This window comes from Clostridium sp. AM29-11AC (assembly GCF_003480545.1).
In the GTDB taxonomy this organism is placed as follows: Bacteria; Bacillota; Clostridia; order Lachnospirales; family Lachnospiraceae; genus Otoolea; species Otoolea saccharolyticum_A.
This window is the reverse complement of sequence record NZ_QUJI01000019.1, coordinates 1-57,137: the sequence shown is the minus strand read 5'-3', so window position 1 is coordinate 57,137 and position 57,137 is coordinate 1. Positions and strand designations below refer to the sequence as shown.

64 protein-coding genes (1 of these 64 running past the window's edge) are annotated in these 57,137 nt (G+C 48.2%); 58 read left to right on the top strand and 6 right to left on the bottom strand.

All coding sequences use genetic code 11. The features are described from left to right. The 4 genes in view from holB to rsmI are tightly spaced (at most 42 nt apart) and all read left to right on the top strand, a layout consistent with a single transcriptional unit that may run on beyond the window. On the top strand, positions 1-508 hold the 3' portion of the coding sequence (gene holB / locus DW757_RS13390) for a DNA polymerase III subunit delta' (protein ID WP_015544550.1). Its footprint begins 482 nt before the window's first position; the window shows 508 of its 990 coding nt (coding positions 483-990); the start codon falls outside the window, past its left edge; its stop codon occupies positions 506-508. A 4-nt stretch (positions 509-512) separates the two neighbouring features. Further along, positions 513-1,421, top strand: a complete 909-nt coding sequence (locus DW757_RS13385; protein ID WP_015572892.1) for a stage 0 sporulation family protein — start codon at positions 513-515, stop codon at positions 1,419-1,421. A 42-nt stretch (positions 1,422-1,463) separates the two neighbouring features. Beyond that, entirely contained in the window at positions 1,464-2,216 is a 753-nt protein-coding gene (locus DW757_RS13380) for a tRNA1(Val) (adenine(37)-N6)-methyltransferase (RefSeq protein ID WP_182433309.1), read from the top strand. 18 nt (positions 2,217-2,234) lie between these two features. After that, entirely contained in the window at positions 2,235-3,113 is an 879-nt protein-coding gene (gene rsmI, locus DW757_RS13375; RefSeq protein ID WP_008397128.1) for a 16S rRNA (cytidine(1402)-2'-O)-methyltransferase, read from the top strand. A gap of 174 nt (positions 3,114-3,287) precedes the next feature. On the opposite strand, the gene DW757_RS13370 is transcribed toward rsmI, so the two are convergent. From DW757_RS13370 to DW757_RS13355, 4 genes are all read right to left on the bottom strand, one after another. Beyond that, positions 3,288-3,668 carry a heavy-metal-associated domain-containing protein gene (locus tag DW757_RS13370; RefSeq protein WP_015544548.1) on the bottom strand — a complete coding sequence of 127 codons (381 nt, stop codon included), beginning with the start codon at positions 3,666-3,668 and terminating at the stop codon, positions 3,288-3,290. Between the two features lie 237 nt (positions 3,669-3,905). After that, positions 3,906-5,879: a 1,4-alpha-glucan branching protein GlgB gene (gene glgB / locus DW757_RS13365; RefSeq protein WP_118751941.1), complete on the bottom strand. Its 1,974-nt coding sequence runs from the start codon at positions 5,877-5,879 to the stop codon at positions 3,906-3,908. A 140-nt stretch (positions 5,880-6,019) separates the two neighbouring features. Further along, entirely contained in the window at positions 6,020-6,244 is a 225-nt protein-coding gene (locus tag DW757_RS13360; RefSeq protein WP_118751940.1) for a DUF2508 family protein, read from the bottom strand. A gap of 118 nt (positions 6,245-6,362) precedes the next feature. Further along, positions 6,363-6,692 carry a metalloregulator ArsR/SmtB family transcription factor gene (locus DW757_RS13355; RefSeq protein ID WP_008397123.1) on the bottom strand — a complete coding sequence of 110 codons (330 nt, stop codon included), beginning with the start codon at positions 6,690-6,692 and terminating at the stop codon, positions 6,363-6,365. Positions 6,693-6,977: 285 nt separating this feature from the next. Between DW757_RS13355 and fsa the strand changes: the two genes are divergently transcribed. The 41 genes from fsa to DW757_RS13150 all read left to right on the top strand — a co-directional run bounded on the left by fsa (position 6,978) and on the right by DW757_RS13150 (position 41,866). Next, on the top strand, positions 6,978-7,634 hold the full coding sequence (gene fsa / locus DW757_RS13350; protein ID WP_015544546.1) for a fructose-6-phosphate aldolase: 657 nt from the start codon (positions 6,978-6,980) through the stop codon (positions 7,632-7,634). A gap of 646 nt (positions 7,635-8,280) precedes the next feature. Continuing rightward, positions 8,281-8,790, top strand: coding sequence for an A24 family peptidase (locus DW757_RS13340; protein ID WP_347559997.1), 510 nt, complete (start codon positions 8,281-8,283; stop codon positions 8,788-8,790). Further along, positions 8,787-9,803 carry a hypothetical protein gene (locus tag DW757_RS13335; RefSeq protein WP_008397117.1) on the top strand — a complete coding sequence of 339 codons (1,017 nt, stop codon included), beginning with the start codon at positions 8,787-8,789 and terminating at the stop codon, positions 9,801-9,803. The genes DW757_RS13340 and DW757_RS13335 overlap by 4 nt, the downstream gene beginning before the upstream one ends. A 223-nt stretch (positions 9,804-10,026) precedes the next feature. Beyond that, entirely contained in the window at positions 10,027-11,184 is a 1,158-nt protein-coding gene (locus DW757_RS13330; RefSeq protein WP_118751938.1) for a CpaF family protein, read from the top strand. Further along, positions 11,135-11,941, top strand: a complete 807-nt coding sequence (locus DW757_RS13325; RefSeq protein ID WP_118751937.1) for a type II secretion system F family protein — start codon at positions 11,135-11,137, stop codon at positions 11,939-11,941. Before DW757_RS13330 ends, DW757_RS13325 begins: the two co-directional genes overlap by 50 nt. Then, positions 11,931-13,322 carry a hypothetical protein gene (locus DW757_RS13320; protein WP_118751936.1) on the top strand — a complete coding sequence of 464 codons (1,392 nt, stop codon included), beginning with the start codon at positions 11,931-11,933 and terminating at the stop codon, positions 13,320-13,322. The genes DW757_RS13325 and DW757_RS13320 overlap by 11 nt, the downstream gene beginning before the upstream one ends. 179 nt (positions 13,323-13,501) lie before the next feature. Further along, positions 13,502-13,654, top strand: coding sequence for a hypothetical protein (locus tag DW757_RS17430; RefSeq protein WP_182433308.1), 153 nt, complete (start codon positions 13,502-13,504; stop codon positions 13,652-13,654). 560 nt (positions 13,655-14,214) lie between these two features. Continuing rightward, positions 14,215-15,249, top strand: coding sequence for a hypothetical protein (locus tag DW757_RS13310; RefSeq protein WP_118751934.1), 1,035 nt, complete (start codon positions 14,215-14,217; stop codon positions 15,247-15,249). Between the two features lie 18 nt (positions 15,250-15,267). Further along, complete coding sequence (locus DW757_RS13305) at positions 15,268-16,764, top strand: hypothetical protein (protein WP_118751933.1); 1,497 nt, start codon at positions 15,268-15,270, stop codon at positions 16,762-16,764. A 287-nt stretch (positions 16,765-17,051) separates the two neighbouring features. Continuing rightward, positions 17,052-17,330: a hypothetical protein gene (locus tag DW757_RS13300; protein WP_118751932.1), complete on the top strand. Its 279-nt coding sequence runs from the start codon at positions 17,052-17,054 to the stop codon at positions 17,328-17,330. 230 nt (positions 17,331-17,560) lie between these two features. Continuing rightward, the gene (locus tag DW757_RS13295; RefSeq protein WP_243033688.1) at positions 17,561-18,043 is read left to right on the top strand and encodes a hypothetical protein; all 483 of its coding nucleotides are present in this window, start codon (positions 17,561-17,563) and stop codon (positions 18,041-18,043) included. After that, complete coding sequence (locus tag DW757_RS17770) at positions 18,040-19,134, top strand: DUF6329 domain-containing protein (RefSeq protein ID WP_243033686.1); 1,095 nt, start codon at positions 18,040-18,042, stop codon at positions 19,132-19,134. Before DW757_RS13295 ends, DW757_RS17770 begins: the two co-directional genes overlap by 4 nt. After that, positions 19,134-20,312, top strand: coding sequence for an antirestriction protein ArdA (locus DW757_RS13285; RefSeq protein ID WP_118751930.1), 1,179 nt, complete (start codon positions 19,134-19,136; stop codon positions 20,310-20,312). Before DW757_RS17770 ends, DW757_RS13285 begins: the two co-directional genes overlap by 1 nt. A gap of 52 nt (positions 20,313-20,364) precedes the next feature. Then, the gene (locus DW757_RS13280) at positions 20,365-21,327 is read left to right on the top strand and encodes a DNA adenine methylase (protein WP_279221226.1); all 963 of its coding nucleotides are present in this window, start codon (positions 20,365-20,367) and stop codon (positions 21,325-21,327) included. Positions 21,328-21,420: 93 nt separating this feature from the next. Beyond that, entirely contained in the window at positions 21,421-21,702 is a 282-nt protein-coding gene (locus tag DW757_RS13275; protein ID WP_118751928.1) for an AbrB/MazE/SpoVT family DNA-binding domain-containing protein, read from the top strand. A 3-nt stretch (positions 21,703-21,705) separates the two neighbouring features. Beyond that, the gene (locus tag DW757_RS13270; RefSeq protein ID WP_118751927.1) at positions 21,706-22,272 is read left to right on the top strand and encodes a hypothetical protein; all 567 of its coding nucleotides are present in this window, start codon (positions 21,706-21,708) and stop codon (positions 22,270-22,272) included. 15 nt (positions 22,273-22,287) lie between these two features. Further along, positions 22,288-22,851 (top strand): YodL domain-containing protein, encoded by a 564-nt coding sequence (locus DW757_RS13265; protein ID WP_118751926.1) that lies wholly within the window; start codon positions 22,288-22,290, stop codon positions 22,849-22,851. Positions 22,852-22,939: 88 nt separating this feature from the next. Then, positions 22,940-23,278, top strand: a complete 339-nt coding sequence (locus DW757_RS13260; protein ID WP_118751925.1) for a SpoVG family protein — start codon at positions 22,940-22,942, stop codon at positions 23,276-23,278. Positions 23,279-23,362: 84 nt separating this feature from the next. Next, positions 23,363-23,554, top strand: a complete 192-nt coding sequence (locus DW757_RS13255) for a DUF6133 family protein (protein ID WP_347476055.1) — start codon at positions 23,363-23,365, stop codon at positions 23,552-23,554. Then, positions 23,544-23,996: an A24 family peptidase gene (locus tag DW757_RS13250; protein ID WP_118751924.1), complete on the top strand. Its 453-nt coding sequence runs from the start codon at positions 23,544-23,546 to the stop codon at positions 23,994-23,996. The genes DW757_RS13255 and DW757_RS13250 overlap by 11 nt, the downstream gene beginning before the upstream one ends. Before the next feature lie 149 nt (positions 23,997-24,145). Beyond that, positions 24,146-24,988, top strand: a complete 843-nt coding sequence (gene cpaB, locus DW757_RS13245) for a Flp pilus assembly protein CpaB (RefSeq protein ID WP_118751923.1) — start codon at positions 24,146-24,148, stop codon at positions 24,986-24,988. Positions 24,989-24,991: 3 nt separating this feature from the next. Continuing rightward, the gene (locus DW757_RS13240; RefSeq protein ID WP_118751922.1) at positions 24,992-25,804 is read left to right on the top strand and encodes an AAA family ATPase; all 813 of its coding nucleotides are present in this window, start codon (positions 24,992-24,994) and stop codon (positions 25,802-25,804) included. Positions 25,805-25,926: 122 nt separating this feature from the next. Further along, positions 25,927-27,399, top strand: coding sequence for an ATPase, T2SS/T4P/T4SS family (locus DW757_RS13235; protein ID WP_347559996.1), 1,473 nt, complete (start codon positions 25,927-25,929; stop codon positions 27,397-27,399). Further along, entirely contained in the window at positions 27,396-28,325 is a 930-nt protein-coding gene (locus tag DW757_RS13230; RefSeq protein ID WP_118751920.1) for a hypothetical protein, read from the top strand. Before DW757_RS13235 ends, DW757_RS13230 begins: the two co-directional genes overlap by 4 nt. Before the next feature lie 5 nt (positions 28,326-28,330). Beyond that, on the top strand, positions 28,331-29,203 hold the full coding sequence (locus DW757_RS13225; RefSeq protein WP_118751919.1) for a secretion protein F: 873 nt from the start codon (positions 28,331-28,333) through the stop codon (positions 29,201-29,203). A gap of 77 nt (positions 29,204-29,280) precedes the next feature. Then, complete coding sequence (locus DW757_RS13220; RefSeq protein WP_347559995.1) at positions 29,281-29,622, top strand: DUF4320 family protein; 342 nt, start codon at positions 29,281-29,283, stop codon at positions 29,620-29,622. A 63-nt stretch (positions 29,623-29,685) separates the two neighbouring features. Beyond that, positions 29,686-30,192 carry a hypothetical protein gene (locus tag DW757_RS13215; RefSeq protein WP_182433310.1) on the top strand — a complete coding sequence of 169 codons (507 nt, stop codon included), beginning with the start codon at positions 29,686-29,688 and terminating at the stop codon, positions 30,190-30,192. A gap of 132 nt (positions 30,193-30,324) precedes the next feature. Continuing rightward, complete coding sequence (locus tag DW757_RS13210) at positions 30,325-30,933, top strand: DUF6550 family protein (RefSeq protein ID WP_118751917.1); 609 nt, start codon at positions 30,325-30,327, stop codon at positions 30,931-30,933. A gap of 74 nt (positions 30,934-31,007) precedes the next feature. Further along, positions 31,008-32,711, top strand: a complete 1,704-nt coding sequence (locus tag DW757_RS13205; RefSeq protein WP_118751916.1) for a hypothetical protein — start codon at positions 31,008-31,010, stop codon at positions 32,709-32,711. 29 nt (positions 32,712-32,740) lie between these two features. Further along, the gene (locus tag DW757_RS13200; RefSeq protein ID WP_008397088.1) at positions 32,741-33,076 is read left to right on the top strand and encodes a DUF3852 domain-containing protein; all 336 of its coding nucleotides are present in this window, start codon (positions 32,741-32,743) and stop codon (positions 33,074-33,076) included. Continuing rightward, positions 33,055-33,690 (top strand): DUF4259 domain-containing protein, encoded by a 636-nt coding sequence (locus DW757_RS17765; protein ID WP_243033683.1) that lies wholly within the window; start codon positions 33,055-33,057, stop codon positions 33,688-33,690. The genes DW757_RS13200 and DW757_RS17765 overlap by 22 nt, the downstream gene beginning before the upstream one ends. A gap of 14 nt (positions 33,691-33,704) precedes the next feature. Then, complete coding sequence (locus DW757_RS17760) at positions 33,705-34,133, top strand: hypothetical protein (protein WP_243033682.1); 429 nt, start codon at positions 33,705-33,707, stop codon at positions 34,131-34,133. Between the two features lie 26 nt (positions 34,134-34,159). Next, positions 34,160-35,062 carry a conjugal transfer protein TrbL family protein gene (locus tag DW757_RS13190; RefSeq protein ID WP_008397084.1) on the top strand — a complete coding sequence of 301 codons (903 nt, stop codon included), beginning with the start codon at positions 34,160-34,162 and terminating at the stop codon, positions 35,060-35,062. A gap of 15 nt (positions 35,063-35,077) precedes the next feature. Continuing rightward, complete coding sequence (locus DW757_RS13185; RefSeq protein ID WP_118751915.1) at positions 35,078-35,461, top strand: DUF4406 domain-containing protein; 384 nt, start codon at positions 35,078-35,080, stop codon at positions 35,459-35,461. After that, positions 35,455-37,062, top strand: a complete 1,608-nt coding sequence (locus tag DW757_RS13180; RefSeq protein WP_118751914.1) for a DNA cytosine methyltransferase — start codon at positions 35,455-35,457, stop codon at positions 37,060-37,062. Before DW757_RS13185 ends, DW757_RS13180 begins: the two co-directional genes overlap by 7 nt. A 119-nt stretch (positions 37,063-37,181) precedes the next feature. Then, the gene (locus DW757_RS13175; protein WP_118751913.1) at positions 37,182-37,478 is read left to right on the top strand and encodes a 4-oxalocrotonate tautomerase; all 297 of its coding nucleotides are present in this window, start codon (positions 37,182-37,184) and stop codon (positions 37,476-37,478) included. A gap of 79 nt (positions 37,479-37,557) precedes the next feature. After that, a complete protein-coding gene (locus tag DW757_RS13170; RefSeq protein ID WP_118751912.1) occupies positions 37,558-37,842 on the top strand; it encodes a hypothetical protein in 285 nt (94 codons plus the stop codon). Beyond that, a complete protein-coding gene (locus DW757_RS13165; protein ID WP_118751911.1) occupies positions 37,820-38,419 on the top strand; it encodes a hypothetical protein in 600 nt (199 codons plus the stop codon). The genes DW757_RS13170 and DW757_RS13165 overlap by 23 nt, the downstream gene beginning before the upstream one ends. Before the next feature lie 46 nt (positions 38,420-38,465). Next, positions 38,466-40,265 carry a DUF87 domain-containing protein gene (locus DW757_RS13160; RefSeq protein WP_118751949.1) on the top strand — a complete coding sequence of 600 codons (1,800 nt, stop codon included), beginning with the start codon at positions 38,466-38,468 and terminating at the stop codon, positions 40,263-40,265. A gap of 15 nt (positions 40,266-40,280) precedes the next feature. Beyond that, on the top strand, positions 40,281-41,333 hold the full coding sequence (locus DW757_RS13155; protein ID WP_118751910.1) for an amidoligase family protein: 1,053 nt from the start codon (positions 40,281-40,283) through the stop codon (positions 41,331-41,333). A gap of 17 nt (positions 41,334-41,350) precedes the next feature. Further along, complete coding sequence (locus DW757_RS13150; RefSeq protein ID WP_118751909.1) at positions 41,351-41,866, top strand: gamma-glutamylcyclotransferase family protein; 516 nt, start codon at positions 41,351-41,353, stop codon at positions 41,864-41,866. Between the two features lie 33 nt (positions 41,867-41,899). On the opposite strand, the gene DW757_RS13145 is transcribed toward DW757_RS13150, so the two are convergent. After that, positions 41,900-42,235, bottom strand: a complete 336-nt coding sequence (locus tag DW757_RS13145) for a helix-turn-helix transcriptional regulator (RefSeq protein WP_008397075.1) — start codon at positions 42,233-42,235, stop codon at positions 41,900-41,902. 120 nt (positions 42,236-42,355) lie between these two features. Here DW757_RS13145 and DW757_RS13140 point away from each other — a divergent pair, with 120 nt between their 5' ends. The 10 genes from DW757_RS13140 (at position 42,356) to DW757_RS13090 (ending at position 51,698) form a co-directional block, all read left to right on the top strand. Further along, on the top strand, positions 42,356-43,396 hold the full coding sequence (locus DW757_RS13140) for a C40 family peptidase (protein WP_118751908.1): 1,041 nt from the start codon (positions 42,356-42,358) through the stop codon (positions 43,394-43,396). After that, on the top strand, positions 43,380-43,979 hold the full coding sequence (locus DW757_RS13135; RefSeq protein ID WP_118751907.1) for a DUF6329 domain-containing protein: 600 nt from the start codon (positions 43,380-43,382) through the stop codon (positions 43,977-43,979). The genes DW757_RS13140 and DW757_RS13135 overlap by 17 nt, the downstream gene beginning before the upstream one ends. A 107-nt stretch (positions 43,980-44,086) precedes the next feature. Further along, complete coding sequence (locus DW757_RS13130; protein ID WP_118751906.1) at positions 44,087-44,365, top strand: chemotaxis protein; 279 nt, start codon at positions 44,087-44,089, stop codon at positions 44,363-44,365. Positions 44,366-44,442: 77 nt separating this feature from the next. After that, on the top strand, positions 44,443-44,739 hold the full coding sequence (locus DW757_RS13125; protein WP_118751905.1) for a DUF6103 family protein: 297 nt from the start codon (positions 44,443-44,445) through the stop codon (positions 44,737-44,739). A gap of 356 nt (positions 44,740-45,095) precedes the next feature. Further along, positions 45,096-45,509, top strand: a complete 414-nt coding sequence (locus tag DW757_RS13115; RefSeq protein ID WP_118751948.1) for a ribbon-helix-helix protein, CopG family — start codon at positions 45,096-45,098, stop codon at positions 45,507-45,509. A gap of 86 nt (positions 45,510-45,595) precedes the next feature. After that, positions 45,596-45,883 carry a hypothetical protein gene (locus tag DW757_RS13110; protein ID WP_118751903.1) on the top strand — a complete coding sequence of 96 codons (288 nt, stop codon included), beginning with the start codon at positions 45,596-45,598 and terminating at the stop codon, positions 45,881-45,883. 60 nt (positions 45,884-45,943) lie between these two features. Continuing rightward, complete coding sequence (gene mobP3, locus DW757_RS13105; RefSeq protein WP_118751902.1) at positions 45,944-48,637, top strand: MobP3 family relaxase; 2,694 nt, start codon at positions 45,944-45,946, stop codon at positions 48,635-48,637. A gap of 14 nt (positions 48,638-48,651) precedes the next feature. Further along, a complete protein-coding gene (locus tag DW757_RS13100) occupies positions 48,652-49,587 on the top strand; it encodes a DUF3991 and toprim domain-containing protein (protein ID WP_118751901.1) in 936 nt (311 codons plus the stop codon). A 13-nt stretch (positions 49,588-49,600) separates the two neighbouring features. Then, complete coding sequence (locus DW757_RS13095) at positions 49,601-51,418, top strand: VirD4-like conjugal transfer protein, CD1115 family (RefSeq protein ID WP_182433307.1); 1,818 nt, start codon at positions 49,601-49,603, stop codon at positions 51,416-51,418. Positions 51,419-51,434: 16 nt separating this feature from the next. Continuing rightward, positions 51,435-51,698, top strand: a complete 264-nt coding sequence (locus DW757_RS13090; RefSeq protein WP_118751946.1) for a helix-turn-helix domain-containing protein — start codon at positions 51,435-51,437, stop codon at positions 51,696-51,698. A 128-nt stretch (positions 51,699-51,826) separates the two neighbouring features. Here DW757_RS13090 and DW757_RS13085 read toward each other — a convergent pair whose 3' ends face one another. Next, positions 51,827-52,174 (bottom strand): helix-turn-helix transcriptional regulator, encoded by a 348-nt coding sequence (locus DW757_RS13085; RefSeq protein WP_118751900.1) that lies wholly within the window; start codon positions 52,172-52,174, stop codon positions 51,827-51,829. 261 nt (positions 52,175-52,435) lie between these two features. Between DW757_RS13085 and DW757_RS13080 the strand changes: the two genes are divergently transcribed. From DW757_RS13080 to DW757_RS13070, 3 genes are read left to right on the top strand one after another with little or no spacing between them, the layout of a single operon-like run. Beyond that, entirely contained in the window at positions 52,436-54,547 is a 2,112-nt protein-coding gene (locus tag DW757_RS13080) for a penicillin-binding transpeptidase domain-containing protein (RefSeq protein ID WP_118751899.1), read from the top strand. Beyond that, entirely contained in the window at positions 54,495-55,724 is a 1,230-nt protein-coding gene (locus tag DW757_RS13075) for a DUF6070 family protein (protein WP_118751898.1), read from the top strand. The genes DW757_RS13080 and DW757_RS13075 overlap by 53 nt, the downstream gene beginning before the upstream one ends. Further along, complete coding sequence (locus DW757_RS13070; RefSeq protein ID WP_118751897.1) at positions 55,724-57,007, top strand: DUF6070 family protein; 1,284 nt, start codon at positions 55,724-55,726, stop codon at positions 57,005-57,007. Before DW757_RS13075 ends, DW757_RS13070 begins: the two co-directional genes overlap by 1 nt. The last annotated feature ends 130 nt before the right edge of the window (positions 57,008-57,137 follow it).

Here is a 57,137-nt window from a genome sequence, read left to right as displayed (position 1 = left end):
TATTAAGCTGAAGCTGAGACCATTAAAGGATCAGACCGTCAGCAGCTATCTGATGGAATCCATGGGAATCGGGGAGAGCCAGGCGGATATCTATGCGGCATTTGCCAGAGGAAATCTGGGAAAGGCCATTCATCTGGCGTCTTCAGAGGAGTTTAAGCTGCTTTACAGGGAGATTCTGAACCTTTTAAAGCATGTGAAGGAGATGGATCTTGTCATGCTTCTCGACTACATCAAGAAGATGCAGGAGGAAAACCTCGATCTGGACGAGTGCCTGGATTTCATGCAGCTCTGGTACAGGGACATTTTGATGTACAAGGTGACAAAGGATATGAACTGCCTGATTTTTAAGGAGGAATATACAACCGTCAGCAAGCTCTGCCAGAACAGCTCCTATGAGGGGCTTGAGACCATTCTGAATGCCATTGACAAGGCAAAGGCAAGGCTGGCGGCCAATGTAAATACAGAGCTCGCCCTTGAGCTTATGCTCTTAACAATGAAGGAGAATTAGATTGATGATAAAGGTAATAGGTGTCAGGTTCCGGACGGCGGGAAAGGTTTATTTTTTCGACCCGGCCGGAATGGAGATCAACACGGGAGATCACGTAATTGTAGAAACAGCCAGGGGTATTGAGTTTGGCCATGTGGTTCTCGGCAGCAGGGAGGTGGACGAGTCCAAGGTCGTTCAGCCCTTAAAGTCCGTGATCCGTATGGCTACGGCAGCGGACGAGGAGACAGAGCGTAGGAATAAGGAAAAGGAGAAAGAGGCCTTCGGCATCTGTCTGGAAAAGATTAAAAAACACAATCTTCAGATGAAACTCATTGACGCGGAGTACACCTTCGACAACAATAAGGTGCTCTTTTACTTTACTGCTGACGGCAGAATCGATTTCAGGGAGCTTGTAAAGGATCTGGCTGCCGTGTTTAAGACCAGGATTGAGCTTCGCCAGATCGGAGTCAGAGATGAGACAAAGATCATGGGAGGAATCGGAATCTGCGGACGCCCCCTGTGCTGCCATACCTACCTGTCAGAGTTTATCCCCGTCTCTATTAAGATGGCCAAGGAACAGAATCTGTCCTTAAATCCCACAAAGATCTCAGGCGTCTGCGGCAGGCTGATGTGCTGTCTGAAAAATGAGGAGGAAACCTACGAGGAGTTAAACAGCAAGCTGCCGGGAATCGGCGACTATGTGACGACGGACGACGGCCTCAAGGGAGAGGTCCACAGCGTAAGTGTGCTGCGCCAGCTGGTAAAGGTAGTGGTGACAGTGGGAAAGGACGAAAAGGAGATCCGGGAATACCCGGTAAAACGCCTGAAATTCAGACCGAAGCGCAGAAAAGAAAAGGTAAATGTGGATGCGGAGTTAAAGCAGCTGGAGGCCCTTGAAAAGAGGGAAGGAAAATCCAAGCTGGACAATAACTGATCCAGGTGAAAACTTCGTGAAAGACTCAGGAAGGGACAGGACTTGAATACAGAGAAAAGAGAGATTGAACTGAGAGAGGATGAGAGGATCGACGATCTTCACAGAAATGGCTACCGGATCATCCAGAACCAAAAGGCATTCTGCTTTGGAATGGATGCAGTGCTTCTGTCTGGATATGCGTCGGTAAAGCCGGGGGAGAGGGCTCTCGACCTGGGAACGGGGACGGGGATTATCCCCATCCTTCTGGAAGCCAAGACAGAGGGCAGCTATTTTGCTGGGCTGGAAATCCAGGAGAACATGGCCGAGATGGCAAGAAGGAGCGTTTGGCTCAACGGCCTGGAGGGGAAAATTGAGATTGTGACAGGAGATATAAAAGAAGCAGGCCGGATTTTCGGTGCTGCCTCTTTTGATGTGGTGACATCAAATCCTCCCTATATGAACGACAGCCACGGGCTGAAAAATCCGGATCTTCCCAAGGCCATTGCCCGCCATGAGGTGCTCTGCACCCTGGAGGACGTGGTGCGGGAGGGAGCGAAGGTGCTCCGGCCGGGAGGCCGGTTTTATATGGTGCACAGGCCTCACAGGCTCATTGAGATTATCACTGCATTTACGAAGTATAAGCTGGAGCCAAAGAGGATGAAGCTCGTACACCCCTTTGTAGACAAGGATGCCAACATGGTTCTTATAGAGGCGGTGAAGGGGGGGCGTTCCATGATAAAGGTGGAAAAGCCGCTGATCGTGTACCGGGAACCGAGGGTTTACATGGATGAGATTTATGATATCTACGGGTATTAAAAGAGGAGGGAACGGAAGATGGATGACAAGGCTCTTCTGAGTGAAAAGACACAAAAGGCAGGGACGGGAAAGCTGTACCTGTGCGCCACTCCCATCGGCAATCTGGACGATATTACCCTTCGGGTGCTGGATACTCTGAAAAACGTGGATCTCATCGCTGCGGAGGATACCAGGCACAGCATCAAGCTGCTGAACCATTTTCAGATTAAGACTCCTATGACAAGCTACCATGAGTACAACAAGGTGGAGAAGGCCAGGTACCTGGTGGATCAGATGAAGAAGGGGGTAACGGTGGCGCTGGTGACGGATGCGGGGACACCGGGGATCTCCGATCCCGGGGAGGAGCTGGTGCGCCAGTGCCATGAGGCGGGGATTCCCCTCACCTCTCTTCCGGGGCCTGCAGCCTGCATCACAGCCCTGACTATTTCCGGTCTTCCCACCAGGCGTTTCTGTTTTGAGGCCTTTCTGCCGGCGGATAAGAAGGAACGGCAGTGGATTCTGGAGGAGCTGAAGAAGGAGACTAGGACAATCATTGTCTACGAGGCTCCCCACCATCTGGTGAGGACGCTTTCAGAGCTTGCGGCTGCTCTGGGGGAGAGGAATATCACCGTCTGCAGGGAACTGACAAAGCGCTATGAGGAGGCCTTTCGCACCACGTTTTCCGGCGCTCTGGAATTTTATAAGGAGAATGAGCCTAAGGGCGAGTGCGTGGTAGTCATCGAAGGAAAATCCTTTGACCAGGTGAACCGGGAGAAGCAGCAGGAGTTTGAGGAGATGACCGTCGAGGAGCATATGGAGCTGTATCTCTCACAGGGGATGGATAAAAAAGAGGCCATGAAGCGGGTGGCCAAGGATCGGGGGATCAGCAAGAGAGAGGTTTATCAGGCGCTTCTGTAGGGGAAGAGGGGAAGTGGGGAGAAAAGGGGAAGTTTTTTTGTTCCGATGAAAGTCACAAAGAAACTTCCCCTTTTCTCCTGGATGAATGGGAGGAGAGGCCGCCCCGCTCTTTCAGTTCAGACAGATAGGAATGTTCATCTTAGCACTCGCAATGCTGGCTAAATTATTCTTATTTTAATCAGTTATCCGGATGACGGTGTACCCCTGTTTTCTGACGGCATTTTTTAAGAGCTCCGGGTCTGTGGGCTGCTTCATCCGCACTAGGGCTTCCTGGCTTCCCAGATCCACAGAGGCCCAGACTCCGTCAAGGGCGTTTAATGCATTTTCCACCCGGTTTGCGCAGTTTCCGCAGGACATGCCGTCAATTTTCAGGATTTTTGTGTACGGATAATGGGCTTTGTTTCGATCCGATACTCTCCTTTTTTTGACTGTTCCCTCCCCGCCTGCACCGCAGCAGCCGGAGGTGAGCTTCTTTCTGTATTTCTTTACAGAAAAAATACAGATGACGGCCAGTATGACACAGATGACAGCCGTTGAAATCGTTCCTCCTGACATGGCAAAAGACCTCCTTTACACAATGGTTAGTTAATGCTAACTTTCTGCTATTATACCTGCAGCGGACATGCTGTGTCAAGAGGGAAGAAAGGGGAGAAGGAAGCTGGAGGGCAGGAAAAAGGGCCGCCGCAGAAGCGGCAGCCCTGAATCTGTCCATAGACAGTGGGAAAGTGGAAATAGACAGCGGAAATAGACGGCGAAAATGGACAGCGGAAGGAATAGGGAATATTCCATCTCTTAAAAGCGGAACACGGCCGTCCCGTAGGGGGGAAGCGGATAAGAGAAGGAGTAGGGCTGGCCGTCGCACTCTCCCTTCTTGGAGCGGTAAACGTGCACGTCATCGTTTTTCTCATAATATCCGTGATGGCTGTCCAGAACCAGGGTGAAATTGCCCAGCTTCGGCACGCCTACCCGGTAATCCGCCCTCTCCACCGGAGTGAAATTGATGATGAAGAGGAGATTTTTCTTCTTCGTTTCATCCCGGCGTACGAAGCTGAAAATGCTTCGGTCAGCGTCGTTGGCATTGATCCACTGGAAGCCTGCGTAGTCATTGTCCAGGCGGGACAGGCAGGGGTATTTCCGATAGAGGGTGAGAAGGCCCCTTACATAGCTTTGAAGATCTGCATGGAGGGGTTCGTCAGCCAGATACCAGTCCAGAGATACCTTTTCATCCCACTCGTGGAACTGGCCGAAATCCTGTCCCATAAACAGCAGCTTTTTGCCGGGATGGCCCAGCATGAAGGTGTAGCCTGCCTTCAGGTTGGCGAATTTGTCCTCGTAGATGCCGGGCATCTTATTGATCATAGAGCATTTTAAATGGACAACCTCATCGTGGGAGAGAACGAGGATGAAGTTTTCACTGGTGGAGTAGGTAAGCCCGAAGGTCATGTGGTTGTGGTTAAATTTCCTGTAAATGGGATCCAGCTTCATGTATTCCAGAAAATCGTGCATCCAGCCCATGTTCCACTTGAAGGTAAAGCCAAGTCCGTCCTCCTCCGGCCGGTGCGTGACCTTCGGCCAGGCAGTGGACTCCTCGGCGATGATCATGCAGCCGTCCTTTCTCCCTGTCAGAACACTGTTTAAATGCTTGAAAAATTCGATGGCTTCCAGATTCTGATTGCCGCCGTACTGGTTGGCAACCCACTCCCCGTCCTTTCTGCCGTAATCCAGATAGAGCATGGATGCCACTGCATCCACCCTCAGTCCGTCTATGTGGTACTGCTCGATCCAGTAGAGGGCGTTGGCGATCAGGAAATTTTTGACCTCGTTCTTTCCGTAATCAAATACCTTTGTACCCCAGTCGGGATGCTCTCCCTTGCGGGGATCTGCGTACTCATAGAGGGGTTCCCCGTCAAAATCAGCAAGCCCGTGGGCGTCCCTGGGAAAATGGGCGGGAACCCAGTCTAAAATAACGCCGATTCCTTTTTTATGGAGATAATTTACAAGGTACATGAAGTCCTTGGGAGTACCGTAGCGGGAGGTGGGAGCATAATAGCCGGTCACCTGATAGCCCCAGGAGCCGTCAAAGGGGTGCTCTGCGATCCCCATAAGCTCCACATGGGTATAGCCCATATGCTTTACATAGTCTGCAAGGGCCTTGGCTGCCTCCCTGTATGTATAGCAGTTGTCCCGCTCCGGGCGGATAGTTTTTCGCCAGGACCCCAGATGAACCTCGTAGATTGCGAGGGGAGCCTTGACAGGGTCTGTCTGCTTCCTCTTTTCCATCCAGGCGGAGTCGCTCCAGGAAAAGCCTGTAATGTCAGAAGTTACAGAGGCAGTTCCCGGCCGGTATTCAGCGCTGAAGGCAAAGGGATCGGATTTTAAGAGCAGAGAGCCCGTTTGGGTGGTGACAGCGTATTTATAGAGCTCGCCCTCCTTTAAATCAGGCACAAAGGCCTCATAAATTCCCTGTCCATTGATATTTTTCATGGGATTTTTTTCGGGATTCCATCCGTTGAAATCCCCTACTACGCTTACGGACTGTGCGTGAGGCGCCCATACGGCAAAGTGCATGCCGGCTTTTTTCCGGTAGGTGTAAGGGTGGGCTCCCATCTTTTCATAGAGACGGTAATGGCGTCCCTCACCGAACAGGTAGAGGTCGAGTTCACCAAAAAATCCCATTCCTGCTTTTGAAGTTTTTGTCTTTTGCCCGGCCGTTTTTTTCATGTACTGGTCCTTGCCAAAAGATTTGGTATCTGTTGTTGTGTTCATAACTAAGTTCCCCCTGAAATACAGGCCTGCAGGACATGAAAGAATCCGGCATCCGGTAACAGTCCTGCCAATGCCATAGTTTTTGTTTGGATAATCAGTGTCCCCCTGTGAGCCAGCTTTGATAAGAGATGAAAGCTCTTCTAAAGTTCCTGGCTTTTAATTCGGCGCAGGAGAAACTGATAACGCAGCTGGGCTGCGTTGATCTCGTAAATATAGCAGTCGATAAGCACCGGATCAACTGCCTGATCAAAGTGATTTCTGGCGCAGTCCATTTCGGCCATGATCCGGCGCAGCTCATCCTTCACAGTCATCGCAGTAGGCTTTCCTCCGGCCTTTGCTTCATGTTTTGTTTTTGTCTTAATCATGTATTTTTCCTCCTTTGAAGCCTAGTATGGCTGGAAAAAAGAAAAAATATGTGCAGAAACGTGCAGCAGTTCAGATAAAAGGATAAATTGTTAAAAAAAGGAAAAGGAAAGTCAGTCCCTAGTCAGGGGACTTTATGCCGAGGAAGGACTGGAGCCTGCGGCCCAGACCGATGAGCTCAGCTGTGGCCTCGGAGATTGTGAGATAGTAGTAATTGCAGGTCCCCGAGCGCCTGATATCGATAAGTCCAGCCTCTTTTAAAATTTTCAGATGGTGGGAGACAGCAGGCCTTGAGAGGCTTGTATACTCTGTGATTTCCTTCACATTCAGGCCGTGCCGGCTCATATTTTCCCGGGAAAAATCTCCGCTGCAGTTTTTAGAGGCGGCTTCCGTCAGCACCTCCACGATTGTGAGACGTATTTCGTCGCCCAGCGCTATGAAGAAGGGCATGCACTGGTGAAATTGTTTTTTTAAATCTTCTGCCTCTGTCAGAACATCACACCTCCTTTGCGCCTGTATGGCGATAAAAAGTTAAAAAATTTGGTCTGCAAATTTACTGAAAGTATTGGTTTAAAAAAATGAACTAATATAGGAATATTTTAACACCTGTAAGAAGAAAAAGTCAATGGGGAAGAGAAAATACAACTTCGGTTTATATTGCAAATGAGTGTGAATGTGATAGAATAAATCTATGCGTGAAAGCATTTGATGAGAGTCCGGTGAAAGGAGAAAGGTATGAAATTTTTTATTGACACGGCTAATGTGGATGAGATCAGAAAGGCCAATGACATGGGGATTATCTGCGGAGTTACGACAAACCCATCTTTGATTGCCAAGGAGGGACGTGATTTTAAGCAGGTAATCGAGGAGATTGCTTCTATCGTCGACGGGCCGATCAGCGGGGAGGTAAATGCCTTCACAACTGATGCAGAAGGGATGATTCGTGAGGGACGCGAAATCGCAGCCATCCACCCCAACATGGTAGTGAAAATTCCTATGACAGCGGAAGGACTGAAGGCTACAAAGGTGCTTTCTTCAGAAGGAATTAAGGTAAATGTAACACTTATTTTCTCGGCAAATCAGGCGCTGCTGGCAGCGAGAGCAGGAGCAGCCTACGTGTCGCCGTTTGTGGGAAGGCTGGACGATATCTCAGAGCCGGGTGTGGAGCTCATTGAAACGATTATGGATATTTTTGAAACCCACGGAATTGAGACAGAAGTAATTGCCGCCAGCATCCGTACAACCATGCATGTGACACAGTGTGCACAGGCAGGGGCAGACATCGCCACCGTTCCCTATAAGGTGCTTGAGCAGATGCTTCACCATCCTCTGACCGATCAGGGAATTGTGAAATTCCAGGCTGACTACAGAGCTGCATTTGGAGAAAAATAGATATCGAGAACATAGGACAGGCGCATCTTCTTTTTGAAGGGAGAGGATGCGCCTGTTTCATTTCTTAGGGCTGTTTCAGTGCTTCCCGAGGAGTGGGTAACAGTTTTAACTGGCCTGAAATATGCACAAAAAAACAGGCCTATTTTTAGCAGAAATTACAATATAAAGTGGGAAAATTTCGCTTGACATTTTAGAACTGCATGACATAATGAGGTTACATTTACAGAAGCAGGAGACAGCTTCGGAGGCACTGCCGTTTGATGATTGTGAAAGCTCGAATGTGCTGGTTTCCGTGCTTCTGCAGCATCATATCTTTGCCATTTTAGAGAGCTGCGCGCGTCTATATCTTTACGAAAGTCTGTTATGAGAAAAATCCATTCAGCATTTTCGCTGAAAATCTGGGAAATGGTATTATCGCAAAATTTTATCTTCTAACCAGCTCTGAAGCTGGGCTTGGATGTCCCGTTTTGAGCTGGCACATTCAAATAAATGGATGTCTGTGGGGGATTTCCTTAAAATATCTGTCCGCAGTTAAGGCCCCCTTAGACGGGAAGGGTTATGGCCGGACAGAGAAGGAAAATCGGGGAAGAAGGCTCAGGGGAAAAATGAGAAAATCTGTGGGAGGAGGTGAAAAGATGGGGAGGAGATAAAGTGGATTCTGCACGCATTTTTGACAGCTGTATGTCTGTGTGATTTCAGAGATGGGAAAATTCCCAACTGCCTTTCAGTTATGATCCTTCTTTCAGGCTGCGGCTATCTGTTTATGACAGGGGGGATTGTCTCTGCTGGAAAAGCCCTTGCTGCCTGCTGTCTGGTTCTTCTGGCATTTTACCCTCTGTTCTGGCTGCGGATGATGGGGGCAGGTGATATCAAGGTCATTTCTGCCATTCCCGCCTTTTTAAGCAGCCGGGAATGGTTTCAGGTGGTGGGGTGTGCATTTGTGCTGGCGGGGATATGGTCTGTGTACAGCATGGTGAGACGAAAAGCCCTGAAAGAGAGATTTGCCTGTTTTTTTAGCTATGTACAAGGCCTTCTGGAAACGGGGATGAGAACGCCCTACAGCAGTCTGGAAGCAGATTCATGGGAAGTTTTGCGTATAGGGCCGTTTCTCTGGGCAGGCATGACTGCTTTTTTGATGAGAGGGGGCATAGGATGAAGCGGATTCTGGCTGTATATGACGTAGATCCGTTTTATGCACAGAGGTTTGCAGAAGTGGCAAACCAGAGGGAAAACATACCATTTACGGTGATGGCCTTCACTTCCATGGAGCGCCTGAAAAATTATGTGAAGGAGCATCAGGTAGAGCTTCTTCTCATAAACAGTCAGGTAGGTCAGGAGGAAATAAGGCAGCTGGGGATCAGCAGAGTCGTCTCTCTGACAGAAGGGGAGGGGACGGATGCAGATTATGAATATCCCTCCGTCTATAAGTACCAGTCGAGTGCCGGAATAATCAGGGAAGTGATAGCCTGCTACAGTGAGAGAACAAAGGAAATCTATTCCGCCGAATCGGGTACGCCTGCCAGGATTATCGGGGTATACTCACCAGTGGGAAGATGCCTGAAAACATCGTTTGCCCTGACGATGGGCCAGCTTATGGCTTCTGACAGGAGAGTCCTCTACATTACGCTGGAGGATTATTCAGGGATGGCGGCTATGACGGGGGAAGAATACAAAAATGATCTGTCAGACGTCCTCTACTACTTCGGACAGGGAAATTTTAATCTTCTAAGGCTCAGCGGAATTGTACATTCCATTGGAAATATGGATTATATTCCTCCAGTGAGATACCCGGAGGATCTTTCTCAGGTCTCCTCCTCGGATATGGCGGATATGATCCAGCGCCTGGCGGCAGAGAGCGGCTATGAGATCATGATTATCGACGTGGGAAATTACGGGCATCAGGCAGCTCCGCTTTTATCTGTGTGCCAGGTTATCTATATGCCTGTAAAGGAGGACAGTATTTCAGCGGCTAAAATCCAGGAGTTTGAAGATTATCTGGGCAGGGTGGGGAAAAGAGAGGTTATGGACAAGGTCAGGAAACTGAAGCTTCCCTATCACAGGAACTTTGGAAAAAAGGAAAATTACATCGAGCAGCTTTTATGGAGTGAGCTGGGGGATTATGTGAGGAGGCTTCTAAGAGGAGGAAACCGCCAGGAAATTGACTTCTAGGGCGGATCCTCCACTGTGAAAGAAAAGGAAGAGGCAGGACAGACAGGCAGAGGGAAAGAAGGGACAGCATACGGGCTTTGTATCGGGAAGAAAAGAGGGAGGGGAAGAGCGCTGCCAGGCCGTTTCCGGGGGCGGTGATGAATGGAAAGAAAGAAGAGAACCGGACAGTACGGGAAAAAGGCTTAAGTCCAGGCTTCAGAGGGAGCTTGAGGGAAGAAGGCAGGTGGAGGAGGAAGAGCTTACCGGTCTGATCGATTCCTTTATCAGTGAGGAGGGCGAGAGGGAGTATCTGCCTCTGAGAGAGAGGCTCCGTCTTAGAGCAGAGCTTTACAATTCATTCAGAAAGCTGGACATTCTCCAGGAGCTGGTGGACGATCCTGGGATCACAGAAATTATGGTGAATGGGCCGGATTCTGTCTTTGTGGAGAGCCAGGGAAAAATCAGAAGATGGGAGAGGACATTCGAGAGCCAGGAACAGCTGGAGGATCTGATCCAGCAGATTGTGAGCCGTGTAAACAGAACGGTGAACGCATCGTCACCGATTGCGGATGCCAGACTGGATGACGGTTCGAGAGTTCATGTGGTGCTGCCTCCGGTGGCGCTGAACGGCCCGGTTCTTACTATCAGAAAATTCCCGGAGCCTATTACGATGGAGCGCCTGATTCGGCTGGGAAGCATTACAGAGGAGGCGGCCGGTTTTCTGAAAAAGCTGGTAGCATCGGGCTATAACCTTTTTATTAGCGGAGGAACGGGATCTGGCAAGACCACCTTTTTAAATGCCCTTTCTGAGTTTATTCCTGAGAGCGAGCGGTTGATCACCATTGAGGATTCGGCAGAGCTTCAGATTACCCATATTCCAAACCTTGTAAGGCTGGAGACAAGAGCGTCAAACCATGAGGGAAGCCGAGAAATTTCAATCAGGGATCTGATAAGGGCAAGCCTGAGAATGCGGCCGGATCGGATTCTGGTGGGGGAGGTGCGAGGCGCAGAAGCCCTTGAAATGCTGCAGAGCATGAACACCGGCCATTCCGGCTCAATCTCAACCGGACATGGAAACAGCAGCAGAGATATGCTTTTGAGACTGGAAACCATGGTTCTTATGGGGGCTGAGCTTCCGCTGTCTGCCATAAGAAGCCAGATCGCGTCTGCGATTGATATTCTGATCCACCTGGGGAGACTGAGAGACAGAAGCAGGAGAGTCCTGGAGATAGCGGAGGTGACAGGAATTGAACATGGAGAAATTACCCTTCATCCACTTTTTCAGTTCAGGGAGAGAAAGGAAGAAAAAGGAAAAGAAAATGAAGGGGTCAGGGGATGTCTGGAAAAGGTTGGTGAGCTTCAGGATCGGCAGAAGCTGGAACTGGCCGGGGAAACGCTGTGACAGAGGCGAAAAAGGGGCCTTTCTCTATGACAGGTATATCCTTTCCTGCTCAGAGTGGCTTCTCTATGCAGGGCAGGGAATCTGTGCGTGCGCAGCAGTTTCCTATGTATTTTACAGAAACGCGGCTGTTTTCTTCCTGTTTCTTCCGGCTGGAATTCTTTATCCGCTGTACAAAAAAAGGGAGCTGAAAAAGCGCAGAAAGGAGGAGCTGAAACGCCAGTTTAAGGAGGCAGTTCTCATGCTCTCCTCTTCTCTGGCTGCCGGTTATTCCATGGAAAATTCCTTTTCCCAGGCGGAGATACAGCTCAGGGAGCTTTACGGAGAACGGGCAATGATGGCCGATGAATTCTCTGACATGAGAAGACAGCTTTCCCTGAACCGCACACTGGAGGAGCTGTGGAGCGATTTTGCCGATCGAAGCGGTGTGGAGGAAATCAGAAGCTTTGCGCTGATTCTCAGGTCTGCCAGACGAAATGGAGGGAGAATGGGAGCTGTGATTTCTCACATAGCAGAGATCATAGGGGGAAAGCTGCAGGTGCAGGAGGAGATCCGGACAATGACGGCCCAAAAGCAGTTTGAACAGAAGATTATGAATCTGCTGCCGATATTGATAGTTCTCTATGTCGATGTGACCTCGCCCGGATTTTTTGATTCCATGTATGAGACAACTGTTGGAAGGATCGTGATGACCGTATGTCTAGCTGTGTATGCGGGGGCGTACGTCCTGGCTGGGAGGATGTTGGAAATTGAAATTTAGTTGGAAGACGGCAGGGAGGACAGACAGGAAAGAGAGCATTGTCAGGTGGGAGAGAGGACATAGGAAACAGGAAAGCGCAGGAGGGCAGAACAGAGGGAGAATTAAGAAAGATGAAAACGGGGAAAGAAAGGCCGCTGACTCAGAGCGCAGAAAGAAACAGGCAGTCTGCCTGGCAGCTGGAATCCTGCTTTTTATCGTATATCCCATGACAAAAACCGGCTCAGAATTTTTGATAAATGGAACTATGATAGAGCGAAATTCCTACGGGCAGGGAGAACGGGAGGGCACAGTTCTGGTAGAAGGTCTGTCGGAGGATGAGCTGAAGCTCCCGATCAGCCTTGCAGAGAGGCAGTACAGCAGAGAGGAGGCGCGCAGACAGTTTGATCTGGCACTGGAGGAGGCCAGACAGCTTATGCTTGGAGAAAATGAATCGCTGGAACAGGTATCTCATCCGTTAAGCCTGCCCTCCTGGCTGGACAGCATGGGAATGGGCATGAGATGGGAGGCTGAGAATCCAGAGCTGGTAAGCTCCAGCGGTGAAATCAATCTGGGGACGCTGGAAGATTTGCTTGAAACAGAGAAGACTGACTGTGCAAAAACGTCTCTTTTCGTGACATTTGAGGCAGGAGAGTATGAGAAAACCTATGAGATTCCTGTCACTCTGAAGCTGCCTGAGCAGACGGAGGAGGAAAAACTCCTGGCACTGCTGTCGAAAAGAATTGAAAAGCTGGATGAGGAGCAAAGATTCGCAGAGAAAGTGAAACTGCCGGAAGAGCTGGACGGAAAACGGCTTTATTACAAAAATGAGCCGGAATATGACAGAGTCCTGTTTCTGGTTTTGGGAACAGCTGCTGCTGTGGCTTTGGAATTTCAGAAGACTGCCAGGCAGAGGGAGGAACAGAAAAAGAGGAACAGAGAGCTGCTGTTTGATTACTCGGATATTGTTTCTGGCTTATGTGTTTATCTGAATGCAGGGCTGCCGGTCAGGAAAGCCTGGGAGCGGCTGGCAGAGGAATACCGAGAAGGGCTTGAACTTCCCGGCAGCAGAAGGAGGGCTGGCTATGAGGAGATTGCAGCCTCTGTGAGTGCTATGAATCAGGGAATGCCGGAGCTGAAAGCTTATGGAGAATTCGGGAGAAGCTGCGGGCTCAGATCTTACAGAAAACTGGCCGGTCTGATGACACAGTATGTAAAAAACGGCTCAGGAAGCCTTTTAAAAAACCTGGAAGAAGAGATGGAATCTGCATTTGAGGAGCGCAAGGAAGCTGCAAGAAGAGCCGGAGAGGAGAAAGGAACGAAGCTTTTGATCCCGCTGTTTATGATGCTTATGGTGGTTATGGTAATGGTGTCTGTGCCTGCATTTCTGGCATTTGGAATTTAGCTGAACAATCGGAAAAGTTCCAAAAGAGCAGGCTCAGATAAAGAGAAAAGGTACCTTAAAAAACTGCAAAATCCATACCCGGACAACAGAGAAGGAAGAGGGCAGGGGAAGCATATCGCACAAAAATCTGGATGTAAGTAAGAGGATGGAGAGAGCTATATTGTGAAAGGAGAAGAAGGATGAAAGACACAGGGGTTCAAGGAGAAAGAAAATTAAAATCCGATGGTCTGCCGCAGATGGTAAAGAGGGAAGCCGCGGCGTTCTGGGAGGATGAGAGCGGAGTGGGGGTCATTGAAATTGTGCTGATCCTCGTGGGAATCTTGACCCCTTAATATGCAGTGTATATTGTGTATATAGAGTAAAAATTGTGGATAATAGATGAACTTGAGATACAGGAGTGTGTATGGAATACAGGAATCATTATACAGTATATAAGATTAGATATTTTAATGTATGGTTTTATCTATTTGCTGAAACGGAAATTGATGATTATAAGATAAATGTATTAGGTGAATGCATAAGCGTTGGTGTATCAATGAAGATGAAAGATATTCATTCGTGGTGTATCAGACAGAATATAAGATACAGGACGGAGTTTAAGTATCGAAAAGATTACCCAATACAGGCTAATATATGGAATTTTTATTCATATTGCAGGTTTAGGCTAGAGATGAACATGAAAAAGTAAGGGATTCTTTTGGTATGAGAAGTGCTTATTAAAGGATAAAGGTAGAAGTCATAGGTAAAAGGAAACCACTATTACTAATAGTAAAGACTGATATTAGACAGCAACTTTTGGGGACGAATGATGGAGAGGTAGGGAATATTTTATACAAGTCGCCGACAATGTGTGGTATAATAGAAAAAAGTGTCGGCGGGAGGGTGAATAAAGATGGAGATTGTTTTTCAAACAATAAGAATCATTGACTATGAAAATAATGCTGTCTATGTACGAGACACACCAGAAACATTTTCTGATTATGTGAGAACGTTAATTGCTTATATAAATGAGAACGCCTCTATTCGAGAATATCACACACGTTCAACAAATACGGAAGTAATTAGTTGTATTTTAGATGTGGTAAAAAATCAGATAGATGTTAACTTTGTAACAGATAAAATGAATTTTATAGCTAATAGGTTATTATTAAAAGAGCAAGAAGCCCAGACTTCTGTTGCACGTATGAATACAAATGTACAAAAAGGCAGTTTAATACAAGCTCTTATGTACAATGAAGAAAAAGATGAACATATATATTTATTGGCCAAGGTAGAACATACAGATTTTGTGGATGATGAAGATTTTAGTTTTAAGTCAGGATTTTCAAAAGATATGAAAAAACTTTGGAAATCTTGTACATTTATAATTGATGATTTGGCTGCACCTGTTTTTTCGGCAAAAGTGTATTCTAATACTGTTGCAAAATATTGGTATGATAATTTTTTGGAGTTAGATCAGGTTGTAAGTGATGAAGTAAATACAGACAAAGCATTTCGAGCAATAGATAGTACACTAAATAGAAATGTAAAAGGCATTGCGCCAAGGGATCATGCATTGATTAGAAATGCAATGATTGCTTACTTTAAATCTAATGATTATATCGATTATGACACTATGATACAGAATACTTTGGAAAATTACCATCCGGTAGAATTAGAACAGGAAAAAATGGAGAAGGTATTAGAAAGAATACGAGAATTACCAGAGAAATATAAATTTGATAAGCAGTTTAGTACAGTGCCATCAGTTATAAATGCTAGAATAAAAAAAGTCTATGATGTCTGCCGAGGTGTACAGTTAAGAATAACAGATGCCATAGATGATTTTGACGAAACGATTAAAGCATATAGAGATAACGATGGGAATAGATATATACAGATAAAAACAGATAATGACTTGACATTTAGACGATTTTCAAACCAATAAATTATTAGGAGGTGGATTATGCTTATAGAATTGATTCGGGCGGCAACGGTAACAGATATTGTTGTTTCAGAAAGAATGAAAGTATATGAAGCCTCATTTAGATATGAAATAAAAAATGCTCCAGAATACAGTTATTTTTTGAATATTCTTAATTTTATTTCGCAAAGAGATAAAATAGGAATAACATTACAAGACGAAACAGAACGGGTTTATGATTTTTCGACGGGAGGAGAAAGAGACTATAAAGAGTTCATTAAAAATACATTAGAAGATGAAATTATAGATGCCAAAATAAGAATTGATAAGAAAGTTATAAATAATCATTTTTCTATTTATGCATTTGACGAATTTACTAAAGATGTACTCTCCTTGCCAGTAGAGGAAGTTATGGTTGCTTTTTCTAATTTATTGAAACAGTCTTCAAACTATTTAGTGTTTGATGTGTATAGTCCAATAACAACGTTTGCAACTAAAACAATGTTTTTTGTACCTGATGGAAATGGTACGGTAAACTCAGAATTTAATAGGGTTAAAAGAATGGAGGAGTGTAGGGAGGTCTCATATTTTTATAATTTTGATATTTATGAGGTTTTACCAGATGATTTTAAAATTACAATTAATTATGAAAACAACCCTTTAACTGAAGTGTTTCAAAAGATTATGGTTTTATTATCTATTAGCTTTATTGCAACATCGTCTACAATAAATGGTAGTCAACTTAAAGGAATCATAAATGGTCAACGTACAATGGAATATTGCTGTGACATAAATGCACTACCGGATAATAATATATTGTATAGTATTTATAACTGGATTTATACGGGTGGTAATCCGATCGATAAAGCTATAATCGTTAGAAATGTAATCAGCTTACATTGCAAATATATTCCTATAACTGAAGTTGATGAAAAAGTTATGGCTTCAATACAATCAAATTATAATCTTTATTTAAAAGAAAATGTAAAGGCATATTTAGAATTGAAAAACAGGGTTGCGGAATTTATAAGTGATACAGTTTCAAAAACAGGAGAATATGCGACTGGTCTATTAGATAAGTTCAAGTCAAATATAATTGCGATATTCGGGTTCCTGTTTACAGTGATTTTAGCCAATATAGTTTCGAATCAACCATTAGATAATCTATTTACAAAAGAAATTACTATTTTAGTAGAGTGTGTTTTATTAGGATCATTTGTGTATTTAATAGTATGCTATTTTCAATCACGTTATGAAACAAAAAAAGTGTGGGATAGTTATGAGCAACTGAAATTTAATTATAAAGATATTCTTACGGATGAAGATTTGTTAGAAGCCTTTGACAATGATAAAATGATAGAAAAGATGAAAAAATCAATTCATAAATCTGAAATCATATATTTAAGTATGTGGATTATATTTTTAATTGGATCAATTATTGTAGTTGAGTATTTAAGTCTTTGTCCGACATATTCTAAAATATTAAATGCTTTACAGCGTATATCAGAGTTAATATTAAATTTTTCGATAGAGCACTAATTAGTAAGATTAAATAATGTTATTTTTTTATGAGGTTGAGGTAAAATAATAAATTTTGGCTGTGATCTTTTTCTTCGGAAAGATGGGATCAGGAAGTATATTATTTAAAAATCCATATAAATAAAAAATTCCTAATTTTTGATAATATAGATGCAGCGGCCAGATATCAAACAGATCGGTTATGTTCTTTGCAATAGCGAAAACATAACCGGTTTTTTTATGTTTGGACGGGATCGGCATCACGAGAAACTTTAGAAATTATGTGTAGAGATAGATGGAGGTGAAGGATGGAAAAGAAAATCCGTACAGATCAAAGCGGGGATGGTTCAAGGCTTCCTTATGGATGGAATAAGGGAGATACATGCGTAATGATTACGAATAAAGCTAAGAAAAGTACCAGTGAATATATCGTAGAAAATTATGATGGAGTATATTTTGGCGTTCGTAGCCATACGGGACTGTATCATAGGGTATCCCCATGGAGAATGTTTCATACACGGGAAGAAGCAATAGAAGCGCTGTCGGGTCAGGAAAGAGGCGGAATATCGTTTCAGCAGACAGTATGAGTGGAAGGGGGAATAAGACAATGACAGCACGATTTATGAGTGGGACTCCCTATGCTGCATTGGAAATTGAAATGCAGAGGCCGCCCGGTTTCCGTCCCCGTAAGAGCGGGATGATTATTAGCAGATGTGCCTGTGGCACACAGGAATGTGACTGTAGCTTGTGCGCTCATAAAGAAAGGAACGGTACCGATCAAACGGCAAAAAGATGCGCCTGCCTTTGTGAGCAGATTTTGGCAGGCTGCACGCCTCTTTCCAAGCTGATGGGAGATCTTACCACTGAGGCGGCCGGAAAGCCGTTTGCGGCCCGTGTGGCACGCGTGTCGGAAGATTTTTCTTCGATCTTTTTCCTGGCCGGACATCAGGAACGGTTTGACAGTTTATTGGATGGAAAGAGCAATTCTGCAGATACGGATGTGTTATACGCAGCACTGTATCTGCTGTCGGCAGATCGCTTTTTGTGGGGAAAGTCCGTTCCGGCAGTCAAGCCGGATGCGGTCCATTTTAAAGAAATTCAGATCCATGGGGTTGATCTGGGAGGCTATGTACTCTTTCATACCGCCAAGGATCTGTATCAGGGGACACAGCACATCAGCCTGTCGGAACTGACCGAGCCGGAACTGGTAGGCGATGAGATCTTCCGTTTGATCATTCATGCGCTTCTGATCCGCAGGTATGGGCTTGAGGCCATAAGTGCAGAGAGGAGAGACAGATGATAGGTAAGGAACAGAAACCGGTATTTGAATTACAGTTGTATCTGCCGCCTGAGATTAAAAGGAGCGGCAGCCGCCATATCGAAACACTTTCCCTTCCAGCTACGGATGAACGTTTCGAGCAGGTCAGGGAAGCACTCGGAGCGGATCGGCTGGAACAGTGCCGTATTATCAACGTGATTGGGGCAAAGCGGGATCTGGCGTACTGCCTTCCCCTGTCCTATGACCTGAAGGGCTTAAATGCGTTTGCCAAAGCCCTTGCCCGAAAGGATATTCTTTCGTCAGAAGATGGGAGCAATAAGTTGATGGCCGCACTGGAAGCAGAGCTTCCGGAGGATATGGAGGCCGCTTTGGAGATCGCAGAGAACCAAGAGCGATACGACCTTCTCCCGGCAGGAATCAAGTCCCCGAAGGATTATGCGTTCTATGCAATGGGAAGAGATGAAATCCGGGCAGATAAGGAGCTGGACGCGTTTGTGGATTATGAAGCCTTCGGGAGCTACCGCATGGAGAAAGACGGCGTCATACAGACAGGCCATGGGCTGATTATTCGGAAGGACAGGCCGATTGAGGAACTTCCGGCTGAACTGACAAAGATCCGCCTGTTCAGTCCTTTAAAGGCAGAGTTTTACTATAGGGATGAATGGGGAGAACTCTCCGAAGATCGTGAGGAAATGTCTCCAAGCGAACTTTGTGAGCATGAAGAGCAGATCAAGGAGAAAATCGAGCAGGAGCATTTGGATTCAGAAGGCAGCCGTGGTCTTGCTGTTTATCTGGACCATTGTTTTCTGGAGCGGAAGGTAGCCAGTATGATGCCGACGGTGGAGGTCTGGCAGGGAGAATTATGGGGTGTGCTGGAAGTAAAGAGCCATGGTAGCCTTTCTGAAAAGGAGCTGGAAGCGGTCAAGGACTATTGGAGCGGCCAGGAGAGCGACGGCTGGGGCGAGGGTTTTGAACAGCGTCCGATTCAGATAGAGGACGGGGAACTGTATGTCAGCTTTTGGAATTCGTCGGACAGCTTCTTTATTACGACAGAGGAACAGCTGAAGGGCACTCAGATGCCGGAACTGTCAATGAAGATGGGAGGCATGTAATGCAGGAAATGCGCGTCTTGATTTTCTCAAACGATTATCGGGAGAAACGGGGATATCAGCCGGTAAGGCTTGAACTTCCGGCGGGAAAGGAAAGAATAGCGGATGCTCTGCAGCGTGCGCATGTGAAAGGGACAGGCTACAGCCTGGAATACGCAGGCTGGCCGTATTTCCTTACAGAACCGTTAGAAGCGCTGAAGGACAGCCGTTTGGAAGAAGCGAACCTTTTGGCATATCAGATCCAGGGGATGGATGAGGAACAGTTAGGGACGTTTGAAGGGGCCGTGGCGCTTCGGATGGAGGAAGATGCCGAAAACCCGGTCACAATGAAGGAGCTGATCAATTTTACTTATAACCTGGGAAGCTACGATTATTATCCGGGTGTGAGAAATGATACAGAGCTGGGAGAAATCTGCATAGAAGGGGAGATGATGGATTTTCTTAAACGGCTTCCTGATGATGTAATCGAGCTTCTCGATCCGAAAAAGGTCGGAGAAGAACTCAGGAGAGGCGACCAGGGAACATTCACTCTGAGCGGATATGTGTTCAGAAACGGTGAGGACTTTCAGGAGATTTATGGAGAGGGGCCATGCCCGGATGTGCCGGATAGGGGAAGCGGCATTCTCTCAGTGCGGCTTATATCATTAACCGATTCGGACGGGAAGGGCGTATGGCTGGAGCTACCGGCAGGAGAAGAGGATATGAGGCAGGCTTTGGATACCCTAAAAGCAGATTCGTTTGACTGCTGCCTGATTGCGGAGAACAGAGGATCCGCGCTGCCGTTTTCCCTTGCCGGAGATGAGGATATGGAGAAGCTCAACCTGCTGGCGGAAAGAGTACAGGAATTTCCTGACAACCGGACGCTGGCAAAATATAAAGCTGCCTTAGAGCTGGAGCTTTGCAATGATCTTGATCTGGCACTGGATATTGCGGCAAATCTGGACTGTTACAGCTTTGACCAGGAAATGTTTTCACCTGCACGATATGCGGAATATCTGCTGGAGGAAGCCGGATTTGATACGGAAGACCCCGCATTCCGAAGGTTTGATTTTGAAGGGTATGGAGAGAGAAAGTTAAAAGAGATCGGATTTGCTTCGACCGCCTATGGTGTGGTTGCCCGTAATGAGGTTCCATTCCGTCAAGAATATTCTGCAGCACAGCAGGGGATGAAGATGCAGTGAGAGCAGGAGACAGCAGAAAAGAGAAAGGGAAACCGGCAGGAGGTGATACGGAATCAACAGCTTTATTTCATGGGTCGGAGGGAAGAAAGCTCTGCGGAAGCTGATTTATACCATGTTTCCCGCTAAATTTGACCGTTATATCGAGGTGTTCGGAGGAGGCGGCTGGGTGCTGTTCGGAAAACCGCCGGATGGCAAATGCATGGAGGTCTATAACGACTACAATTCCAATCTTGCAAACCTGTTTTATTGTGTGAAGAACCGCCCCGGGGCAATGCTTAGGGAGCTTGGATTTCTGCCGCTTAACAGCAGGGATGAGTTTACGGTCATCCGAAACTTTATTGACAAGAAGGAATTTGATTCCCGCTTTTTAAAGGAAGAACTGGATCTGGCAGAGCAGTATCTGCCGCCGCCTGATTTTGAGGAGATCCGGCAGATCCTTTTGGAAAATGCGGAGGTTACGGATGTAAAGCGGGCCGCCGCTTTTTTTAAACTCATTCGTTACAGTTACGGAAGCGGATGCACTTCTTACGGCTGCCAGCCCTGTGATGTACGCCGCTGTTTTGATGCGATCTGGCAGGCATCCAGGCGGCTTGCGGATACTGTGATTGAGAATAAAGATTTTGAGGCGCTGATCCGGCAGTATGACCGGGAAAGCGCCTTTTTCTATTGCGACCCGCCCTATTATGAAACCGAAGGGCATTATGAAGTGGTGTTTCGGAAAGAGGATCATAAGAGGCTTCGGGATACGCTGTCAGGCTGCAGGGGAAAGTGGATGGTCAGCTACAATGACTGTGCATTCATCCGGGAACTTTATGAAGGGTACCATATTACGGCAGTTACGAGAATCAATAACCTGGCGCAGCGGTATGACGGAGGATGTGAGTTCCCGGAGGTGCTGATCACCAATTATGACCCGAAAGAGTTGGAGAAGTCACAGCCCAGGCAGCTTCAGCTTTTCAGTTTTTATGAAGAGGCAGAGGAAGATGCCTATGTGGTAACAGGAGAAGATACATGACAAAATATTCTGAGAATCCGCTTTTAGAGTTGCTGCAGGAACTGGAGATCCCGTATGAGGAGGTAAAACAGGCACTGGAGGAAGGAGGATATATTGAAAGAGAAACCGATTTATAAGCTGGTGGATGGAAAAGGGAGAGTGTTGATCCCAAAGAGTCTGCGGGATGCAGCCAAGGTGGAGTATGGCGATATCGTGCGCCTGGGGCTTGCGGAGGGAAGAATTACGATACGCAAGGTAGATGTGGTGGAAGCCGGCGACCAGTCTCCGGAAGCGGTGGAGGCCTATGTGCGTGCCGCATTCAAATCCATGCCGGACGCAGTCAGGCTGGAACTGATCGGAGAGCTGAGTGCTCTTCTGCAGAAAAAGGAGGGATGAGCCATGAAGCGGTTTCGATTTGAGGACTGCAGTAAAACAGGATATGGCTTTTCCATTGAAAAGAAAGCCGTACTGCTTTCTGATCATGCACCGGCTGCCGAAAAGCATGGGAAGCTTTTTTTCTGCATGGGCGGAGACGGCGCAGGAGCCGCACTTCGGCAGGGAGAGGTTTTTCTGGTGTCCTTATCGGATGGGGAACGCTGCCGGTGCAGCCGCGGCGAGGTAATCGGTATCGTAAAACCGGAACTTCTGCCGGATGAGGCAAAGCTCCACCTTTCCCAGATCCGGCCACCGGGAGCGAAGGATTTAAATTTATGTGTACCGGAGTATTCCGGGTACAGCTTCCTGCCGGACGGACGGTATGCTTCCGGTGTGTGGCTGGCAGGTCCAGAAGAAGTCAAAGGATATGTGGAAATGCAGAAAGATTACCAGCACAGGGTTCTGATCTGTGACCGCGATGATTTTGCGGTGCTGGAGATCGTGGAAGGGAAACTGGTATTTCCGGATGAACAGGCTCTGCAGGAGTTTTATAAGGAGCATCAATCGGACGGAGGGATGACAATGGTTTAAAGGGAGAGGACGGGAATGAAAACGATTTATATGGAAAATGGCATCATCATGTACTATGGAAGCCGCGTAGGGCAGATCGCAGATGGCTGTGCAGTGGTGGATCCCCTGTTTCAGGGACCGGAGCTTCAGGACTTTCTGGATAAGCAGAAGCATATCCGGGAAGTGAAGTGGATGGATGGGATCTATGACCGCCTGATGAATGCCCCGAAGGAGACAGGATTTCGGCAGACGGCACTTAAAAATGTGCGGATATGGCAGTTAAAGCCCGATGTGGACATTCAGATGAAATTTATTCCGTTTGAAGAATTAAGCCACAGGTTCGGCCCGCCGGATCTGTCAAATTATGAGGCGGTATATGACGGAGCCGCAGATACCAATGACCTGGAGGCGCTTTATCTGAAGTTCCGGGATCAGAAGCCGCCGGGCTTTACCGGTTATCCCATGTCCATCAGCGATGTCATTGAACTGTATGACAGCCGGGACAGCTCTTTTTATTATGTGGATCGGAGAGGCTTTCAGCAGATAGACGCCATGGAGCCGCTACAGGAGCCGATCCATACCCATAACATGCAGCTTTAACAGACGGAATCGTTCGTCTGTTTTTTGCTGAATAGAAGCAGAAAGGAAAACTATGAAATGAAAAGGCAGAAGAAAAGGAGGAACACACATGCCCGCTTTGGAAATCCGTATCACATCCATGTATCCACCCGGAGCCGCGGGTGGGACAAGAGCTTACGCATCCGCAACCATCGACGGATGCTTTGGCGTCCGGGGAATCAAAATTGTCGAGGGAGGTAAGGACGGCCTGTTTGTCTCTATGCCCAGCCGCAAAACGCAGGACGGCTACAGGGATATCTGCTTTCCCGTAACAGCGGAATTCAGGAATGAGCTTCACACCGCCGTATTGGATGCATACCATCAGGCTCTTACCATGGCGCAGACAGCGCCATTACCACAGGCACAGCCGGAAGCACCAAAAGCCGGACAGCAGTTGTCCGGAATATAAGGAATCAAAAACGAAAAGAATTTGGAGGATAACGACATGATGAAAATGAAAAATCAGATGATGAAGGTTTATACGGCGGCTGCCATGAAGGCTCTGCAGGCGAAGCAGAAGATCAGGGAAACTTCCGGCGAGGGATATGTGGATACCGCGGTAAAGATCCTGATTGCCGTTGTGCTGGGTGCGCTGCTTCTGGCCGGTCTTTATGCCCTGTTCAACGATACGGTTCTTCCGACGCTGGTGGAGCGCGTGGAAGAAATGTTTGATTATGCCGGCTGATCTGGCGGCATCCCTGCAGGGCATCCTGTTTTTTGGGCTGCTGTCTGCGGTATCGGTTTGGGACATTCGGTGCCGGAGAATCCCGGATTTTCTCCAGGCAGGGATTGCGGCATTGGCACTTTTGGATTTTTCGCCGGATCATTTGGCGGGGATCCTGTGTATGCTTCCTTATCTGGCGGCTGCTCTTTTTAGCAGGCAGAAGGAAGGAATCGGCGGCGGAGATGTGAAGCTGGCGGGAAGCACCGGCCTTGTGCTGGGCCTTCCCGCAGCCCTTACGGCATCTGTGGCGGGGCTTTCCTGCTTTATTCTCTTTGGGGCAGGCCTTTCTTTATGGAAACGGGCAGGGGAAAAGGAAACCCGCTCCCCGCTTCCAGTCGGCCCGTTCCTTGCCGTAGGATGCATGTGTGCGTATGTTATGAAAATGAAAGGACTCATCGTATGAAGAAAAAAATCATGATCGCTGTCTGCGCTGTGATACCGGCGGCTGTTTTCACGGCAGTCCTGTATCGCCGCAGGAGAACCATCAGCAGGTAAACCGGAGGGGCGGGCAGAAGAAAAACCTGCCCCATATTTTAACAGGAGGATGGACATATGAGTTTTTTAAAGAACAGGGCGGTAATCGGTGTGATCTGCATCGTCCTTTCCCTGATCATTTGCTTTGCGGTAACCCCGCTGTTTAACAAGGCCATCAGTGACAAGACAGAAATTGTCCGTGTGGTAAAAGAAATCCGAACCGGAGAGGAAATCACAGCGGATATGGTAAAGACCGTTGAAGTCGGAGCGTATAACCTGCCGGAGGATGTGGTAAGGAGTACGGAGACCGCCGTTGGAAAATTCGCTTATGCGGATATGATCCCCGGAGATTATATTATCGCGTCCAAGATTGCGGAGGAACCGGCGGCGGAAAATGCCTATCTTTACAGCCTGACCGGGGAGAAGCAGGCAATTTCCGTATCCGTCAAATCCTTTGCAAACGGCCTTTCCGGGAAGCTGCAGAGCGGGGATATTGTCTCTGTGATTGCGCCGGATTATAAGAAGCAGGGACTGACCGTGATTCCGCCGGAATTAAAGTATGTGGAGGTAATTGCGGTCACCGCGAACAGCGGAGCGGATGCCAACACCGGAGAACCGTCAGAGGATGACAAAGACAAGGAACTCCCTGATACGGTCACGCTGTTAGTCACACCGGAGCAGTCCATGATCCTTGCGGAGCTGGAGGCTGACGGGAATATCCATCTCTCCCTTGTGTACCGCGGGGAACAAAAACATGCTGCCGAGTTTGTTAAGGCGCAGGAAACCATTTTGGAAGAGATCCATGCACCGGAAGAAGAAACAGACGGGGAAGCGGAGCAAACGGGAGAGCCTGTAGAGACGGAAAGCAATGTACAGGAGGAGACGTCGGAAAGTAGTACTGAGGAAAGCGAGGTGGGGTAAGCCTTGAACTTTTTAAAAAACAGTATTTTTAGCCGCAGCCAGAAAGGGGATGAATCCGGCTGGGAACCGGAAAAGGAGAACCGGATGTTAGCTGTCTGGGGAAGCCCCGGATCCGGAAAAACCACAACTGCAGTAAAACTGGCGGCTCACCTTGCAGGAAAGAAACGGGATGTGGCTCTGCTTTTATGCGATATGAATACACCGATGCTTCCCTGCATCTGTCCGCCGGGAGATCTGGAGGAGGAGCATTCCCTGGGAAGCATTCTGGCGGCAGCCCATGTGTCGGAATCCCTGGTGCGGCATAATTGCATGACCCATAAACGGTTCCGTCACCTGACGATCCTTGGGATGCGGAAGGGAGAAAATGAATACACCTATCCTCCTTATGAGCGTACTCAGGCGGAGGAACTGCTTTCCTGCCTGCGAGAGATTGCCCCGTATATTGTCATCGACTGCGGAAGCCACATTGCGAATGATATCCTTTCGGCGATTGCACTGATGGAATCGGATGCGGTGCTGAGGCTTGTAAACTGTGATTTAAAGTCCATAAGCTATTTGTCCAGCCAGCTTCCTCTGCTTCGGGAGAGTAAATGGGATGCGGAGAAGCAGTATAAAGTAGCCGGCAATGTGCGCCCCAATGAGGCCAGCAGCCATATTGAACAGGTACTGGGAAGCGTGGCCTTTCAGATCCCACACTCGGAGGAGGTGGCTGCACAAGTACTGGAAGGGAATCTGTTTAAAGAACTGAGCTTAAAAGACAGCCGTGGCTTTCGAAAATCCATCGATGCGATTACGAGGGAGGTGTTCGGATGTTAGGCGAGAGACGGAGCAAAGGCGCATTTTATGAGGGTTTTGGTGAAGGTGTTTGGGAAGAAAAAGAGGCTTTAGAATCGGCATCCGTACAGCTTCCTGAGCATGATAATAGCCTGCCTGTTGAAATGCTTCCTGAGCCGGATGCTCATATCGGCTCCCAGGAAAGAGTGGAAGAATCGGAAACTCGATCCGATGAGGATGACGGCTATGTTCCTCCCAAAAGGACAGTCCGCAGCCTGCAGACCAAGGATCTGTTCTTCTCATCCGGCAGGGAGAACCGGGAATTTTCTGATGTGCTGAGGGAGGTGCAGGGGTATCTCTCCAAGGAATACAGCAGCCTTGTGACCGATACGGGAAGTGAGGATGCCAAATCCCAGATCCGCCGCTTTGCCGGGAAATACATCCAGGATCACAGGATTTCTGTTAAGGGGATGTCCACGGATGAACTGATAAACGCCATTTATTCCGAGATGGCAGAGTTTGGTTTCTTGACCAAGTATATCTACGGGGAGGGGATCGAAGAAATCGATGTAAACGCCTGGGATGATGTGGAGGTGCAGTTTTCAGGCGGAGTGACAAGGAAGCTGGATGAGCATTTTGACAGCCCGGAGCATGCTATTAACGTGGTTCGGCGTATGCTCCATGTTTCGGGCATGGTACTCGACGATGCCAGCCCCAGTGTCCTTGGACATCTCAGTAAAAATATCCGAATTGCGGTACTTAAAACGCCTATCGTGGATGAGGATGTAGGCGTGGCCGCCTCCATTCGAATCGTCAATCCTCAGAGCATGAAAAAGGAGGATTTCCTAAGAGGCGGGACAGCCACCGGCGAAATGCTGGATTTCCTTTCGGAGTGCATCCGATATGGTATTTCTGTCTGTGTGGCAGGAGCAACCAGCTCCGGGAAAACAACGCTCCTTGGCTGGCTTTTAACCACCATACCGGACAGCAAACGTATTTACAGTATTGAGAATGGATCCAGGGAGCTGGCATTGGTACGCCGAAAGGAAGGAAAAGTCGTAAATTCAGTCATTCATACGCTTACCCGTGACAGCGAAAATGAACGCCAGCGTGTGGATCAGATCGCCCTTTTGGATATGGCGCTCCGCTTTAACCCAGACATTATTGTGGTCGGCGAGATGCGCGGCCCGGAAGCGAACGCGGCTCAGGAGGCGGCCCGCACCGGTGTGGCGGTGGTGACCACAATCCATTCCATGAGCTGCGATGCTACCTACCGAAGGATGGTATCTTTGTGCAAGCGGGCTGTGGACATGAGCGATGAAACCCTGATGGGATTTGTGACGGAGGCGTACCCCATTGTGGCGTTCTGCAAACAGCTGGAGAACAAGGAGAGGCGTCTGATGGAGATCATGGAATGTGAGATCCAGCCGGACGGCAGACGGGTGTTCCGTCCGCTGTTCCAGTATCAGATTACAGAAAACCGTGTGGAGAACGGAAAATTCATCATTACGGGAAGCCATAAACAGGTAAACGCCATCTCGGACAGCCTGGCCCGCCGGTTTATGGAAAACGGGATGCCGCAGGAAATGCTTGCAAAGCTCCTTGCAGTCCCGGAAAAGGGAAAGGAGGAAGTATGACAGCAATTCAGTTATTAGCCTGTGCGGGAATGATCGTGGGAGCGTTCCTGATTCTGGGGATCCGGCCCGTGGAATTTACGGACAGCCTGTTTGCATGGCTTTTAAAGCCGAAAAGAAGTATCCGGGAGGAGATCAAGGAATCATCAGGAAGAAAAAAGGCGGGGATTTTGCGAAGGGAGATATCGGAAGCACAGTCCGTCCTGGAAATGACCGGACGAGGGAACCGCTTCTCTATGATCTGCGCTATATCCCTGGCGCTGTTCTGTCTAGGAGGATCCCTGGCAATTCTGCTTGGCAATTTCTTTCTGGCTCCGGTTATGGCGGTGGGGTTTCTGTTCCTGCCGTTCTGGTATGTGAAGTTAACGGCCAGCCACTATAAGAGGGATGTATCGGCGGAACTGGAAACCGCCCTTTCCGTCATCACGACCGCCTATCTTCGGACCGAGGATATCGTGACGGCCGTAGAAGAAAACATCGCGTATTTAAATCCTCCGGTGTCAAAGGTGTTTCAGAACTTTCTGACACAGATAAAACTGGTAAACCCCAATGTGGAAGCAGCCCTTCGCGGGATGCGGGGACGGATCGATAATGAGGTATTTCGGGAATGGTGTGATGTGCTAAGCGACTGTCAGCATGACCGCAGCTTAAAGACGACGCTTACCCCCATTGTTGCCAAGCTCTCCGATATGCGCAATGTCAATGCCGAGCTGGAGTATCTGATTGCGGAGCCGAGGAAGGAATTCCTGATCATGGTCATCTTTGTCATCGGCAATATCCCCCTTATGTATATGCTTAATAAGGACTGGTATGATGTGCTGATGCATACACCTTTGGGACAGATCATCCTGTCCGTGACGGCCGCTGTGATTTTTGTGTCTGCCGGCTGTGTGGTAAAGCTGACCCGTCCCATTGAATACAGGAGGTGAGCCGGATGATGGGATTATTGTTTTTATTCGGCTGTTTCCTTGCCCTTGGACTGTTCTTTCTGGCGGCGGCAGCCCTGCGCTTGCCTACCATTGGAGCGGCCAGGGCTATGTTAGGTACCGTAAAGCAGGAGCGTAAATCTGCTAAAACCCTGGAAACCGGACTGATGACTGTGGCGGTACGGCTGGCAAAGCACATCCGAATGGATGAATACAAGCGGGGCCGCATGGCGAATGTGCTGAAGGCAGGAGGCCTCAACATGACGCCGGAGGTCTACCAGGCATATGCCCTGACGAAAGCGGGAGCGGTTCTTTTGGGAGTGATTCCCTGTGTGTTTCTATTGCCGCTTTTGTCTCCGGTCGTTGTTATTTTGGCGGTGCTCCTTTACTTTAAGGAAACCCAGAAGGCAGACGAAAAGCTGAAGGCCAAGCGGGAGGAAATCGAAGGAGAGCTGCCGAGAATGGTGGCAACCATTGAGCAGGAGCTAAAATCCAGCCGCAACGTAATCGGGATGCTGGAGCGGTTTAAGACCAATGCAGGACCGGCGCTTACCAGGGAACTGGATATCCTTCTGGCAGATATGCGTTCGTCCAACTATGAAGCAGCCCTGACCCGGTTTGAGGCAAGGCTCAATTCCCCTATGTTATCAGATGTGGTAAGAGGGCTGATCGGTGTGCTGCGCGGCGATGACAGCGTGGTGTATTTCCAGATGCTGGCCCATGACTTTAAGCAGATCGAATTACAGCGCCTCAAAGCGGAAGCGCAGAAGATCCCGCCCAAGATCCGGGTCTTTTCCTTTGCCATGCTGATGTGCTTTCTGTTAACCTATCTCGCCATTATCTGCTACGTGGCTTTAGAGAGCCTTGGCGGGATGTTTTAAGGAGGTGTGTCGTGCAAAGGAGATTACGATATGTACTCAAAAATCAGCGCGGTGAAGGATATGTAGATGTGATCGTTATGGTATTGTGCGCGGTAATGGTTCTGGCCCTGGCCATGCGGGTACTTCCTGTGTTTATCCAAAAACAGCAGTTGGATACCTTTGCCACGGAGTTGGTACGGGAGGCGGAGGTCTCCGGGCGAGTCGGATCCGAAACCGACCGGCGTGCGGCGATCCTGTCGGAACAGACAGGCCTTGAGCCGGAGATTGAATGGTCGGATAGCGGAAGGATCCAGCTGAATGATGATATTACCGTCACACTGACATTGGAGACAAATATCGGACTATTTGGAGAATTCGCTTCCTTCCCAATTACCCTGCGCTCTCAGGCAACAGGAAAATCCGAAGTCTACTGGAAGTGAGGTGGCTATTTGGGAAGAAAAATCAGGAATATCTTAAAAAGTGATCGGGCGGCGTCCTTTCCGATGACGATTGGAATCGTGCTGGCACTGATCATCCTGCTATGCGGCATCAGCGAATATTTCCGCCTGCAGGTTATTGCAGCGGGTGTGCGGGAAGCTGTGGAGGATGCCATCATTTCTACAGTAAATGATAATTATGCCGGCGTCTATCATGGAGTTCGGGAAGGATATTCCGGAAATTACATGCCATTTGGAACGGAAGGCTGGGAGGAAACGCTGGATGTGGGGGATATCTATGGATATCTGGACGATACCATTGGTACGACCTTACAGGGAGGCCGACATGTAAAATACGGGGATGACGGGAATCAGGAGTTGGAGTTTGCCATTGATCGTCTGGATGTTACGATACGCAATGCACCATTGGCCCCATCGGATCCGGAGAATGCACAGCGGTTTGAAGCGGATGCCCTTGTGCGGCTGGAGGTTCCGGTACGGTTTGGAGGAAGGCTCTTTCCCTCTATGTTCATTACCTTGAAGGTACAGGCGGGCTATATTGAGGTGTTTTAAACAATGAAAGACCGGCAGAATTGTTGGAATCGTAGATTTTAGAAGAGAATGCGAAAGTCAGATAGACTTGTGAACAAGCATACCGTATTGTGTTAGATACGATACGGAAAACGGTAAAGGAGGCTTAGAACATTGAAACTGACAGAAAAGACAAAAAGGTATCTGGCAGTCGGCGGGGGGAGTATGATCTGCATTGCGCTGATTGCAGTAATCAGCCTGCAGTTTGGGAAAACTTCTTCAGGAGAGGATGTCCTGCCGGAAGAAACCTCGATGGTAACAGAAATAGTTGTAGATCCCGGTATCACTCAGACAGAAGAAGCGAAAGCAGATATTGAGCCGGATATAAAGCCGGAAACGGATCGGATAATAGGCACCATAAAGGAAACCGAGGAAACAGTTCGCCCCGTAGACAGCCGCCCTGCGCAGACAGACCAAACGGAGCAGAGTATTCAGCCGGATGTGACCAGACCGGAAGCACCAAGTGAAGATGTGCTTACGGATCCGACACAAATGCCGGATGGAACCAAGGTGGAATCACCGCCCGTGCCTGTAGAGCATGATGCGGTTGTGACACCTACGGAGCCGGCAGCAAAGCCGGATGAGCCGCAGGCGGGGGATACTAAGAATGGGCAGATTTATATTCCCGGCTTTGGCTGGGTCCAGAATAATGGCGGAGGAGGATCCGGCACGGTCGCTGAGGATATGTATGAAAACGGAAATAAGATCGGGATCATGGACTGAGAACCAAATGAACCGAATCAAAAGGAAGAAGCATCGCGAAGACGCGGTGTTTTTTCGTGGAAAGGAGCAGCTCTTTGAAACGAAAATTTGGCATTTTTCTTGTCCTGGCCATACTCTCATCCCTGTTGTTTGCACTGCCGGCCTATGCGGTTGGGGAAGGAAACCTTGACGGAGGCGGCGGAAGCATGGGGCAGGGAACCACGCAGAATTTTTGGTCGCCGGGAAATGAAGGAGTACGGGTAACGGTCGTTCGGACGGAGGGAAGGGAGCCGGTAACCAGACCAATCGACCTGACCAATAAGCAGCCGGCCATTGTGTATTCATTTGGAAAAGAGTGCAAGATCTCATATAATAACGGGACAGCGCTGGCAGTCAACACGGCCCCATATGAGTATGTCAATCCTGCACAGGCCCTGCCGAGGATCATCAGTTCTCAAAGTCTTGGGCAGGCAAATATTGAGGAAATTAAAAGCTATTTTACAGATGAACAAGTCATTCGCAGCATTGCCGGGCTTACGGGAATGGATTTTGATACGCTGATCAATGGGGAATACCGACTCTTGATTGAACCCATTAGCTTCCTGACTTTTCAGGGGAACCTGATTGCAGCCACCGCCACAGAGGCAGCATTATATGACGAGCTGACAAGCGGAGCAGTCCGTGCGGTTCTTCCTACTGTAGCATTCCAGAACCTCCCGCTATCCATGTTTTTAGAGGTGCCGGATCTGGGATATCCGGCATGGAACGGCGGAACAACCGGTGTCCGATCCAATATGGAGATCAAAACGTCTCTGGGCCTTGGGGTTGTGCGGTTTCATGAAGAGCCTCCGGAGGAAGTGGAGGTTACTGAGTTTGACTATGAATACCGGACGAATACAGAGGTAATCACGGCGGTAGAGGTAAAAGGCGGGCAGAGCGATCCGGATGATCCGGTGTCGGTTACTTTTACCGTAAATGGGCGTTCCTACCAGGTAGACAATGTGTATTATCCGGAGGGAGACAGCCAGCTTGCCTGGATCCGCTGGACAACGCCGGAGGAACCCCAGGCAATGACGATTACAGTGCGGGTACATGGCGGAGGACATGTGGATAAAGGAACCATTCAGGTAAACATTGTGGATCTGGATGAGAACCCGCCGCCGGATCCTAACGCGGATGACCGCAATGACGATTTCAGCCGTCCATCCGTCCCGGAAAATGAGGAAAAAACTTCCGCCGAGTGGGGTGTGTGGAGACCCTGGTGGCAGGAATACTGGGTATGGCACAGCGGTGACGAGGATGATGACGGATATTGGTGCGACCATGGTTGGTGGGAGTTTGATTTTGACCGATATTCTGCAAGCCTGACCGCCTCGATGGAGATTTCTCCGGATGAGAAAGCGCCGACTGCCAGCGGAAATACTATGAAGTCCGGGTATGGCTTCAATGAGAGGGTGGAAACGCATGTCAGCACAAACCAAAGCTCTGCAGTTACACCTGCACAGAATGCAGTGACTTATTTCCCTGAATTCCAGTACCAGAATTTCTGGAGGCTTTTGGAGCGGATGAATAGCGGGAATGATATGGCTCATGAATTTAAGGAAAACCGTTACAGCACGTATAACAGGCGCACCCACTTCACACCGATCTGGTATCCGGACGGGAGCTATACCGCTTATACATGGCTAATCGACTGCTGGACCCCGGCAGGGATGCTGTCCATGAACCTGACAGATTCCCTGACAATTGACGGGAACCTCTGGAGTGACTGGCACATCGCGCCGCAGACACCGGATTAATTTTTCAGAAAAAGGAAGGAGAAAACCAAATGAGACTGAAGCGAATGAAACTGCTCCTCATCACTGCCGCACTGGCTGCCTGTGTACTTAGCATTCCGGCTTATGCGGCATCGGGTGATGTTGCCGGAGCAATCGAAGGGACTTGGGATACGGCATCCGAACAGATCAAAACCGTGGTAAACAATGTCGTGTTTCCCGCAATTGATTTAATCCTGGCGGTATTTTTCTTTGGGAAACTCGGCACCGCATATTTTGATTACCGAAAACATGGACAGTTTGAATGGGCCGGCCCTGCGATCCTGTTTGCGTGCCTGGTCTTTACTCTTACCGCGCCGATGTATGTATGGCAGATCTTGGGAATGTGATGTGCTTTGCCGATAGAGAAATCGGAACAGAAAAAAAGGGAGGAATGAAGGTGGGATGCTGGGGAATTACGGCTTTTGAGTCGGATGCGGGACTGGATGCGGTGGATTTAATCCGAGAAAATTTGTCTGACGATGGGAAAATGAACCTGAAAGCCATGATCCGGTTATTGCAGGAAGATGGATGGTGTGCTCCACAGGACGTAACCGATGGGGACAGCCATAGCAGCCCGATGGCATTGGCTGAGATCATAGTGAAATTTCGGAATAAAGACATGACGGGGCTGGATGCTGACCTTTATGTGGCGAAAGGCAGGAGGTTTGCTTCCATGACCTCGTTTACAGCCGACAAGGAATCCATCGGATGGCTTAAGAGTTATCTGACGGACACGCTCAAATACAGCCGGGGGAATGCCGCCAATGGGAGAAAATGGAATGGATGGTTTAAAGAAGAAGACTGGAACAGTTGGCAAAATCATATGGAATGTCTCATCCGGCACATGGAGGAACTGCTTTCAGCACCGGAAGATACGATTGAACTGATCCAACCGGAAACGCAGGAGATGAATGTGCAGACAGGAAGAAATAATGGGATTTCCGGTATGAAGATAATGTAGGAAGGGGGCTTCAGATGACAAAGTTTGAACAGGAACTTCGCAGGATGTTTGACCATGATGCGGTATTCCCCAAAACAAAATTTGCAGGGAATGCCTGCTATGGAAGGCTTACGGACCAGATCCGTGTAAAGATCCACTTCCAGACAGGAATGGTGGCAGACCACTATGACCGCCTGAAAGTCACGTTACTGAACCGAAATGAGGGAGTCATTGACACTGTAGCATTAAAATTTCAGGATCTTTGGGGGATGAAGAAAGTCAGCAATCCCAACTTTGGGGAAGGCATTTCCCCACATCTGTGGCGTGATGGAAATAAGGTGGATTGGTATGTGTATCATCCGACCGAAACGGATTACCGGGCGCTGACCGATGCGGTAAAGACGTACTTGGAGGTTTTTTTGGAGCCTTCGGAGGAATTGCAGCCGGGGCAGAAGATGTGCTGAGACAGGAAGGGAGGTAAAACCAAAGCGTGTTCATATGGGATTTTGTCGCCGATACCGTACTCGGACAGATCGTAGACTGGATCTACGGTCAGGTGGTAGGGTTTCTCGGTGATTTTTTTATGCAGATGGGAAATATGGGCGCTGATCTGTTTGAGATGACTTGGGTGCAGTCCATTGTCCTGTTTTTTTCTTATTTGGCCTGGGCGCTTTATATCACGGGGCTTGTAGTGGCTGTGTTTGAATGCGGGATCGAATGCCAGAATGGGAGAGGCAGCATTCGTGAGACGGCAATCAATGCGGTAAAAGGATTTATGGCGGTAAGCCTGTTTACAGTGGTGCCGGTGGAGCTTTATAAGCTCTGTGTATCCCTTCAGGGGAGTTTTACAGCGGATATTACCGGCTTAGGGGATGATTTCGGAACCGTTGCGTCAAATATCATTACTTCCCTGCAGGATGCGGGAACCTGGGAGGAAGCTGCGAACGCAGGTGTGTTCGGAGGCCTTAACAGTATCACAAGCCCGCTCCTGATGATCTTTATCCTGATTATGATGGGATATGCTGTGATAAAAGTGTTTTTTGCCAATTTAAAGCGCGGCGGTATCCTGTTAATCCAGATCGCAGTGGGAAGCCTTTATATGTTCAGTGTGCCGAGAGGGTATATTGACGGGTTTGTCAGCTGGTGCAAGCAGGTCATTGGGCTGTGTCTGACGACTTTCCTGCAGGCAACAGTATTGATTGCGGGCCTGATGGTAGTAAAGGATCATGCTCTTTTAGGGCTGGGACTCATGCTATCTGCCGGGGAAATCCCCAGGATTGCCGGACAGTTCGGACTGGATACAGGGACCAGAGCCAATGTGATGGGAGCGGTCTATGCGGCACAGGGAGCGGTTAACCTGACGCGTACTGTCGTACAGACCGTAGCAAAATAAGAAAGCGGGTGGAATATGACAGAGAAAAAACTGGTATATATTGCATCTCCTTATGCGGGGGATGTTACAGAGAATATCAAAACGGCGCAGGAAGCCTGCCGGTATGCTGTGGAACAGGGGGCAGTCCCCATAGCGGTGCATCTGATGTATCCGCAGTTTTTAGATGATGGCTCCCCGAAAGACCGGGAAACTGGACTTCAAATGGGGCTTCGGGTATTAGGAGTCTGTGATGAATTGTGGCTGTGTGGGGATCGTGTTTCTTCCGGCATGCAGAAGGAGCTGGAAGCGGCGGAAAGGCTTTCCATCCCGGTAAGAAGAGTCAGCGGCCAGGAACTTGCAGGGTCTTTGGCACAGGAAGCCGGACAGGCGTTTGCCGGCATGGGGATGAGCCATTGCTGACGCTTGGAAGTCTGTTTGACGGGATCGGCGGCTTTCCTCTTGCCGGCATCCATAACGGCATCACGCCGCTTTGGGCCAGTGAAATTGAACCATTTCCCATCCTGGTAACGAAACTCCGATTTCCGGATATGGAACATGTGGGGGATATCACAAAGCTGGATGGCGGAAAACTGCCGCCGGTAGATGTAATCTGCGGGGGAAGCCCCTGTCAGGATCTGTCTGTTGCAGGACAGAGAAGAGGCCTTGCTGGGGAACGCTCCGGGTTGTTTATGGATCAGGTACGCATTGTAAAGGAGATGAGAGAAGCAGATGCCGAACGAGGAATACCAGATTACCTTAGCAGACCTCGATACCTCGTTTGGGAAAATGTACCGGGAGCCTTCAGCTCTTCAGACGGCGAGGACTTCCGGGCGGTCATCGAGGAAATCGTCCATATTAAGAAGGGTTCCTGTCATGTGCCTCGACCTGACACCGGGCGCTGGGAATCTGCTGGGGCTGCCATTTTGGGAACTGAATTCAGCTTGGCTTGGCGAGTATTGGACGCTCAATACTGGGGAGTCGCCCAGCGCCGCCGTCGTATCTTCCTTGTCGCGGATTTTGGAGGCCTCACCGCACCACAGATATTATTTAAGCAGGACTGCCTGCTTAGGGATTCTGCGAAGGGCGAAGGCAAGAGGAAAGGATCTGCCGCCTCAATTAAAAACGGCGTTGATGATCCAGGCGGGGATAACAGAGGCATAGCAGAAAAAGCAAGTTGCCTGTGCTTGAATGACCAAGGAGGCAGTCAGATGCATATGACGGAGGATGTGTCAGGGACGCTACGGGCGCAGGAACACGGACACCAGCCCCTTATCTTGGCAAGCCAGCAGAGCCGGGCTTATATTGGAGAAGGGATCTGTCCTACCATTACAGCAGCGGCCGGAACCAGCGGGAATAATCAGCCGGTGCTGTTTGAGAATCATGGGATTGATGCCCGCTATACCGGACCCCACGAAGTAGCGCCGACTATGTCCGCTCGCTATGGGACCGGAGGAAACAATGCTCCTCTGGTGGCTGAAGAGCCGGAGAGCTATTGTATTTCAGGAAATATTATTGACAGACAGGAAAAAAACGGAGGGAACGGCTTCGGCTGTCAATCGGATCTCAGCTACACGCTGACGGCTACGGACCGGCATGCGGTGTTCAGCCGGCAACGGAGCGATGAGTTTATGGAAAATGAGGTAACGGCAACACAGAGTGCGAGACAGCACAAGGATGCAACGGATCTTGTATGCCAGCCGGAGGTGTTCGGACAGTCCCAGTATGGGGCTTATGCAGAAGGATGTGCGACCATTCGGGCAAGCGGCGGTGATCATGGAGGCGGCAGCGAAAATTTGGTGGCAGTAACGTCATGTCAGACAGTTTCCGACCGCCTGATCCGCCGCCTGACTCCGCTGGAGTGTGAGCGCCTTCAGGGGTTTCCTGACGGCTGGACGGATATTCCGGGCGCCTCGGACAGTGCCAGATATAAGGCTCTCGGAAACAGTGTAGCGATTCCATGTGTGGATTTTGTTCTGCGTGGAATCGCTTATTTTTTGCAAAAGAGGGGAGAAAAACAGTGACCTGCTCTCTTTGTTGGTAGTGCTTCCTTTGAAGGGAATTCCTTGTCGGGTATTGCCATAGCTATTCCATAAGGCTTTCGATATGCTTGGCTTGCAGGATCAAAGAAAGGAGCGTTCCTATGGAGAACCGAAAAAATTTATGCGCAATGATTCCGGAAGCCCTGTATGAAAAAGTCGGGGAAGAAAAGGGACGGCTGGAAATGACACTGAACCAGTACGTTGAGATGGTACTAAAGGAACATTTTGAAGGAGGAAGGATAATGGCAAACGGGACAAGGACACTGGCATTTCAGGTATCGGAGGAATTATTTATGAGGATTAAGGAGCACTTAAAAAAGACAGGGCTTAGCCAGAAAGACTTCGTGATCGGGCTGATTGAGAACGCCCTGAAGGAAGCAGAGAAAGAAAAGCCGTAAGGGAGATAAGGAATGATTCAAATTTAGTGCCGCCGGAAGCAATATGCTGCCGGCGGTAAATTTATGTGGAGGTGAAAGTTTGTATATCTATCCGGACAACTTAAAATCCAGGGCGGTCTTATGGCTCTGGCAGCTTCGGGATATCGGTATCATCGGTGTGTGCGCTTTGATATCCGTTTTGTCTCTTACGCAGGCAGAATTTATCCCGCCGATTGTCCTGACAGCGGTCTATGCGTTTCTGACGATCCGCTTTGAGGATACCAGCATCCTGGATTTTATCCGGTATGCCTGTGCGTATTTTTTTACCAGACAGCAGCTCTATGAGTGGAGGTTTACGGAACATGAGCAGAGAGAAGAAACTTAAAAAGCAGGAGGCAAAGAGACAGGCTTCCACAAGGCAGCTCATCGGGGCAAAAGAGATCACGGACTACAGCCTTGTGACGTATGGACAGGGAGAATTGGTGTATTTTATCGTGAAGCCGACCAACATCTCCGTGCTCTCCCAGGCCAGCGTGGGGGCAAGGATCTATGCGCTGATGACGGTACTAAAAGGCGTAGCGGAAATTGAAATGCTGTGCTTAAACAGCCGAGAGAGCTTTGAGGATAATAAGCGTTTTTTGAGGTCCCGGATTGAGCAGGAGGAAAATCCCGTAGTCCGAAAGCTGCTGGAAAAAGACCTGACTCATCTGGACCTGATCCAGGTGCAGATGGCAACCGCCCGCGAATTTCTAATCGTAATCCGGCTGAAGGATGAAAAAGAAACCGAGGTGTTTCCGTATCTTGCGCGTATTGAAAAGTCCTTAAAGGAGCAGGGCTTTTCCGTCAAGCGTGCGGATAAGGAAGACATCAAAAGACTTTTAGCGGTGTATTATGAGCAGAACGTGACCACAGAAAGGTTTGAAGATTTTGACGGGGAGCGCTGGATTATCCCGGACGATTAAAGGAGGTACTCATTTGAGAAGAACAAATACGGCTGCGGCATCCGAAATGGCCGGGGATGTGAGAATCCAGGAATTTCTGGATATGATCGCCCCATCGGTCATCAAGTTTGAAACCGATCACTTTATTTGCGGTAATACCTTCCGCTGCGTGTGGGCGTTGAGGGAATACCCGACATCCACCGATGAGCAGGCGATCCTTTCCCATCTTGGGGAAAAGGACGGGGTGACCCTTCGGATCTATACCCGCCATGTGACGCCGATGGAGGAAAAGAAGATCATCAGCAACGCAGCGAACAAAAACCGCATGGACCGCAGCAATACGAACGACCTTCAGCAGACCGTGCTGGCGGAGAGTAACCTGCAGGATGTGGCGACGATTGTAGCACAGATGCACCGAAACCGGGAACCACTTCTTCACACGGCGGTGTATCTGGAGCTGTGTGCCCATGACATTGACCAGTTAAAGCTCCTTCAGACCGAGGTACTGACGGAACTGATCCGCGCAAAGTTAAATGTGGACCGGCTGATGCTAAGGCAGCAGCAAGGATTCCGGTGTGTGATGCCAACCGGATGGAACCTGTTCCGTGACCAGTTTGAACGGGTGCTTCCCGCGAGCAGTGTGGCGAACCTGTACCCTTTTAACTATTCGGGGAAAACGGATCCCAACGGATTTTATATCGGCAGGGATAAGTTCGGCAGCAATGTGCTGGTGGATTTTAACCGCCGGGCAGATGACAAGACCAATGCCAACATCCTGATCCTGGGAAACAGCGGCCAGGGAAAGAGCTACCTGCTAAAGCTTCTGCTCACCAACCTGCGGGAATCCGGCATGCGGATCGTGGCTCTGGATCCAGAAATGGAATATGAGGACCTGACAAATAACCTGGGCGGCTGCTTTATTGACCTGATGAGCGGGGAGTTTCTCATCAATCCTCTGGAGCCAAAGACCTGGGATGATACGGGAAGCCCGGAGGATCTGGATGCGCCGCAGACCTTCCGCATCCGCTCCCGCCTGTCCCAGCATATCAGCTTCTTAAAAGATTTTTTCCGAAGCTACAAGGATTTCAGCGACCGGGAAATCGACGTGATCGAGATCATGTTACAGAAACTTTATACAAAATGGGGGATCAGCGATCAGAGTCCTTTTGACCGGATGGCCTCCACGGACTACCCGATCCTTTCCGACTTTTACGCCTTTATCGAGCAGGAGTATAAGGATTTTGATGAAAACAAGAGGCAGCTCTATACCGCAGAGATGCTCCAGAGCATCCTGTTGGGGCTTAACTCTATGTGTGTGGGAGCGGAGAGCAAGTTTTTTAACGGCCACACGAACATCACGGATGCGGGCTTTATTACTTTTGGAGTAAAAGGATTTTTACAGGCAGGGAGGAGCCTTAAAAATGCCCTGCTGTTTAATATCCTATCTTTTATGTCCGATGAACTTTTGACAGAAGGGAATACCGCGGCAAGCCTGGATGAGTTCTACCTGTTCCTTTCAAACCTGACCGCCGTGGAATATGTCCGCAACTTTATGAAGCGTGTCAGAAAGAAAGAATCGGCGGTCATCATTGCCAGCCAGAACCTGGAGGATTTTAATCTGGACGGTGTGAAGGAGTACACTAAGCCGCTGTTTTCCATCCCGACTCATCAGTTTCTGTTCAACGCCGGCAGCATCGATGCCAGATTTTATACGGATACCCTGCAGTTAGAGGACAGTGAGTATAACCTGATCCGCTATCCACAGAGGGGCGTGTGTCTCTACAAATGCGGCAATGAGCGTTATAACCTGATGGTTCATGCACCGGAACACAAGGCGAGGCTGTTTGGAAAGGCAGGTGGAAGATAAAGGAGGTGACGGCAGATGGATCTCAAAGAACAGAGATTTGGGATCGAGATCGAGATGACAGGTATCACCCGTGAGGCCGCGGCGGAAACGGTGGCGGAATACTTCGGGACCCGCAGCCGCTATATCGGAACCTATTATGATGCCTACGCGGCGCTGGATCCGGAGGGGCGGCAGTGGAAATTTATGAGTGACGGAAGCATCGATGCTCAGAAAAGAGCGGGAGGAAAGAAGATATCGGCTGACCGTGAATACCAGACGGAAATGGTAAGCCCCATCTGCCGGTATGAGGACATTGTCTCCATTCAGGAGATCGTGCGGAAATTGAAAGAGCGGGGGGCTTTCGTAAACAAAACTTGCGGGATCCATGTGCATATCGACGCCTCCCCGTTCGATGCCAGGACGCTCAGAAATATCACCAACATCATGGCGTCTAAGGAGGATCTGATCTATAAGGCATTGCAGGTTTCCGTGTCCCGCGAGCATTCCTACTGTCAGAAAGTCGAACAGCGCTTTTTAGAGGAACTGAACCGAAAGAAGCCGAAAACATTGGATGGGGTAGAGCGCATCTGGTACGGTGGGGATAGCCGTAGGGATACGCACTATGATGACAGCCGTTACCACTGCCTGAACCTGCATTCCGTATTTCAGAAAGGGACCGTGGAGTTTCGGCTTTTCAACGGGACGCTCCATGCGGGTAAGATCAAAGCCTATATCCAGTTTTCTCTTGCAATCGGAGCGCAGGCGTTAAACCAGAGCTGTGCCAGTCGAAGGAAAACCCAGACGACCAATGAAAAATATACCTTCCGTACCTGGCTCCTACGGCTGGGATTAAACGGGGAGGAATTCGCCACAGCCCGCTATCATCTGTTGAAGGAATTGCCCGGCTGTATTGCATGGAGGGACCCCGCCCAGGCGGAGGCTCAAAAGGAACGGATGCGGCAGAAAAAGGAAAAAGAGCGGGAGGTGGCAGCATCGGAACGGCAGGCCGCTTCCGGCATGCAGGAAACGAATCGAACAGAAGAAGCCGAGGTTTTGGAAGAAGCCCCGGCTTTTATGATGCGGATGTAGGAAAGGAGAATCGTGCAATGAGCAGGAAAGAGAGACTTTATATTGCCTACGGCAGTAACCTCAACCGGCCGCAGATGGCATTCCGCTGTCCGACCGCAAAGGTGGCCGGAACGAGCGAGCTGAAAGGGTATGAGCTGCTGTTTCGAGGCGGAAGGCTGGGAGCGGTTGCGACCGTGGAACCCAAGGAAGGAAGCTCGGTCCCTGTGCTTCTCTGGAAAATCCGGGAAGCGGATGAGGCAGCGCTGGACCGCTATGAAGGATACCCTGGGTTTTATGGGAAGCAGATGATGGAGGTGGATTTAAACGGGAAAAAAGTGTCGGCCATGGTGTATGTGATGACTCCCGGATATGAATTCGGGGTCCCTTCGGACCGCTATGCGGATACGATCCTTAAAGGCTACGAGGAGGCGGGATTTGATCCTCAGATTTTAGAGGACGCAATTGACCATGCCTATGAGCTTGTGGCTGAGATGGAGGGACAGGCAGGAAAGAAATCCCGGTTCGGGATGGGAGGCTTCGATACACTCCACTAAAAAGCAAAGAAAAAGTGAGACGGCATTCCCCGCTCACTTCTTTACGGCTGTAATTGCTTTGATATAAGAACGGAGCATCTCCTCCACATAAGGGAGATATTCCGGATCCAGACCGGACAGCATGGCGTTGACCGTTGACAGGTCTCCATGTTCTTCTTTTCCGAAGAGAATATAGTCGGCAGAGACTCCCAGTGCATGGCAGAGCTTTACAAGGGATTCGGCGGTAAAACTGCCGGAGCCAAGCTCGATGGTGCCTAAAAACGAGCTGGCCAGATCCGCTTTTTCCGCAAGAGTTTCCCGTGAATATCCGAGAGCTTCTCTGCATTTTCGGATCCGTCCGCCTATCTCTATATTGAACTGTTTTTTCAAACCATCACCACCTCATATACCCTTGATAGTGATAGTTTATCTTACTCAATCGAATATAAACATCATTGATAGAGGTTGATTGATAACCTGTATAAAGTATAATAGAAAGGGGGAATGCCTATGGCAGCTCCGGCCGCAGTAGTGGCGGCGAAGGCCGTCCTGGCCACCGCAGCAGATAAACGGACAAGGACTGTGGTTCTTTCTGTAGCTGCGGCACTGCTTGTTCCGTTTATCTTAATTATGACTGTTATTTTATGTACCTTATCCGGAGCGGCGGATCATAACACTTCAGCCGTAAATACTGCGTTTCATGGCGGGTATTTATCTTCCAAGGTACCAGTCCAATACCGGATGTATATTGAGAAGATGCAGGACAGCTTTCTTAATCTGGATCAGGCAATCGCAGAGATCAATGACATGGCAGAGGATGAAACTTTAGATGCGGATCAGGTAAAATCGGTTTTTTATTCTCTGTTTTTCGGCGCGGATCAGCCCCGCATGGGCATGGAAGAATACCGGAAATTTGCAGATTGCTTTGTGACGTATGAGGAGAGAGAGGATGAGGAAGGGGACAGCTATACGGTGGCTGTGCCGGTTCATGACCTGCAGACAGTCTATTTCAACCTGAATTCTGTGTTTGGTATATCAGCAGCCATGGAAACTCAGGTCAATGCGAACCGAATCTATACGCTGGTAAAATACGGACAAGCCCTGCCGGGAGGAAACGGTATGCTGCCGGGAGAGGCCATGGGAGACGGCAGCTTTGCGGCTTTGATGGCGGAAGCAACCAAATACATTGGCTGGCCTTATGTGTGGGGAGGAAGCTCGCCGGCGACCAGCTTTGACTGCAGCGGATATATCTGCTGGGTCTATACCAAGTCCGGCGTCTATCATCTTCCCCGTACCACGGCCCAGGGAATCTTCGATCTGTGTGCAGTGATCCCCAAGGAGGAAGCCAAGCCCGGCGACCTGATTTTTTTTACAGGGACCTATGCGTCCGCAAGCCCTGTAAGCCATGTCGGAATCTATGTGGGCGGAAACCAAATGCTGCACTGCGGGTCGCCCATCGGGTATGCCAATATTGATTCCGCTTATTGGTCCGGGCATTTCTATGCGATGGGGCGGCTTCCGGGAGGAGGGGCTTATGAAAGCGATCTTTGAACGTAAGCCGGATTTTAACTTTAAGGATTTTACCATTGAGAAAACAGTCGCCGTTCCTGCGGAAGTGTTCGAGGGTATGTTAAAGCATCCGCTGGAGGATCGCCCTTTTATTACGGAAAACATCTCGCTGATGCATCAGGACGAGGACGGCGTGTACCATTGTCTGCTGGTTACCGGGAGGGGCAGAGCGGATGGAATCCTGGTGGAAAGCGAAGGCTATGGATACCCCAGATATGCGTCCTATGTACCGGAGGCCGCCGCACTGCAGTACCCATCTCTCTCAAAGTGGAACATGGAATTGGCGTCCGCTGTGGATTTTATTATCACAGAGGGCACTGCCCAGACAACTGAAGGCAACTGGATTATAGACTTTGAAGAGCTGGAAGCCTGGACCGGTTTATGTGTGGATGGAAAGCCATTCTTGCAGGAGATGTTTGGAGATATGCTCTGGGATCGCCCGGAAACAGCCGATGTGATTATCGATGATGGCAGAATTGACATTGCTTATTATCTGGATTTCTGCCCAAATGTCTCGGAGAAGTTGCAGGAGGAAGGTGCAGGAAGTGAGATGAAAATGCAGTGATAAAAGGATCTCTGTGAAAAAGTGACAAGAAGATTTGTCCGGTTCTCGTATCGACTTTGCCGGAGCGTTACGGTATCCTCTGTGGCGGAAAGGAGGGATCCGGACAGATGGATGGAATACTGGATCAATTGAATCAGGTGATCGAAGCCAGGATCGCGCAGATCAAGGACGAGATGGAGGAGAAAAATCCAACGGAGTGCTTGAAAGAGACAAAAGAAGAAGTGGAGCATATGGATCGGATTTTGCGCATGCTGCCGAGAGACGAAACGGAGTGGCTGAATGACAAGTTGTTGGAACGGCTTACCATTCCAATGGAGGAGCGGATGCGATATTACAAAACCGGATTATCCGATGCCATCGAGCTTCTGCGGTTTCTTAGAGCTTAAAAAAAGGATGGAACAGAAAGCGGCCTTTAAACGGCCGCCTGTTCTTGTTATATATTATAAAAACAGGAGGACTGCGAATGAAGAATACAACCCTGACAGTAACGTTCAATACGGAGAAACTGGATGCGCTGACATTCCATATGGAAAAACGCGAAGCGGATCTGCAGACGGAATTAAACGATACGGTTCAGCGGCTTTATGAAAAATATGTGCCGCAGGCAACCCGTGAATATATCGACGACAAGGTCTCCCGTGATGCTGCGGGAAAGGATCGTCTCCGCCGTCCGGTGCGCCCGGCAGCCCGCAGATCGGAGGAGGAGAGCTCAGAGAAAACCCTGGCGGGAGGCAACGCCGAACCGCTTCCGCCCGTGTAAGCCCCTGTGGGCCGCCGTGTCGGCTTTTTGGGAAAGGAGTGGGACCTGCATCCCCTGACAGGAGATTTCGGCCATGTCGAGGCGATTTGGGAGAAGGAAAGAAAACCTTCCGGGAATGCTTTCCTGGGCGGGATTTTGACAGAGCAGGCAGGGTCGAAATGTGTGCAGGTTAAAGGGCGGGTGGCTTTAAAAAGCCTCCCTGCCCGCTTTACACCGCCCGGCAAAGCCGTGCGGGGATTCTCCTTTCCACCCATAAAATGGTCTTTCAAAAATCCAGGTGGCTTGGAGGGGAGTCAGGCAGGCTGTTCCGAAAAATGACAGGTGGCTTTGGGATTAACGGCGGAAAGGAGGCGTTTATGAGCGGAAACGCGGAGAAAACCAAGTTTTCTATCCGGGTGGATACGGAACTGATTGCCCTGGCGGATGCTTATATCAAAGACAGCACGGTAAGGAACCGCACGGAGCTTATGGAAGATGCGCTGCGTTTCTACCTGGGATTTCTGACATCAAAGAAAGCGGAGGATTACCTGCTCCAGTCAATTTCCTCTGTGATGACGGGAACGATGCAGGACAGTGAAAACCGCTTGGCTCGCATGGATTTCAAGATCGCTGTGGAGTTGTCAAAGCTGTCCCAGGTCATCGCCTACACACATGATGTTGACGAGGAGGCCATGAAGCGACTGCATACAAAATGTGTGGAGGAGGTCAGGCGCATCAACGGAGCGATTGATTTTGAAGATGCATACAAATATCAGAAGCGAGAAACCTAAAGGAACAGGAAAATCTTTGTTGGGTTTTGGTATAGACTTGCCACACAGATTTTGTTTATTGTGTGATGAAAAAGGAGTGATCCGGTATGGACAAAAAGGAAATTTATGAGATGGTTATTCAGGAGATGACGGAGCATGCGCTTATGCGGCGCAGGGAAAGCTGTGAGGAAGAAGAACAAAAACTTTATCAGGAGATTGGTGTCTTATCGGAACAGAAACGGGATGTGCTTGCAAAGCTTTTAACTGAGGATCGTCAGGTGATCGATGACTACATCACGAAGACAAATCTGATTGCACAGCATGAATGCGAGTATCTCTATGTACAGGGCGCAAGGGACTGCGTGGAGCTGTTAAAAAAGTTAGGTGTATTGTAAAACACAGAAAGAAGGGTCTGCTTCGGCAGGCCTTTCCTCTTTGCAGGAGAGGAAACTGGATTGCCAAAACTGATTTTTACTTCCCGGTATCTTAAAGACGCACCGGCAGCGCAACTGAAAAACTATGTGCGCTACATCGGTACACGCGAGGGAGTTGAAAAAATTGATGAAAGTAAATTGTCTCTTCCGGCGACGGGCAATCAGAGACAACTGATCACTAAGCTCATCCGTGATATTCCACAGACAAAAGAACTGCTGGAATACACGGATTTTTTATTGAAGCCAACGATTGGCAATGCTTCTGAACTGATCTCCCGTGTGCTGGAGCAAAACGTGGATCTTATTGGGACGCGCAGAAACTATGTGGATTATCTTGCAAACCGTCCCCGCGTGGAGCGGGTGGGAGAGCATGGCCTTTTTACAGACGCCGGAGAGCCGGTCATCTTAAAAAAGGTGCAGGAAGATGTGGCAGGGCATAAAGGACCGGTCTGGACCCATGTGATCTCTCTGCGGCGGAAGGATGCAGAACGGCTTGGATATGACCGTGCATCCCAATGGATGGCACTGCTTCGTTCCAAACGCGCCATGCTTTGTCGACACATGAAAATCGACAGCGCGAATCTCAGATGGTATGCAGCGTTCCATAACGAGGGCCATCATCCCCATGTGCATCTAGTGGCTTATTCCACAAAAGAGAATGACGGATATCTTACAAAGCCGTCCATTGAAGCCATGCGCTCCGAACTGGCCCATGATATTTTCCGGCAGGACTTTGCAAACCTTTATGAGGAACAAAATCAGGCGAGAGAGGAACTGAAATCAGGCGCAGAGGATGTACTGCGACAGAAACTGGAGGAACTGAAAAACGGTGTCCTTGTGAATGGCAGGATTGAACGCATGATGACTGCTTTGTCGGAACGCCTGCAAAATACGTCCGGGAAAAAGGTCTACGGGTATCTGAAACGGGACGTGAAAAATCTCGTGGATCAGATTGTGGATGAGCTGGAAAAAGACAAGCGTGTGTCGGAATTATACCAGGCTTGGGGAAAGTGGCAGAATGAGATCATTCTGGCCTATCGGAATGATCCGCCGCCCCTTCCTCCTTTATCGAAGCAGAAGCAGTTTAAAAGTATCAAAAACATGGTAATCGCGGAGGCGTTAAAGCTGGACGGTCCCCATTTTTCATTTGAGGATGCGCATGCCCCGGAGCCGGAGGAAGATTGGGAACCGGAAGAACCTTCTGAGAGAGAAAATTTGTTGGAACCGGATGTTCTCTTAGAAGAACCGGAATTGCCGGAAGAGGGGGAAGCGCAGAACCGACAGGAAGCATTTCATGCAGACTGGACCAAGCAGTATAAACTTGCACGAAAATATCTGTATGGCGGAAACGATGTGGAGCAGGATTTTTCCCAGGCGCTTGTGCTGTTCCTTGCTGAAGCAAAAACAGGAAATGCGCTGGCCATGTATGATCTGGGGAGGATGTGCGCGGATGGACTTGGGTGTGAAGCAGATCCGGAATCGGCAAAAGACTGGTACCGGAAGGCCCTGACGGCTTTCCTTGTCGCAGAGCGCACGGCAAAAGAACGGAAGCTCCCCTACCTGTGGTATCGCATCGGAAAGATGTATGCTGCGGGGCTCGGGACAGAACACAAGGTAAGTGGCACCGAAGGTGCAGGAGAGGAAAACCTGGGCCGGGATTATGCATCCGCCGCTGCATGGTTTTCAAAGGCAGTCTCACAAAACCATAAGTATGCCCAATACTCCCTTGCTGGATTGTATTACCGCGGGCAAGGAGTGGAGCAGGATTTTTCCCAGGCGTTCCTGCTGTATCAGCTGTCTGCCAAACAGGGAAACCCGTATGCATCTTATGAACTGGCAAAGATGCTTGGGGACGAGATAGGCACGGATCCGGATCCTTGGCAGGCGAAGGAACAATTTGAGAAAGCATTTACCGGTTTTTCCGCTCTGGAGAGGGAAAGTCATGATGATAAGCTGCAGTACCGCCTGGGATGGATGCTCCATACCGGGACCGGCACAGAAAAGGATGACGGACGAGCGGCAGAGTATTGGAAACAGGCTGCATGGCTTGGAAATATTCATGCACAGTATGCCCTGGGAAAGCTATGGCTTGCGAATGGTGCCGGTGATCCAAAGCAGGCGGTGGAATGGATCAAGAAAGCGGCAGAAGCAGGGAACGGTGCTGCACAGTATGCGATGGCAAAGATCTATCGGGACGGAGAACATGTCTCAAAAGATATTGGAAAAGCAGTCAATCTTTTCACTTTATCTGCGGAACAGGGAAATGGGTATGCGGCTTATCAGTTGGGGAAATTGTATCTTGCCGGTGAAGAAATCCCAAAAGATGTGCAGGCGGCAGTGAGGTGGATGGAAGCTGCGGCTGAGAAAGGAAATTCCTATGCCCGGTATGCTCTCGGCAAGCTGTATCTCTGCGGGAAGGATGTCCCATATAATAAAGAGAAAGCTGTTTTTTATCTGCAGGCATCTGCCGAGCAGGGAAATATGTATGCACAGATTCTTCTGGAACACATGGGGTCATTTCACAATCCATCCGCCTTTCTTGCAGCAACACGGCTTCTGCACCGTCTGGAAAAACTGTTCCGGGAAGATTACCGGAAAGGCACAGGAGGCGTTTCCTATCACATCGACCGAAAGCGAAGAAGGAAACTGGCAGAGAAAAAGCAGGCACAGGGACATAAACGGGATGACCATGAGCCGGTACAACAAGTTTATTAAGGGGAGGTGGATGTATGGCTGGGTATGTTTATTTCACAGAAGAGCAGAAACAGCGGGCCAACCAAGTAGACCTGGAAGATTTCCTGTCTCGACAGGGAGAGAAACTGCTGCGCTCCGGCAGGGAGAAGCGTCTGTCCAGTGATCACAGCATCACTGTACGAGGGAACCGCTGGTATGACCATGCCACGGAAAGAGGCGGATATCCGATTGACTTTGTGAAGATGTTCTATGGGCAGAGCTTCTCCGATGCGGTAACTATGTTGTTAGGCGGAGAGCAGGAACAAGTTTACCGTGAAAGCAGGGAAGCAGAACCGGAGCCACAAAAACCGTTTCTGCTTCCCGAAGCCAATCCGGATATGCGCCGGGTATTTGCATACCTTACCGGAACACGCTGCCTGGACCAAAGAGTGGTAAAAGCATTTGTAAAAGCAAAGATGATCTATGAGGATGCGGCATACCACAATGCGGTGTTTGTCGGCTATGACTTAGATGGTGTTCCCCGTCATGCACATAAGCGGGGAACTTATACGAAAGGGGAACCGTTCAAAGGAAATGTGGATGGATGCGATCCGAGATACAGCTTTCACTGGACCGGAAAGAGCGATATGGTCTATGTTTTTGAGGCGCCTATTGATCTGCTTTCCTTTATTTCCCTTTATCAAAAGGACTGGCGGATGCACAGCTATGTGGCTCTCTGCGGTGTGGCGGAACATGCGCTTTTGCAGCTTCTATCCGATGTATCTCAGGTAAAAAGAATTGCATTGTGCCTTGATAATGATAAAGCGGGGATACAGGCGCGGGAGAGAATCAAACAGAGGTTATCGGAGCGGGGATACCGGGATGTATTCCCGCTCTTTTCACAGCAAAAAGACTGGAATGAGGATCTGCAGGCACTTACAAAGCCACCTCCAAAGCAGGAGGAGCAAGGATTTGCTATGCGGATGGACTGAAGGGAGGAATGAAATGGAAGCAGAGAATATTGTCCTGTTTGTCTGCATCGGACTTGGGATGTTTGCGGTGATTGGCGGTCTTGCGATGCTGTCCAATTACTATACGTTAAACGGAATCAAGTCACGGACAGTAGGCGACGGCCAGCATGGGACCGCAAGGTTTGCCACGGAAAAAGAGATCCGGGAGACATACGCCCATGTTTCCTATGAACCGGAAAAATGGAGGCATGGAGAAGCGCTTCCAACAAAGCAGGGCTTGGTGGTGGGATATAAAAAGAAAGGGAACTCCATTACCGCTCTGGTAGACAGCGGAGATATCCACTGCCTGATGATCGGAGCGGCCGGTGTCGGCAAGACTGCCAATTTTTTATACCCGAATATTGAATATGCCTGCGCATCAGGAATGAGCTTTCTGACAACGGACACCAAGGGTGACCTGTTCCGAAATTATGCAGGAATCGCAAAGGAATGTTATGGCTATCGTATTTCCATCCTGGATCTCAGAAATCCTACCCGCTCGGATGGAAACAACATTTTGACGCTGGTCAACAAATATATGGATGAATATCTGCCGGATCCAAAGAATCTGGCGGCAAAGGCCAAGGCGGAAAAATACGCAAAAATCACAGCAAAGACCATCATCAGTTCGGATGGTGCCTCCGCTAGTAGCTACGGACAAAATGCATTTTTCTATGATGCGGCGGAAGGGCTTCTGGCATCGGTGATCCTGCTGATTGCGGAATACTGCCCGCCGGAGAAAAGGCATATCATTTCGGTGTTTAAACTGATCCAGGATCTGCTGGCCCCATCCCCGGTAAAGAACCGGAGCCTGTTCCAGCTTTTGATGGATAAGCTGCCGCCCACCCATAAGGCCAAATGGTTTGCCGGCGCTGCGCTCAATTCTGCAGATCAGGCCATGGCGTCCGTGCTATCAACCGCTATGAGCCGTCTCAATGCCTTTCTGGACAGTGAGATGGAGCAGATCCTGTGTTTTGACAGTTCCCTGGATACGGAAACCTTTTGTTCCACGAAATCAGCCATATTTATTGTCCTGCCGGAGGAAGATAATACGAAATATTTTATGGTATCCCTGTTCCTCCAGCAGCTCTACCGGGAGATGCTGACCATTGCGGATGAACATGGAGGGAAACTCCCGAACCGGGTGATGATGTTTGCGGATGAGATCGGCACGATCCCCAAGATCGAATCCATGGAGATGATGTTTTCCGCAGGGCGTTCCCGCCGCATCAGTATGGTGCCGATCATCCAGTCCTTTGCACAGCTTGAGAAAAACTATGGGAAGGAAGGGGCAAGCATTATTATTGATAACTGTCAAGACATCCTGTTCGGCGGATTTGCGCCAAATTCAGAAAGCGCGGAGATCTTATCAAAGGCGCTCGGCAACCGCACGGTGCTGTCCGGTTCCATATCTAGAGGGAAGAACGACCTCAGCCAGAGCCTGCAGATGATGAGCAGGCCTCTGATGTCGCCGGATGAATTAAAAACTCTGCCGAAAGGCCATTTCATTTTGGCAAAGACTGGATGTTTTCCGATGCAGACGCAGCTCCCCTTGTTTTTGAAATGGGGGATCCGGTTTGGAAAGCCCTATGAAGTCCCGGAGCAGGCAGCGAGGCCGGTGGCTTACGCGGATCGGTTTGAATTGGAGCAGGAGATCGTGCGCCGAAGGGATGAAGAGGAAGAGGACGGATGGGATGATACGCTGGCAGGAGAAGAAAACGCATCAGGCTCAGGAGGGCAGGTCCACGCTGTGGCTCCACAGATGAAAGAGCATAGAGTACCAGTCAGACGTCCTCCCCTTCGCACGGATTAGAAAGGCGGTGAAGCCCATAGGATATTTTTCCAAGATATACGCTGAGGAACTGCCGCATCGGGCAAAAGCGGTGTATATGTATTTGAAAGACCGCAGTGACAAAAACGGGCAGTGCTATCCGGCAATCGGAACAATCGCAAAGGAGCTGCATCTGTCACGTAGGACGGTGGAACGGGCGATTGAAGATCTGATTCGCGCCGGCCTTGTTAAAAAGGAGCAGCGGTGGCGGGAAAATGGTGGAAGGAGCAGCCTGCTTTATACACTGACCGACAGCGGTTAAAAAGAAAAAAATACGCCGCCAAGGGGATGCTTTGCTCTCCTGGTGGCGTATGGAATATGGCATCATGACATATGCAGGGAAGGGAACACCTGAAGAAATCGTTTAAGATCAGAGAAAAAATAGTCGTTTCAACAGTCTGTATGATACGTTTCCAGCATGGACAGGATCGTGCTGCGGATTACCTGCTTGTCTCTGCTGTTTAACCGCATTATCATACGGATCAGCTGTTCATCCTCGCCGTCAATGGTCTGTAACTGCGGGTGGAGGATGGCATCTCCCGGTATGTTCAGTACGTCTACCAGGCGGAGAAGAATATCCAGGCTGGGGCGTTTCTCTTCATTCTCCAAGGCCATGAGAAAGCGGGTGGTAATGCCGACTTTTTCAGCGACCTCATCCTGTGTACGCTTGACGTCCAGCCGATATTTTTTAAATATAGGTCCCATATAGGAAATGTCTAGCTTTTCAAGTTTATTCACTGTCAGTTCACCTCCAACATCATTTTACAGTTCGGGAGTTGATTCGAGAACGCAATTATAATTCATAATAAATACGAAATAATAGATCGTAGTATTGTATTGTTTGATTTAAGGAAAGAAACTTGACTTTTAAATCTTACTATTGTAATATTTGTGAAGATATATATCTTACAAATGTAATATACAAGGCGGATGAAAGATTTGTATATTTTGAAAGTTAGAAGTTCTGATTGTGATTTGTTCTAGTAAATGGAGGTTGACATGAAAAGAAGCAGAAGAAAAGGAAGAATGAGACATGTGTACTTGCGGTTTATTATTGCAGCTATTGGAACAGCTGTTTTTGTTGTAGTCATATGTATAATGGGGACGCTAGCAATAAAAAGTAAGTGGAAGACACCACAAGAACTTTTGCTTCAGTATATGGATTATATTCCAAACCAGGAGTATGAAAAAATGTATGCAATGCTAGATACTGATGCGTCAGGAAGCATTAGTCAGGAGGACTTTATAAAACGGAATTCGGCTATTTATGAAGGCATTGAGCTACAGAATATGACAGTTGAAATTTTGGAATACGATGAAGAACATAGACTGGTAACCTATCAGACTTCTTTTGATACAGTTGCAGGAAATATTCAGTTTGAGAATGAGGCCCTTTTTGTGGAAGGTAAGGACGAATACAAGTTAGTCTGGGATGATTCCATAATTTTTCCAAATTTATCTTATTCTGACAAAGTAAGAGTTTCAACTATACAAGCAGAACGAGGAGAAATTCTGGACAGAAACAGACGTGTTCTTGCAGGTAAAGGCACAGCTTCTTCAGTTGGAATTGTTCCGGGAAAGATTGAAAACAGGACAGAGGCAATCGCAAAGATTGCAGAATTATTGGAAATCACACCTGAAGTGATAGAGAAAAAATTATCAGCGAATTGGATTAAGGAGGATTCTTTTGTGCCAATTAAAACAATTCCGAGGGTTGAAGAAATCGAGTTGATGAAGATTGAACCAGATGAAGAAGTGCTGAAAGAAAAAGAACGGCATGAAAAATTACTAGAAATTTCTGGAGTAATGATTACTAATGTTGATGTGCGTGAATACCCATTAGGGGAAGCCGCCGCACATTTGATCGGGTATGTTCAAAGTGTTACTGCAGAGGATTTGGAGGAACATTCGGGGGAAGGTTATACAGCTAATAGCGTAATCGGCAGAATTGGAATGGAGGGATTGTTTGAGAGTGAATTAAAAGGACAGAACGGTTGCAGGATCTATATTGTGGATTCGGAGGGGAAAGAAAAAGAGGAACTTGCCAGTATACCAGTACAGCCGGGGAAAGATATACAGCTTACAATAGATGCTGATTTGCAGATTTCTTTGTATGAGCAGTTTAAGGAAGATAAAAGTTGTTCGGTAGCCATGAATCCTTATACGGGAGAGGTATTGGCGCTAGTTAGCACACCATCTTATAACAATAATGATTTCATTATGGGGTTATCTGATGAACAGTGGACTTCTCTTAATGAGGATGAGAATAAGCCTATGTATAACCGTTTTCGGCAAGTATGGTGTCCGGGATCTACTTTCAAACCGATTACTGCTGCGATTGGCTTAGAATCAGGAGCAATTGATCCAAAAGAAGATTATGGGAATGTAGGTTTAAGTTGGCAGAAGGACGCATCATGGGGATCGTATTATGTAACAACACTTCATGCATATGAACCAGTCATTTTAGAGAATGCTTTGATCTATTCAGATAATATTTATTTTGCGAAAGCTGCTTTAAAAATTGGAGCAGAAGAGATGGAGAGGTCCTTGGATAGGTTTGGGTTTAATGAAGATTTGCCATTTGAAATAAAGATGTCACAGTCACAGTATTCCAATACGGATAGTATAGAAACAGAAATACAGTTGGCGGACAGTGGTTATGGACAAGGGCAGATATTGATAAATCCATTACATATGGCATGTATCTATTTGGCTTTTTGCAATGAAGGGAATATTGTAAAGCCGTATCTGACCTATCGGCAAGATACAACAACGCAATATTGGATAAAAGAAGCGTTCTCTCAGGGGACTGCGTCTCAGGTGCTGGAAGGTTTAAAAAAGGTTATCAACGATCCAAACGGGACTGGATATGCAGCACACCGTGACGATATTTTGCTGGCAGGAAAAACGGGAACGGCAGAAATCAAGACAACAAAGGAGGACACATCTGGTACGGAATTAGGTTGGTTTGCAATTTTTACGCCAGAAAAATCAACAGAAAATCCAATTTTAATAATCAGTATGACAGAAGATGTAAAAGGGAGAGGAGGAAGCGGATATGTTGTGGAAAAAGACAAGATGGTTTTGGAAGAGTGGTTTCGCAATAATTAGTTTCATTCTCACTTTTGGAGTTTCGGGCTGTACTGTTGTACCAGAGGAAGAAACTGAAATACAAGAAGATGAGAATGTTGCTTTAGATATAGAAGATGATGCGGATGAAATGAAAGATATTTGTCTGGATCTTTATGAAAAGGCTTCTGAAGAAAATAAATTGGCCGATTTGGAAACAATCCGCAGTATCGTAAATCGCTTTGGAGAGTATGGCTATTCAGCTATCGACAGTAAAAATCAGGTGGATATGACAATGGCGGAACAGATAGTTCTATTCTGTGATGCAGTAGAACAAAAGAAAGTAGCTGAAACGATAGTTTTTCAAATTGACTATTTTGGAGGGTTTATAAAATATGATTTAAAGACGGAAGATGGGAATGTAGAGGTAACGAAGAGTTATTATGTGTATGAAGACAAAGAGATACAAAGAAAGTCTGTTTCAAGCTATCTAGCAAAAAAATGGGATTATACAGCGGAAGGTTATATGATGTTTTCCGGATCTTATTATTCTGAAACACTGTATGCGCTTACTTTGAGTGCAGAAGAGGACTATGTTGCATTACGAGTGGAACCACTGGCTGAAAAATATAGGGAGTTAAATCGAAAATATTTACTGCCCATTGGCTATGCGTGCAATAACATGTTTATTACTGACTGGAACGAGAGCGACTTCGGTGATTTAAATTTTTATGATCTTTTCGATATTTTTTATTCAGAAGTATATAAATCTCCTTTCTCATATATGCCAGATGATAATTTAGGTGTGAGAGCTGTTTACCATATTCCAAAGGAAGATTTTGAACATGTGATCCAGACGTATTTTAATATTGATAGTAAAACATTACAGTCTAAAACAGTTTATTGTCAGGAGGATTCGACTTATGAGTATAAACCGAGAGGATTTGAAGAAGTAGAATACCCAGAATATCCATACCCAGAAGTAATCGGTTATACAGAGAATAACGATAGCACTATTACTCTTATGGCTCAGGTGGTATTTCCGTATAAAGGAGATTCCAATGTGTATGCCCATGAAGTAACAGTACGTCCTTTGGACAATGGCGGAGTACAGTATGTATCAAATAAGATCATACCTTCTGAGGACAATGGAGAGGTATCTTGGCACACACCACGTTTGACAGAAGATGAATGGGAAGAATTGTATGGAGGACAATGATGGAAGATCTGAAATGGTTGTTTAAGAAATATGGTCTCCTGCTTTTGATATTGCTGATTGCGGTAATCTTGAGTGTGCTTTGTTGGAGCAAATTTCACGGGAAGTCTGAAAAGAAGGCAGAAGAAGTATGGGAGCCTCCGGTAGTAATCTCAGAGAAGGAGACTGAGACTATACCAGAAGAAACGATTACAGAAACATCTGAGGAGTCCGCTTTTTGGTTTCTTCCTCAAAGTGCTGATTGTCTCCTCTCGGAAACGGAAAAACAACAAATACAGGATCAAGTATTATTGGCAGCAGAATCAGTTGGGGAAATTTATAAGGATGTTATTGTTCCTGATGCACCAAACTATTCTTCAGGTGTTGCAGAGTTTACCGCTGAACAGAGAAAAGCAGTTGTGGAGCAATTGGGAAGTGCCGGTCTAGTGAGCGTGGAGAAAGATACTGATATGCAGAACCCTGACGAAATAGAGAGATTTTGGGCTGAATATCAAAAAGGGCAGAACTCAATGGTTACAGTGTATGAGATACATCAGGATGGAGTAATTGGCTCGATTACTTTTATTCATCGGAATCACGAGTTGCAAACATATTATGTAGGGGTTCGATGGAAGGAAGGCGGAGTACCGGAAATTCAGGGAATCTCGGTTAGTGATGTGGCAGAAATCAAACTGACTGAAAAAGGATATTTTATCTATGCGTATGAGTATATTATTCCACACGCAAGTCTACGGCAGTATTGGCGAATAAAGCCGCTTTCGGAAAAATGCAAGGAATTGACGGAGAAATACATATCGGGGTTAAGCTATGTGAATTATAATCTGCTTGTCACAAATTGGGATGCTGAAAATGTGGAGGATATCCTGATGCCTTGTATGTATGAGGACATTTATCGGGTTTATACAGGGGGAAATTTGAAAACCGAAGATTGGAAAATTCCTGCAGAAGAATATGAGAGGGTCATGACCACTTATTTTCCAGTGTCTGTAGAACAATTGAGAGAGAACTGTGGGTACGATGAGACTAGCGACAGTTACAAATATGAGATGATATATGCGAGTCCATATCCACCTTTTGGAGAAGTGGTAGACTATACAGAAAATACAGATAGAACAATTACTCTCTTTGTGGATGGTGTATGGCCGGATTACAATTCTGATCAGGCATTTAGAAATGTGATTGTGGTTGAACCATTTGAGGACGGAACTTTTAGATATCTTTCAAATTCCATAGAAAAACTGGAATTGGATATTCCGATTGTAAGACGAGAGGAAATAGATGAGTAGTTTTCACTTAAAAGTATTTGCTTTAATCTTGATGATTATTGACCATGCAGCAGAATTCCTACCGGGTATGCCGGTAGTGTAAAAAAGTTTGTGTCTTTGGAAGAAAATGACTCCTTTTTGGTAAGAATTA

What these genes read in the sequence shown, in the direction of transcription:
- DW757_RS13110 (WP_118751903.1), top strand. Translation starts at nt 45,596, where the DNA reads ATGGACAAAAAGGAAATTTATGAGATGGTTATTCAGGAGATGACGGAG.
- DW757_RS17430 (WP_182433308.1), top strand. Translation starts at nt 13,502, where the DNA reads ATGAAAGACACAGGGGTTCAAGGAGAAAGAAAATTAAAATCCGATGGT.
- rsmI (WP_008397128.1), top strand. Translation starts at nt 2,235, where the DNA reads ATGGATGACAAGGCTCTTCTGAGTGAAAAGACACAAAAGGCAGGGACG.
- DW757_RS13355 (WP_008397123.1), bottom strand. Translation starts at nt 6,692, where the DNA reads ATGCCCTTCTTCATAGCGCTGGGCGACGAAATACGTCTCACAATCGTG.
- DW757_RS13310 (WP_118751934.1), top strand. Translation starts at nt 14,215, where the DNA reads ATGGAGATTGTTTTTCAAACAATAAGAATCATTGACTATGAAAATAAT.
- DW757_RS13135 (WP_118751907.1), top strand. Translation starts at nt 43,380, where the DNA reads ATGAAAGCGATCTTTGAACGTAAGCCGGATTTTAACTTTAAGGATTTT.
- DW757_RS13185 (WP_118751915.1), top strand. Translation starts at nt 35,078, where the DNA reads ATGACAGAGAAAAAACTGGTATATATTGCATCTCCTTATGCGGGGGAT.
- DW757_RS13370 (WP_015544548.1), bottom strand. Translation starts at nt 3,668, where the DNA reads ATGTCAGGAGGAACGATTTCAACGGCTGTCATCTGTGTCATACTGGCC.
- DW757_RS13070 (WP_118751897.1), top strand. Translation starts at nt 55,724, where the DNA reads ATGGAAGATCTGAAATGGTTGTTTAAGAAATATGGTCTCCTGCTTTTG.
- DW757_RS17770 (WP_243033686.1), top strand. Translation starts at nt 18,040, where the DNA reads ATGATAGGTAAGGAACAGAAACCGGTATTTGAATTACAGTTGTATCTG.
- glgB (WP_118751941.1), bottom strand. Translation starts at nt 5,879, where the DNA reads ATGAACACAACAACAGATACCAAATCTTTTGGCAAGGACCAGTACATG.
- DW757_RS13250 (WP_118751924.1), top strand. Translation starts at nt 23,544, where the DNA reads ATGCCGGCTGATCTGGCGGCATCCCTGCAGGGCATCCTGTTTTTTGGG.
- cpaB (WP_118751923.1), top strand. Translation starts at nt 24,146, where the DNA reads ATGAGTTTTTTAAAGAACAGGGCGGTAATCGGTGTGATCTGCATCGTC.
- DW757_RS13285 (WP_118751930.1), top strand. Translation starts at nt 19,134, where the DNA reads ATGCAGGAAATGCGCGTCTTGATTTTCTCAAACGATTATCGGGAGAAA.
- DW757_RS13220 (WP_347559995.1), top strand. Translation starts at nt 29,281, where the DNA reads ATGGTATTGTGCGCGGTAATGGTTCTGGCCCTGGCCATGCGGGTACTT.
- fsa (WP_015544546.1), top strand. Translation starts at nt 6,978, where the DNA reads ATGAAATTTTTTATTGACACGGCTAATGTGGATGAGATCAGAAAGGCC.
- DW757_RS13095 (WP_182433307.1), top strand. Translation starts at nt 49,601, where the DNA reads ATGGAAGCAGAGAATATTGTCCTGTTTGTCTGCATCGGACTTGGGATG.
- DW757_RS13125 (WP_118751905.1), top strand. Translation starts at nt 44,443, where the DNA reads ATGAAGAATACAACCCTGACAGTAACGTTCAATACGGAGAAACTGGAT.
- DW757_RS13160 (WP_118751949.1), top strand. Translation starts at nt 38,466, where the DNA reads ATGGCCGGGGATGTGAGAATCCAGGAATTTCTGGATATGATCGCCCCA.
- DW757_RS13235 (WP_347559996.1), top strand. Translation starts at nt 25,927, where the DNA reads ATGCTTCCTGAGCCGGATGCTCATATCGGCTCCCAGGAAAGAGTGGAA.
- DW757_RS13150 (WP_118751909.1), top strand. Translation starts at nt 41,351, where the DNA reads ATGAGCAGGAAAGAGAGACTTTATATTGCCTACGGCAGTAACCTCAAC.
- DW757_RS13385 (WP_015572892.1), top strand. Translation starts at nt 513, where the DNA reads ATGATAAAGGTAATAGGTGTCAGGTTCCGGACGGCGGGAAAGGTTTAT.
- DW757_RS13200 (WP_008397088.1), top strand. Translation starts at nt 32,741, where the DNA reads ATGAGACTGAAGCGAATGAAACTGCTCCTCATCACTGCCGCACTGGCT.
- DW757_RS13075 (WP_118751898.1), top strand. Translation starts at nt 54,495, where the DNA reads ATGTTGTGGAAAAAGACAAGATGGTTTTGGAAGAGTGGTTTCGCAATA.
- DW757_RS13270 (WP_118751927.1), top strand. Translation starts at nt 21,706, where the DNA reads ATGAAGCGGTTTCGATTTGAGGACTGCAGTAAAACAGGATATGGCTTT.
- DW757_RS13225 (WP_118751919.1), top strand. Translation starts at nt 28,331, where the DNA reads ATGATGGGATTATTGTTTTTATTCGGCTGTTTCCTTGCCCTTGGACTG.
- DW757_RS17760 (WP_243033682.1), top strand. Translation starts at nt 33,705, where the DNA reads ATGACAAAGTTTGAACAGGAACTTCGCAGGATGTTTGACCATGATGCG.
- DW757_RS13165 (WP_118751911.1), top strand. Translation starts at nt 37,820, where the DNA reads ATGAGCAGAGAGAAGAAACTTAAAAAGCAGGAGGCAAAGAGACAGGCT.
- DW757_RS13175 (WP_118751913.1), top strand. Translation starts at nt 37,182, where the DNA reads ATGGAGAACCGAAAAAATTTATGCGCAATGATTCCGGAAGCCCTGTAT.
- DW757_RS13115 (WP_118751948.1), top strand. Translation starts at nt 45,096, where the DNA reads ATGAGCGGAAACGCGGAGAAAACCAAGTTTTCTATCCGGGTGGATACG.
- DW757_RS13140 (WP_118751908.1), top strand. Translation starts at nt 42,356, where the DNA reads ATGGCAGCTCCGGCCGCAGTAGTGGCGGCGAAGGCCGTCCTGGCCACC.
- DW757_RS13335 (WP_008397117.1), top strand. Translation starts at nt 8,787, where the DNA reads ATGAAGCGGATTCTGGCTGTATATGACGTAGATCCGTTTTATGCACAG.
- DW757_RS13080 (WP_118751899.1), top strand. Translation starts at nt 52,436, where the DNA reads ATGAAAAGAAGCAGAAGAAAAGGAAGAATGAGACATGTGTACTTGCGG.
- DW757_RS13255 (WP_347476055.1), top strand. Translation starts at nt 23,363, where the DNA reads ATGAAGGCTCTGCAGGCGAAGCAGAAGATCAGGGAAACTTCCGGCGAG.
- DW757_RS13230 (WP_118751920.1), top strand. Translation starts at nt 27,396, where the DNA reads ATGACAGCAATTCAGTTATTAGCCTGTGCGGGAATGATCGTGGGAGCG.
- DW757_RS13155 (WP_118751910.1), top strand. Translation starts at nt 40,281, where the DNA reads ATGGATCTCAAAGAACAGAGATTTGGGATCGAGATCGAGATGACAGGT.
- DW757_RS13100 (WP_118751901.1), top strand. Translation starts at nt 48,652, where the DNA reads ATGGCTGGGTATGTTTATTTCACAGAAGAGCAGAAACAGCGGGCCAAC.
- DW757_RS13130 (WP_118751906.1), top strand. Translation starts at nt 44,087, where the DNA reads ATGGATGGAATACTGGATCAATTGAATCAGGTGATCGAAGCCAGGATC.
- DW757_RS17765 (WP_243033683.1), top strand. Translation starts at nt 33,055, where the DNA reads ATGGCAGATCTTGGGAATGTGATGTGCTTTGCCGATAGAGAAATCGGA.
- DW757_RS13305 (WP_118751933.1), top strand. Translation starts at nt 15,268, where the DNA reads ATGCTTATAGAATTGATTCGGGCGGCAACGGTAACAGATATTGTTGTT.
- DW757_RS13360 (WP_118751940.1), bottom strand. Translation starts at nt 6,244, where the DNA reads ATGATTAAGACAAAAACAAAACATGAAGCAAAGGCCGGAGGAAAGCCT.
- DW757_RS13260 (WP_118751925.1), top strand. Translation starts at nt 22,940, where the DNA reads ATGCCCGCTTTGGAAATCCGTATCACATCCATGTATCCACCCGGAGCC.
- DW757_RS13300 (WP_118751932.1), top strand. Translation starts at nt 17,052, where the DNA reads ATGGAAAAGAAAATCCGTACAGATCAAAGCGGGGATGGTTCAAGGCTT.
- DW757_RS13265 (WP_118751926.1), top strand. Translation starts at nt 22,288, where the DNA reads ATGAAAACGATTTATATGGAAAATGGCATCATCATGTACTATGGAAGC.
- DW757_RS13215 (WP_182433310.1), top strand. Translation starts at nt 29,686, where the DNA reads ATGACGATTGGAATCGTGCTGGCACTGATCATCCTGCTATGCGGCATC.